A 57,671-nucleotide genomic window follows, 5' to 3' on the forward strand; every position below is an offset into this window, starting at 1 on the left:
TCTCGCTGACCAGCGACCCGCCCCACAGCAGCCGGAAGTCACGCTGACGCCACAGGGAGACGGGCCTGCTCGACATCAGAGCGGCCCATCGGCGGGGGGGGGGGGGGGGGGGGGGGGCCCCCCCCCCCCCCCCCCCCCCCCCCCCCCCGCCGTCGCCGGGTGGGTGCTTGCTGTTCAGTTCAGTCCGCTCGCTCGCTCCATCCGGCGGGTGGGGCCGGGAGTCCTACAGGCCGTTGGTCAGGCCGCCGACCAGGCCGCCGACGACCGGCAGCTGGCCCACGACCGGCAGGCCGCTGCCGGCCTGGGTGACGTTGCCGAGCACGCCGCCGACCTGCTGCTGCAGCTCCATCAGGGTGCCGCGCACGGTGTCCAGCGTCTGCTGGGCGGACGGCCAGACCTGGCTGCTGAACAGCGACGCCGCCGGGCCCTCCCAGACCGCGGGGTCGGTCAGCGCCAGGCCGTGGGACGTGATCTGCGAGAGCACGTCGCCCAGCGGGCCCTGGATGAGGCTCATCAGCTGGTTGATGTGCAGGTGGGCCTCGGCAGTGACCTTGACAGTGCCGCCATCAGTCATCTTGGTGCTCCATATTCTTTGTCCGCGGCTCCGCAGGACGGGTCCGCCGGTTGGCTATCGGTACGCCTTGGAATCCCTCGGCGGTACGACCAGAACGCTACGGACGTCCGCTCGTCCGGTCGTCTAACGAGCGGTGTAATTCCGCGCTACCACGGTCGTTATAGAAGTCGCCGGGAGTGGCCAGCACGAGTTGCACTCCCTCGATCGTGCCGTCGCAGATGAGGTAGCCCCGGCCGGGAAGCGGCGCCATCCGGTGCTGGCGCGGCAGCGGGGTGCCCAGCAGGTCGTGGTCGTGGTCGTGGTCCGGGACCAGCAGGACTCCGCAGCGCGCCTCGCGGATCCGCTGCGTCCACTGGCCGAACTGCCTGCGGACGCCGTCGTTGCGGCCGGCGACGATGGCGTGCCGGCCGGGCTTGGCGATGAACCGGTCGAGTACTCCCAGGGTGTCAGTGACGGTGTCGGCGTCGTCAACCAGAAGGAGAGCCCGGTCGCCGGCGGACTCCAGGGCGCGTTCGAGTTCTGAGTACTCGGTGCACCCGATGACCGTCGGCGGCAGGTCGCGCAGCGGCGAGCGCCGGGGCGCGAAGGCCACCAGCGCCGGCGGTTCGGCACCGGTGAGGACCATGTGCGCGATCGCGACCAGCGCGCTGCTGCGGCCGGAGCGCGGGGGTCCGGCGATCAGGGCGTGTTCGTGTTCGTGCAGCCTGAGCACGGCCGCGGCCAGGGTGCTGTCGGTGAAGCCGACGGGAATGGACCAGGGCTCGCCGCCGGTGGCCGCGGCCACTCCCGCGCGGCGCATCCGGTCGATCGGGATGACCTCCGGCAGCATCCGCACCTTGTTGGCGGTGCGCGGCGCCCCGGTCCAGCGCTGCGCGACCGCGCCGACGGCGGCCGCGAGGTCGGCGCCGGGGTAGCCGATCTGCACGACCTGGCGTGTGGCCACGACCACCGCGCGGCCCGGCACGGCGGCGGGCACCGCGCGCCGGGGGATGTCGAAGTTCCCGTAGTCGGCGGCGTCGGCCAGGCGCAGCACCAGTTTCTGCCTGCTCAGCGCGCCCCAGGCGCCGGGGATCGCGCCGAGCCGGTCGCCGGTGGCGGCGATGTACAGCCCGACCGCCGGGCCGTCGGCGAAGACCCGCTCCAGGTCGTCCAGCACGCTCATGCCGCCGTAGTCCTTCTCCAGCTCCGAGCGCAGCGACCCGACGTTGTCGATGAGGGCGATCACGCGCGGCGGGGCGGGGGTGTCGGGGTCCTGCGCGGAGCCGCCGGCCTTGCGGGTGTTCAGTTCGGCTCGCAGCATCCTGATCAGGCGGACCTGGCGGGGCCGGTCGCCGGGGCCGATGTAGGCACCGGTGTGCGGCAGGCCCTGCAGCGGCGCGAGGGCGCCGGAGCCGAGGTCCAGGACGTACAGGTGCAGGCGGTCGGGGGCCTCGGTGGAGGCGGCGGACAGCGCGAGCGCCGACAGCGCAGTGGAGGTGCCGGAGTTGACGCCGCCGTATATCAGGATATTGCCGACGCCCGGGTCCCAGCCGACGGTGTACTGCGCCTGCCGGTCCGGGTCGTCCAGCAGCGCGTAGGCCGCCAGGCCCGGGGTGTCGGTCTGCAGACCCTTCACCGCCGGTCCCAGTTCGTGCAGCGGGATCGCGGTGGGCAGCGGGTCCGGCCAGGGCCGCCGGGGCTGGGCGAACCCGGCGGAGTAGCTGGCGTGCTGCGCGGCCTCGACCAGCCGGGCCAGGTCGGTGGGCTGGCCGGCGGCGGCCTGCTGCGGCGCGGCGACGGCTCCGGCCCGCTCCCCCGACGTCAACCTGAAGGGTAGGAGGGACAGCCGGCCTGCGGCGTTGTCCACCGGGGTGACGCCGGTCGACAGCGCGGTCTGGACCGGGAGCACCTCGCCGGCGCTGACGCGGTAGAACCCGCGGCCCCACTGGCGGCTGCCGATGCTCGCGGCCGCGGGCGAGTCGATGACGTCGGCGGAGTCCGCGACGCTCTCCAGCCGCAGCGCCAGCCGGAGTTTGACGTTGTTCTTGATGGCGTCGTTGACCGAGCCGGAGGGCCGCTGGGTCGCCATCACCAGGTGCATGCCCAGGCTGCGGCCCCGCTGGGCGATGCTGACCAGCGCGTCGACGAACTCCGGCAGGGCTTTGACCAGCGTGGCGAACTCGTCGATGACCACCACCAGGCGGGGCATCGGTTCCAGGTCGGGGCGCTGGGCGTCGCGCAGCCGCTGGTAGTCGCGGACGTGGCTCAGGCCCACGCCGCGCAGCGCGTGTTCGCGGTGCCGCAGTTCGGCTTCCAGGCAGCGCAGGGCGCGCTCGCCGAGCTGCTCGTCCAGGTCGGTGACCAGACCGACGACGTGCGGCAGGCGCGCGCACTCGTCCAGGGCGCCGCCGCCCTTGTAGTCGACCAGGGCGAAGGTGAGGTGCTCGGGGTCGGCGCCGACGGCCAGGGCGGCTATCAGGGTCCGCAGGAGCTCGCTCTTGCCGGAACCGGTGGTGCCGGCGAACAGGGCGTGCGGGCCGTCGTCGTCCAGGTCGATCTCGAACTCGCCGTGGTCGGTGACGCCGAGCACGGCACGGGCCCGCAGCGTGCCGACCGCGATGCGCCAGCGGTCGGCCATGGCGGCGTCCAGGGCACCATTCGGCCCGCTGGCCAGGTGCAGCAGCGGCAGCAGGTTGACCCGGTCGGGCAGTCCGGCGCCGGCGGCCCTGACCTCGGGGTCCTCGAACCGGGCCAGGGCCCGGGCCACGGCGCGGGCCCGGTGCCGGGTCATGCCGGACACCAGGACGTCGTCGACGCGCTGGCCGGAGGCAACCCGGTGCAGCCGGCCGAAGCCGTCGGCCGACACCGACAGGACCTCGGTGCACACCGCGGGCAGCCGCCGGGTGAGCACGATCCCGGCGACCGGCCCGGACTGGCCGCCGAGCAGGTCGCGCAGCGCGCAGGGGCGGCCTTCCAGCAGGGTCGCGCCGTCGACGACGAGCAGCAGGGCCGGCATGCCGGTGACGGCGGGGTCGCCGGGGCGTCCGCCGGCATAGCCGCCGGGTCCGGCGTTGGCCTCGGCGAGCTCGGCCAGCAGGCTGCGGGCCAGGGTCTCGCAGTGTTCGGCGCCGACGGCGACGTAGCGCGAGGCGCCCGAGCGCGGGTCCGCGCCGTGCGGCAGCCACTTGGTCCAGTCCCAGTCGGCGATGCGGTCGTCGTCGGCGAAGACCGCCACCGCGACGTCGGCCGGCCCGCTCTCGGCGACGGCCTGGCACAGCAGCGAGCGCGCGGCCGCCAGCGCCGCGCCGCGGTCGCCCTCCAGGCCGAGCACTCCGCCGTCGGCGAGGTTCACCGTGACCGGGACCTGGCTGAGCCAGGAGGCGTCGGCGACGGCGTCGGTGATCGCCGGATCAGGATCCTGATCCGCGCTGCCGGAACGCCTGCCGTAGTCCACCGGCGGGGTCCAGCTCTGGTCGGCCAGGCCGGCCGACAGGCGCAGGAAGTCCGCCGCGCCGTTGCGCCGCTCCCACAGCCGCAGGCCCGGGACCGAGGCCCGGTAAAGGACTTCGGCCGGGTCGGGGTACTCCTCGCGCAGCCGGTCTTCCTCGTCCTCGCGGCGTTCCTGGAGCTCGTCGTGGACCTCGGCCAGCCGGGCGGCGTAGTCGCGCCGGCCCCGGCGGAACCCGACGCGGCCGCGGGTCCGGTCCTCCAGCATGGTGCCGATCATCATGACCGGGCTGAACAGCGCGAACAGCGCGAAGGCGGGGTTCTTCAGGATCGTGACCATGACGGCGGCCAGGATGATCGGCGCGACGATGGAGGTGATCCGCAGCGGCTGCGAGCCGGAGCGCTTGGGCGGCTGCGGCAGCTTCACCGGCCCGGCCTCGGCCGAGGCGGCCAGGCGCGGGGCTCGGTTGAACGGCAGGGTGCCGCCGGAGCCGGCCTCGTAAGCCGGGTTGACGTACTGCACCGGGCCGAGGTCGGCCACCGGCAGCACCCGGAAGGGGACACGGCCGGCCGCCGAGACGATGTCCTGGGGCCCGACCCGCGCGGGGCCGGTGAGCCGCTGCCCGTTCAGGTCGGTGCCGTTGCGCGAGTCGAGGTCGCGGACCCGCACCAGACCGTCCCGGGTGACGTCGATCTCGCAGTGCAGCCGCGACAGGTCCGGGCTGTCGACGCGGATGTCGGCCTGATCACCGCGGCCGAGCTTGTACCGGCCGGGCATCAGCGGCACCGACAGCCCGGCGTCCAGCCCGCCGACGACCCGCAGCACGAAGCCCCGGTCGGACATCGTCCCGGTGTCGGCCTCGGGGGCCACCGTGAGCGAGACCTCCGCGCCCATGACGAGCCCGGATCCGCTCAACGGCGTGGCCGGCGGCGTCAGCCGGCCGTCGATCATCACCGCGCCGCCGTATCCGCCCAGGGCGGTGGCCAGGTCCCCGGCCACCGCGTCCGGGCGGCCGAGCCGCAGCTCCATGTCGCGTTCGACCTCAGCGTCCCGATGGACGAACCTCATCGCCTGCCACCCAGTTTTGTTCTCAACCGCTTACAACGCACGACGCTCAGCAACCATGCTCAGGGCTGAGCAACCGCGCGAAAGTCTAGGGTTCCAGGACCGGTCGGTCCGCCGCGTTACCCACAGGTTGACAATCAAGATCCGCTCTATAACCAGGACGGCAGTGACGCATACCGCACAGGTTTACCCTCGTTCGGCTGAACCACGGCTCCAACTGAGGACAAAGCCCGGATGTGCTCCCTAGTTTGGCTGGATGCTCCGCATGCACGACGCCGCCAAACCCCTGGCGTCGATACCCCCGCTCGTCCTGGATATCGCCCTCGCCGCGGCCGTCACTTGGCTCGCCGTGGCCGCCTCGGTCCGCCCCCACGCCTTACACGGCAGCCGCCACATCGACGCCGTCGCGATCACACTGATCATCGCGATGGGCGCGGCCCTGACCCTGCGGCGCAGGTTCCCGTTAGCGGTCCTGGGCATCAGCGCGGCGCTGATGGCGGGGTTCGAGGCCCACGGCTACCGCATGGGACTGGCCCAGGCCGGACTCCTCCTGGCGATGTTCACGGTGGGCGAGCGGCGCGGACGGCCCTGGGCGCTCCTGGCGGCCGGCATCACCTACGCAGAGCTCTTGTACGACCACTTCCACGACTGGTCCGGCTCCGACACCTGGTTCTACCTCGGCACCGCACTGTGGGTGGCGGCAGTCGCCATCATCGCCGACGGCGCGCGGCGACTGGACGAAAGCCGCGCGCTGCTGGCCGCGTACAAGGAACAAGTGCAGCGCAAGCACCGCGACCGCGAACAGCGGGCAGTGCTGCTGGAGCGCATCCGCATCGCCCGCGAACTGCACGACGTGACGGCACACCACCTGTCGGTCATCGCGGTCCAGGCCGGCGTGGCCCGCTTCGTCATCGACAAGGAACCGGAGACCGCCGACCAGGCCCTCCGCGCCATCTCGGAAGTCGGCAGCGAAGGCCTGGCCGAACTCCGCCGCCTGATCAGCCTCCTGCGCCCCGACGACGACGAAGGCGCCCGCACCCACACCTCCGACCCCCCGGCCCCCGGCGTGGCCCAACTCCCGGTCCTCATCGAGCGCGTCGGCCTGTCCGGCACCCCCTCCCGCTACACGGTCGCCGGCCGCAAGCGCCCACTGCCGGCCGGCATCGAGCTGTGCGTCTACCGCGTGGTGCAGGAGTCACTGACGAACGTGCTGAAACACGCACCGGGCTCCTCGGTCGAGGTCCGCCTGGAGTACGAAACGGACAGCGTCAGAGTCACCATCACCGACACCGGCACCCACCCGGTCCCGGCCCGCAAGATGGGCATCCCGGCAGCGGCCATAACGCAGGCGGCCCGCCACAGCGGCAGCGGCGTCGGCCTCACCGGCATGCGCGAGCGCGCGGCGTTGTACGGCGGCGAGCTGTCAGCGGGACGGAGGGCGGACGGCGGGTTCGAGGTCGCGCTGACGCTGCCGATCGCGGTGGAGTTGGTGGAGTTGGACGAAGGCCAGGCGATCGGAGCGGCCGAGGCGGCCGGCGGCGCCGCTGCGGTTCCGGTCGGTGCGGAGGCGGCGGCTACGGTGGGGGCTTGAGCAGGCCACTACCTGCTACGGCAACAGTCGCCCCGCCTCACCCCGCCTCAAAGCCCACCCGCGCAGCCGCCGTGTCCCAAGCGCCCCGATCCCCCGCCGGCTCGTACCGCACCAAGGGCTGCGTCGCGGCCAGTAGCGCGCGCATCTCCCCGCGGTCCCCTACGACGCCGAGCGCCCGCGCCTGCACCAGCACGTTCCCCAACGCCGCGGCCTCGGCCGGGCCGGCGACCACGGGGAGGCCGCAGGCGTCGGCGGTCAGTTGGCAGAGCAGCGTGTTGTGGACTCCGCCGCCGACCATGTGCACTACGTCGACGGGGTGGTCCGCGAGGCGTTGAGCGTCCTCGATCGCGCGGCGGTGCGCCAGCGCCAGGGAGTCGAGGATGCAGCGCGTGATCTGCGGCGGGGTGTCCGGCACCGGTTGCCCGGTGGTGCGGCACGCCTCGCGGAGGCGATCGGGCATGTGGTCCGGGGCGAGGAATCCGGGGTCGGCCGCGTCGATCACCGAGCGCAGGGCCGGCAGATCGGCGGCGGCTGCCAGCAACGCCGGCAGATCGACGCCCCACTCCCGCACGCATTCCTGCAACAGCCACAGCCCTGTGATGTTGCGCAGGTAGCGGACCGTGCCGTCGATGCCCGCCTCGTTCGTGAAGTTCGCGGCGCGGCCGGCCTCGGTCCGCACCGGCCGGTCGAGCTCCAGGCCGGCCAGCGACCATGTTCCGGTGCTGATGTACGCGAACCGCTCCCCCTTCGCCGCCGGGACCGCGACCACCGCCGATGCCGTGTCGTGCGAAGCCACCGCCGTCACCGGGACCGGCCCGCGCAGACCGGTCGCCGCCAGCACCGCCGGCAGCAGGTCGCCGATCCGCGAGCCGGGCTGCCGCAGCGGCGGGAACAGACCGACGTCCACGCCGAGCCGGCCGGCCAGATCGGCGGCCCAGGTCCGGCTCGACGCGTCGAGGAGTTGCGTGGTGGAGGCGTTGGTGAGCTCCGTGCCGGCGACCCCGGTCAGCCAGTAGCCCATCAGGTCCGGGATCAGCATCGCCTGCCGAGCGGACGCCAGCGCGGCGGATCCGCGCGCCGCGATGAGCTGATACAGCGTGTTGAACGGGGCGTGCTGAAGGCCGGTGACCGCATACAGCGCCTCGGCCGACACCGTTCTCCACACCTGCTCGGCGACACCGTCCGTCCGCCCGTCGCGATAGTGCACAGGGTTTCCGAGCAGGGCGCCGTCGGCGTCCAGCAGACCGTAGTCCACTGCCCAGCTGTCGATCCCGACCGAATCGACCTGGCCGGCGCCGCGCAGACCGTCGACAATGCCCTGATACAACGCCAGCACGTCCCAGTAAAGCGTCCCGCCGACGCGCACCGGCCGGTTCTCGAACCGGTGCGCCTCACGCATCTCCAGCAGATCCGCACCGACCCGCGCCGCCATCACCCGGCCGCTGGACGCGCCCAGATCGACCGCCGCGACGGTGCTCGGGCCCGCGCTCATCGCAGGAAAGCCGCCGCGACCCCGGCATCCACCGGCACCAAAAGCCCGGTGGTATGCGTCAGATCACCACCGACGAGCGCGAACACCGCATTGGCGACGTGCTCCGGCAACACCTCGCGCTTGAGAATGGTGCGCTGCGCATAGAACTCACCGAGCTTCTCCTCCGGAATCCCATACGTCGCCGCACGCTGCGCACCCCACCCCCCGGCGAAGATCCCCGACCCGCGCACCACCCCGTCGGGATTGACCCCGTTCACCCGGATCCCGTGCTCCCCCAACTCGGCCGCCAACAGCCGCACCTGGTGCGCCTGATCAGCCTTCGCCGCGGAGTACGCGATGTTGTTGGGCCCGGCGAACACGGCGTTCTTCGATACGACATAAACAATGTCGCCACCACGCCCCTGCGCCGCCATCACCCGCGCCGCCTCGCGCGAGACCAGGAACGACCCGCGCGCCATGATGTCGTGCTGCCGGTCCCAGTCCGAACTCGTCGTCTCCAGCAGCGGCTTGGAGATGGAGATGCCGGCATTGTTCACCACCAGATCCACGCCGCCGAAGGCCAGCACCGCAGCGTCGAACGCTGTCGCGACCTGTTCCTCCGAGGTCACGTCCGCGGTGACCGCGATCGCCCGGTCGGAGCCGCCCAGTTCCTCGGCGACCGCGGAAGCGTTCTCACCGTCCCGATCAGCGACCACCACACAAGCCCCCTCGGCAACCAGCCGATGCGCGATCGCCTTGCCGATACCCGACCCCGCGCCGGTCACCAGCGCCACCCGCGTGGCCAGCGGCTTGGGCTTCGGCATCCGCGCCAGCTTCGCCTCCTCCAGAGCCCAGTACTCGATCCGGAACTTCTCCGACTCCTCGATCGGCGCATACGTCGACACCGCCTCGGCCCCGCGCATCACGTTGATCGCGTTGACGTAGAACTCCCCAGCGACCCGCGCGGTCTGCTTGTCCCGGCCGTAGGAGAACATCCCGACGCCGGGGACCAGCACGATCGCCGGGTCGGCACCGCGCATCGGTGGCGAATCAGGGGTCGCATACCGCTCGTAGTAGGCGCGGTAGTCCTCGCGGTAGGCGGCGTGCAGCTCGTTCAGCCGCGCGACCGCTTCCTCGACCGGCGCATCCGGCGGCAGGTCCAGCACCAGCGGACGCACCTTCGTCCGCAGGAAGTGGTCCGGGCACGACGTACCGAGCGCGGCCAGGCGCGGATGCTCGGCACGCGACAGGAAGTCCAGCACCGTATCGACATCGGTGAAGTGCCCGACCTGAGGCCGATCCGCCGAGGCCAGGGCACTGACATACGGCGCCAGCGCGGCCGCTCGGGCCCGGCGCTGCGCCTCGGGCAGCGGCTCGAATCCCGCGACCACCGGACCGAAGGGCTCAGCCTTCCCGCGCTCGGCCAGAAAAGCCTCGGCGGTCCGGATGATCCGCAGCGAGTTCGCCTCGCACTCCTGCGATGTGGCGCCCCAAGCCGTGATCCCATGCCCGCCGAGGACGCACCCGATCGCCCGCGGACTGGCCGCCTTGATCGCCGCGATGTCCAGCCCGAGCTGGAATCCGGGACGCCGCCACGGAACCCACACCACATCCCCGCCGAAGCACTGGGCCGTCAGCTTCTCCCCGTCGGCGGCGCACGCCAGCGCGATCCCCGAATCAGGGTGCAGATGATCCACCTGCGGCGCGTCGACGAGACCGTGCATGGCGGTGTCGATCGACGGCGCGGCCCCGCCCCTGCCGTGCAGGCAGAAGTCGAACGCGGCGACCATCTCGTCCTCGTGCTCGGCACCGGGGTAGACGTCGGCCAGGGCCCGCAGCCGGTCCAGCCGCAACACCGCCAGCCCGGTCGGCGTCAGCGTCCCCAGGTCGCCGCCGGAGCCCTTGACCCACAGCAGCTCGACGTCCCCGCCGCTGACCGGATCGGTCATGCTCCCCTTCGCCGAGGTGTTGCCGCCGGCGTAGTTCGTGTTCCGGGGATCGGCACCCAGCCGGTTCGACCGGGCCACCAAGGAGTCCACCACGTCGTTCATCAAGCTCCCCATCCCGCCGGCACCCCGCCGACCCGCTCGGCGACGATCTTCTCGGCGTACCCGGTCGCCCGATAGGCGGCCATCGGATCCGGCCCCAGCCCCATCTCCTCACGGACCTCCGCCAGCATCGGACGCACATCGGTGTTGTAGGCGTCCATCAACACCGCGTGCGCGCCGAGCACGTCCCCGGCCGCCTGCGCCGCCCGCAGCGCGGGCAGGTCCACCGACAGCGCCTTGGCCGTGGCCTCCTGCACGTTCATCACCGACCGGATCATCGCCGGGATCTTGGCCTCGATGTTGTGGCACTGGTCCAGCATGAACGCCACGCCGCCGGCCTTGTCGAACCCGCCGTTCCTCGCCACCTCGTGCAGGATCCGGAACAGCTGGAACGGATCGGCGGCGCCGACCATCAGGTCGTCATCGGCGTAGAAGCGGGAGTTGAAGTCGAACGCACCGAGCCTCCGCTCGCGCAGCAGGAAAGCGACGATGAACTCGATGTTCGTCCCCGGCGCGTGGTGCCCGGTGTCCACGACCACCTTCGCCTTGGGCCCCAGTTTCAGACAGTGCGCGTACGACGTCCCCCAGTCCGGGACATCCGTCGTATAGAAGGACGGCTCGAAAAGCTTGTACTCCAACACCATCCGCTGGTTCTCGCCCAGGCGCGCGTAGACCTCCGACAGCCCCTCGAACAGCCGGTCCTGCCGGGCCACGATGTCGTCCTGGCCCGGGTAGTTGGTGCCGTCGGCGAACCACAGCTTCAGGCTGTCCGACCCGGTCGCGTCCATGATGTCGACGCACTCCAGCAGATGCCGGACCGCCTTGCGCCGTATCGCAGGGTCCGGATGCGCCACCGAACCCAGCTTGTAGTCGTCGTCCTGGAAGGTGTTGGAGTTGATCATTCCGATCCGCACGCCCTGCTCGGCGGCGTGCGCGGCCAGCGCGCCGTAGTCCTCGACCTTGTCCCAGGGGATGTGCAGGGACACCAGCGGCGCGACGCCGGTGGCCGCGTGGACCTGCGCGGCGTCGGCCAGCTTCTCGAACGGATCCCGCGGCACCCCGGGCTGGGCGAACACCTTGAACCGGGTGCCGGAGTTGGCGTAGCCCCACGACGGGGTCTCGATCTCCTGCGCCTTCAGAGCGGCCCTCACGGCCGGCAGGTCGGGCATGCCTCCCCCTCGCGGGTCGGTGGTGGATCTGCTCGGTGGTGGATCTGCGCGGTGGCGGATCTGCTCGGCGGTGAATCGACCGATTGAATCGATTCAATACCCCGATGGTGCCGACCATAGGCGGCGCCCCGGACGCCGTCAAGAGGCGATCGCCGGGCCGTTGACATGATCTTGAACAAACCCCCAGGTCGGCCTGGTGACCGGCCCGGGCTGTAAGGTGACCCCCGAACGGTGAAACCATTCAGTCCCAACCATCAGGCGGACCCAGGTGACCAGGAAGACAGTCGGGATCTCGGACGTCGCGCGCGAGGCCGGCGTGTCGGTCGGCACGGTCTCGAACAGCTTCAACCGCCCGGACTCGGTGGCGCCGGAGACCCGGGCGCGGATCCTGGCGGTGGTGGAACGGCTGGGTTATGTGCGCAGCGAATCGGCGCGCCAGCTGCGGACCGGGACCAGCCGGATCGTCGCCCTGCTGGTGCTGGACCTGGCGAACCCGTTCTTCGTGGAGGTCGCGAACGGCGCCGAGCGCGCCGCCCGCGCCGAGGGCCTGGGCGTGATGGTGTGTACGAGCGCGCAGTCGCCGTCGGAGGAGGCGGACTACATCGGGCTGTTCACCGAGCAGCAGGTGCGCGGGGTCCTGGTGATCCCGGCCGATCCGACCGGACGCTCGCTGGAACCCCTGCGCCGCCACGGGATCCCCTACGTCGTGGTGGACCGGCTGGTCGAGGACGCCGAGGTGTGCTCGGTGTCGGTGGACGACGTGGCCGGCGGCCGGCTGGCCGTGGAGCACCTGCTGGCCCAGGGCCACCGCCGCGTCGCCTACATCAGCGGTCCGGCGCACCTGCAGCAGATCCGCGACCGCCGCACCGGCGCCCTGGACGCGATCGCCGCCGCCGGCCTGCCGCCGCAGACCCTGCACGAACTCCCGACCGCGCACATGACCATCGCCGCCGGCCGCGACGCCGCGGCCCGCCTGCTGGGCCTGGCCGACCGCCCGACCGCGGTGTTCTGCGCGAACGACCTGCTGGCGCTGGGCCTGGAGCAGGCCCTGTACGCGGCCGGCGTCAAGGTGCCGGAGGAGGTGGCGATAGTCGGCTACGACGACATCGAGTTCGCCTCGGCGGTCGCGGTGCCGCTCACCTCGGTGCGGCAGCCGGCCGCGGAGATGGGCCGGCTGGCGGCGCAGATGCTGCTGGCCGAGGCGTCCGGCGGCGGCGAGGGCTCGCACGAGCACCGATCGGTCGTCCTGCAGCCGGAACTGGTGGTGCGGACCTCGAGTCTGCACCGCGTCGGCTAGACGTATCAGTGGACGAAGTCACTGCCTGAATTTCTTACAGAATAAAAGTCCAGACTCAGGGTACTCACAACCACCCCTTCGCCACCGCACCGGTGGCAGGATGGCGGCTTGGGGGGTGCCAGAGGCATTGGCTGAAGCAGGTATAGCAAGCGTCTCCAGCGGGGTCGAGGCTGACGAGGCCAGGTCGGCCTCGTTGCGCACACCGGCCGTCCTCGCGGCGGCCACGACCGTCGTCTACACCGCGTTCGCGCTCCGCCGCCATCTCCTGTTCCGCACCTACGCCTACGACTTGGGCATATTCGGCCAGGGTGTGCGCTCCTACGCCTCGGGCCACCTTCCAGCTTCGACGATCCGCTCCGACAGCGCCCCGCCAGGGCCCTGGGGCCACGGATTCCCGTTGCTGGGCGACCACTTCTCGCCGATCGTCGGCGTCCTGGGCCCGGTGTACCGGCTGTGGCCGCACATCGAGTTGCTGCTGATCGCGCAGTCCCTGCTGGTGGGCTGCTCGGTGTTCATCGTCGCGCGCCGTGCCGCGCCGCACTGGTGGATCGCCGGCGCCTACGCGATGAGCTGGGGCTTGCAGGGGCTCGTCGGTTTCGACTTCCACGAGGCGGCGTTCGCGGTCCCGCTGATCGCGATGGCCCTGGACGCGTACCTGGCGCAGCGCTGGGTCGCCTGCGCGTGGTGGGCGGCGAGCCTGCTGCTGGTCAAGGAGGACGCCGGGCTCACACTGGCCGCGTTCGGGCTGCTGCTGTGGCGGCGTGATCGCCGGATCGGCGGTGTGTTGTGCGTGGCGGGCCCCGCCGCCACGGCGTTGCTGGTGCTGGTGGTCATCCCGCATTTCAACCCGCAGCACGTCTACCCGTATCTGCAGAGCACCGGCCGCCAGTCGTCGGCGGGCTCCGCGCTTTCCCAGCCCTGGCTGATACCGGTCCACCTGGTCTGGCCGGCGACGAAGCTGCGGACGCTGGCGATGCTGCTGGTCCCGACGGCGCTGCTCGCGCTTCGCAGCCCCCTGATCCTGGTCGGCGTCCCGACCCTGGTGCTGCGGTTCACCTCGGCGGACCACATGTACTGGGGCACCGACTACCACTACTCGGCGATCCTGATGCCGATCGTGTTCTTCGCCCTGATCGACGCCTGGCGCAGGCGGCCCGATCCGCGGCCGGCCGCGGTGGCCCGATGGGTTCCGGCGGTCGTGACCGTGGTGGCGATCGGCCTGGTTCCGCTGTCACCGCTGCGCAGCGTGTTCGATCCGGCCTTCTGGCACGACGGACCCCGCACGGCGTCCGCACGCCAGGCGGTGGCGTTGGTCCCCGACGGGGCGCGGGTCGCGGCCAGCAACGCGCTGGCGCCGCATCTCACCGACTCGGCCCAGGTGTATCTGGCCACTGACACCGTCTTCGCGCACGCGCGGATCGACTGGGTGGTGCTGGACACCGACGCCGACGACTGGCTCTCGCACTCTGCGACCATCATCGGACAGGCGCAGAGTGCGGGATTCCGCCAGGTGTTCAGCGCTTCGGGCTACGTCGTGCTGCGGCGCTGAACCGGCCGCGATCCGGTGAGCCACCCTGCGGGCCGGCCGGTCACGCCACGTCCGTGCCCAGCGGCTCGCCGGTCTCCAGCAGCGTCTTCAGGCTCGCGATCACGCTCGGCCAGCCGTGGCTGACCATCTCGGCGAACTTCGATCCGGGCTCGAAGCCGTCGTGCACGACGGTGAGCTTCACGATCTGCGCCTCCTCCTCCTCGATGGTGAAGGTGACCTTCGAGCGGGCCTCGCCGGACAGCTTGGCCAGCGTCTCCTCGTCCCAGTCGAAACGCTTGGCGAGCTCCGGGGTGACGGAGTGCCAGGTGTAGGAGAGCGTGCTGTACGGGTCGGACTCCAGCACGACCTGCTCCGGGTCGGCGATCACCACACCGTGGTTGTCCCAGGTCATCGGCGAACCGGCGGCCCAGTCGGTGGTGAACTCGGTCTCCCAGTACCGGCGGGTGAAGGCGGGCTCGGTCAGCGCCTGCCACAGCTTCTTCGGGGTGGTGCGGATGTAGGTGGTGTAGACGAAGGTCGGGGCTTCGGTCGCGGTGTCCATCGCGGTGTCCTCCAAGGCGAGTTTCAGGTCCGCCAGGGCCTGGACCCTGGCGCGGTCGAACTGGTTGATCCAGCGGTGGGCGATCTCGTGCACGGGCGCGGCATTGAGGTAGTGCAGCTTCTCGCGGCCCTGCCGCACGGTGGTGACCAGACCGGCCTCCTCCAACACGGCGAGGTGCTTGCTGACGGACTGCCTGGCCATGTCCAGGCCGGCGCACAGCTCGCGCAGCGTCTGCCCGTTGCGGGCGTTGAGCGAGTCGAGCAGCGCGCGCCGGCTCGGATCGGCCAGGGCCTTGAACACCTCGTCCATGCCCGCCGCCCTTTCCGGGTCCCGGGGCCGGGACCGCTTCAATATGCAGCCTTTCGGCTGCCTTTAATTTAGGCAGCCGCTTGGCTGCCTGTCAAGGCGGCATGGACACACTGGCCGTCCCCGACGTTTAGCCGAGCCGCCCTCGAAACGCCTCGTAGCTGGCAGCAGCGCCGACCTCGGCGACCGACAGACTCGCCGCCGCCACCGCGCGCTCGACCGCCGCGCGCAGCTCGAAGCCCTGCGCGAGCGCGGCGGCGAGCACGCCGACCAGGGCGTCGCCGGCGCCGGTGGTATCGCGGACCCGTTCGGGGTGCGGCGCGGGAACGTGGTCGACCGCCTCGGCGGTGATGAGCACGGCGCCAGCCGCGCCGAGGGTGACCAGCACCGATCGCGCCAGCTCACGCAGCCGCGGCGCCGCGTCAGCGACGTCCTGCACCGTGCCGAGCCCGGCCCCGATGAGCTGACCGGCCTCGATCTCGTTGACCACCAACGGATCGGCCCCGGCCAGGCCCGCGCCGAGGTCCTGGACCGGGGCGAGGTTCACCACCGCGCGCACCCCGAGTTCGGCGGCCAGGCGCAGCGCCGCCCGGTTCACGCTCGGCGCCACCTCGCCCTGCAGCACCATCACGGCGGCGGAGCGCAGCACGTCGCGACTCAGGATCCTGTCGTCCAGGGCCTGATTGGCGCCGCCGATCACGATGATCTCGTTCTCCCCGGCCTCGCTCAGTAGCACCAGCGCCCGTCCGCTGGCGGTGCCGTCGAGCGTGGCGACCATCGAGGTGTCGACGCCGTACCCCGTCAGCTGTGCGAGCGCCGCCGCACCGCGCTCGTCCGCGCCGACCGCTCCGACGAACGCCACCTCGCCGCCGGCGACCGCGGCGGCCACCGCCTGGTTCGCGCCCTTCCCGCCGAGGCCGGTCGCCCGCTCCCGCCCGTGCACCGTCTCCCCCGGCGCCGGCAGCTCGGCCACCCCCACGACCTCGTCGACGTTGATGCTGCCGATCACGACCACGCGCCGCGACGCCGTCCGCTCCATGCGGCAATCATTCCACTGACTTATGAATGATCCCGGAACATTCATTGGACTCATCGATGTGGTCCGGCTTCGATGAGAGTCTTGAAGATCCGAGTCGCGACTGTCCAGTTCGAACCCCTTCCCGCCGACAAGGACCACAACCTCGCGCGCGTCGAGTACTTCGCCCGCGCCGCCGCCGAGGACGGCGCCCAGCTCGTCGCACTGCCGGAGCTGTGCCTGGTCGGCAATCGCCACCTCACCAGACGATCGCCCGAGGAACTGCGCGCCATCGCAGAGCCCGAGGACGGCCCGTCGATCACCAGAGTCAGGGAACTGGCACGGCGGCTCGGGACCGGCATCGCGGTGGGGCTGCTCACCGAGCGCGGGGGCCGGCTGTTCAACGCCTACGCGGTGTGTCTCCCGGACGGAGCCGTCCACATCCATCGCAAGCTGCACACCGCCGGCTACAACGGAATCGATGAAGGAGACGGCTTCACTGTCTTCGACACCCCGTGGGGCGTCCGCCTCGGCGTCCTGATCTGCTTCGACAACAACATCGTGGAGAACGTGCGGGCGACGGCGGTCCTCGGCGCGCAGATCCTGCTGGCGCCGCACCAGACCGGAGGGACTCACACGATGGTCCCGTTCGGCGAGAGCCCGCTCCCGCTCTCGCTGTGGGAGAACCGCGACACGGACCCCGATGCGGTCCGCGCGGCGTTCGCCGGGCCGACCGGACGCGAGTGGCTCCGGCTGCACCTGCCGGCCAGGGCCCACGACAACGGCATGTTCATCGTGTTCAGCAACGGCGTCGGCCGCGACGACGACGAGGTCCGCACCGGCCACGCGATGGTCGTCGACCCGTGCGGGCGGATCGTCGCCGAGAGCCGGGCGATCGAGGACGCCATGGTGAGCGCCGACCTCGACCTGGATCTGGTCGACGGCTCGGTCGGACGGTGGTGGATGCGGGCGCGGCGGCCGGAGCTCTACCGGGAGCCGGCCGCCGCGCGATCCGCTTCCTAGCCAATGGTGACCACCCCTGCGGACGCCGCGGGTCCGACGCCGGCGGCGTTGCGGGCCGCCACCGTGACGGCGTAGGCGTCGCCGTGCACCAGACCGCCGACGACCGCGAACGTGTCGCGGCCGTTGGTCGCCCAGACCTCCGTCTTGCCGGTCTCGGTGACGGTGGTGACCGTTCCGGTCTTCTGGTCCGTCAGCGTCACGTCGTACGACAGGGTCGGAGTAGTGCCCTTCGCCACGACCGCCGGGTTCCAGTGCACACTCACGTCACCGACGCCCGCGTCCGCCGAAGCCGAGGCCGGTGCGGCCGGAAGCGCGGTCGTCGGGGCCGGCGTCACCGCGCCGGTCGGCAACGACGGGGAGCTGTGCGGGTCGGCCGCGCGGGGCCCGGTATCCGCTGTGACAGTGAACGTATACGGCGTTCCGTCCGCCAGTCCGGGCACCAACACGTAGAACGTCTTCAGATACGCCGAAGCGTCGACCCTCACCTGCTCCCCACCCGGCGACGCCGTCACCGTGTACGCCGTGACCGGCCGCCCCTGGTCGAAGAACGTCGGCGTGAACGACACGTACGCCGCACCCTCCCCCGCGAACGCCGCCGCCTGCTGCGGAGCGTCCGGGATGGCGCCGCGGGTGCGTCCCGGGTCCACGGCCGGCAGCCCGCGGAAGCGCGGCTCCAGGCCGGCCGCGTCCACGATCGCGCGCGGCGCGTCCTGCGGACCGGTGATGATCGTGTTGGCCGCGACCACCACGCCGCGGGCGTCGGAGTCAGGGTCGCCCTGCTGCCAGTAGTTGTGCTCGATGTCCAGCGGGTCGTCGGTCTTCCCGTCGGCCGGCGGCACATAGTCGGCGTGCCGCGCGCCCCAGTCGTTCTGGTTGCCGTACTCGACGTTCGAGGTGATGGTCAGGAACGTCGAGCCGTTGTCGCAGTAGATCGCGTGTCCGTGGTCGAGGATGTCGTGGATGACGTTCCCGCTGATCTGCTCCCCGTCGCCCAGCGAGGACCCGGTGATGCCCTGCGTGTAGATGGCTCCGCCGTCGGCGAGGTACTGCATCGCGTCGTAGATGAGGTTGTCGGAGACCACGTTGCCGTGGCTGGAGTTGGCGATCGCCGGCGCCTTGATCTTGTCCGGCCAGCCTCCCCAGCCGAGCGAGATCGCGGTGTAAGGGGTGTGGTCGATTTGGTTGTGCGAGATCAGTGAGTTCTCGGCGTAGCCCACGTCGATCCCGACGCCGCTGCGGTACTCCGCCGACGTGGAGTAGATGTGGTTGTCGGTGATCTGGTTCCCGACGGTGTGATCGCCCGCGACCGCCGGCAGCGGATCGTCCACGCCGCCGAGTTCCAGGCCGTTGCCGGAGATGTCAGTGAACACCGAACCGGTCACCGCGTCGCCCTGCGACCCGTCGCCGAGGTCCAGGCCGGCCGCTCCGAGGTGGGCGAAGACGTCGCCGGTGAACGAGATCCGCTGATCGTGGTCGAACGAGATGTTGCCCGGCTCCTTGGTCCAGTTCCCGAACGGGCAGGTCCCGCCGGCGATGAACTGGCACAGGCCCTGCGTCGCGTATCCGTCGGCGCCGGTGATCGTGTAGCCGGCCTGGATCTCCGAGAAGCCCTCGGCCGAACTCGGCTGGTCCCACGTCCCGTAGGAGAACCGCAATCCGGAGAACGCGATGTCGTGGACCGGCGCGTCAGCCGTGCCGGTGCCGCTGACCAGCGTCTGCGCAGTGGACAGCTCGACGTCGGCACGGTCGGGACGCTCGCCGGGCAGCGGGACGTAGTCCACGCGTCCGGCCTTGGCGTCGTAGTAGAACTGGCCCGGCTGCCGCAAGAGCTCCCGCGCGTTCTCCACCGAGGCCGGGAGCTCGTGGTTGCCGACCGAGGCCGGGCCGACGAGGTTCACGGTCCGCCCGGAGCTATCCGTGCGCATCACGCGCTGCGTGGAGTTGATCCAGCAGGGCTCTGCCATGGTGATGGTCGTGCCGGAGATCGAGGCGATCGGGCACCTGGGCTCGGTCCAAGCGCCGAGGCCGCCGGTGTGCAGCGACCAGTAGCCGTCGCCGCCGCTGTAGACGAACTCGATGGCGGTCGGATTCCCCCACGACGCCATCAGATCCGAGGACGCGGTGTAGCCGGCGGGCGTCGCGGTCAGGGTCACCGGCACGGCTCCGGACGCGCGTTGCGCACGGCGCCCGTCGATGTACATCTCGCGCGACGGCAGCCCAGCCGGCGCCGGGGCCGACCAGATCCGCGCGCCGGCCGGCGTCGTCTGCCCCGACGGCCGGAACCCCTCGACGCGCGTGCCGCCGCTGATCACCGGATGCGCGCCGGGGGCGGCGGTCCAGGTCACGGTGTGGCCGTTCGTCCCGGAGTCCCGGGCGTCCAGGGCCAGCGGCTGCGTCATCGGGTAGGTGCCGTCGGCGAGTTCGACGCGGATGTCGCCGGCCATCGCGGAGTTCAGTGATCGGACGATCTGCTGCGCGCGTTGCAGGGAGTGCACGGCGCGGCCGGGGTTCGTGCCACTGTCGTGGTCGTCGCCCCACGGGGAGACGAAGACCGTGGTGACGGTGCGGTGATCGGGACTGCTGCCGGTCGAGGCCGCGGCCGTGGTGCCGGCGGCGAGTGCCGCGGCCGCGGCGAGAGCTGTCACGAGGCGTCTGGGTTGTCGTCGAACCCTGATCATGGGGGCCCTTCCGTTAACATCCTTTACTCGTCAGGGGTCACCCTGATGATTCCTCGGATGTCTGTCAACCCCGAACACTGAAACAGCGGCTGGACCAGGGTCCAGCCGCCGCCGTCGCAGCTTGTTCCAGTCAGAGATCAGATGTATCGCTGCGCGAGCTCCGGCGACTGCGCGCCGAACGCCGCGAGGTCGGCGGCGGACACCGCCTGCAGCAAGTCTTCGCGCTCGACGCCGGGAGCACAGACCACCTCGCCGAGCTCGAGTCCGCGCAGACTCGCGGTCACCACGTCGTCGGCCGACATGCGCGGGACGGCGCTGAGGTCGAGGCCCTGGCGCTCGTGGAATTCGGTCGCCACGACGCCCGGGCACAGCACCTGCACCTTGATGCCCTGCGCCTTGACCTCCTCATGCAGCGTCTGGGAGAAGGCGACGCTGCCGGCCAGCGTCCCGGCGTAGACCGCGCGCCGCACCGGCACCTGCTCCAACGTCGCCGGCCCGCTGAAGGCGATCATGCCGGCGACGTTGACGATGGCGCCCCCGCCGCGCGCCAGCATGCCGGGGACCGCGGCGCGGGACAGCATGACCGGCGCGACGGCCTTCACGTGCAGGAGCTCGGCGGCCTTGGCGGCCGGGAGCTCGGCGAACGGCATGTAGTGCGCGACGCCGGCGTTGTTGACCAGCAGCGTCAGCGGCTCGGCCGTACAGACGTCGGCGACGGCCGCGACGCCCTCGTCGGTGGCCAGATCGGCGACCAGCGGCCGCACCTTGACCTGCGGCAGCTCGTCCACCAGCGCGTCGAGGCGTTCGCGGCGGCGGCCGACGACGATCAGGTCGTGGCCGAGGCCCCCGAGCCGGCGGGCGAAGGCCTGGCCGATGCCGGAGGAGGCGCCGGTGACCAGCGCCAACCCGGTCATGCGAACCGTCCGGTGGTCGTGGAGTCCATGAGAAGTCCTTCGATCGAGGTGCCTAACCATCCGGTTAGTCAATTTAAGCTTCACTAACCGGTTAGTCAACCGATAGGCTGATCCCATGGCCGCACAGGAGACCAAGGCGCGCATCCTCGCCGCCGCGTTCCAGGAGTTCGCCGACCACGGCGTGGCCGGCGCCCGCGTGGACCGCATAGCGAAGAACGCCGCCTGCAACAAGAACCTGATCTACGTCTACTTCGACAGCAAGGAGAACCTCTTCGCCACGGTCCTGGACCACCACCTCGCCGACGCCTACGCCGGCCTGGAGTTCACCCCCCAGAACCTCCCCGACCTGGCCCGCCGCGTCTTCGACTACGCCCAGGCCAACCCGGACGTCTACCGCCTGCTGGCCTGGGCCACCCTGGAGCGCACCGCCGCCCGCCCGCCGGCGCGCGAACGCGAACACGACCGCAAGCTCCCGCTGATCCGCGAGCAGCAGGACGCCGGAGCGGTGGCCGGCACGGTCCCGCCCGAGCTGATCCTGATGGCGGTCATGGCCCTGGCGACGGCCTGGTCCCCGGCGTTCCCGTTCGGCGCGACCGCGAACCCGGACACGGAGTTGGAGACGGCGGCGATCCGGGAGGCGGTCGGGGCGATGGTGGAGCGGATCGTGCGGCCGGAGCGGTAAAGGTTGGAGCTAGCCGAGCTCACACAAATACGTCACCGCGGGCTTCCCGTTGAGCATCCGCTCCCCGGTCGCCACGAACCCGTTGTGCTCGAGCACCTTGTGCGAGGCCGGGTTGTCGAGCGTCACCTTGGCGCGCAGCGTGGTGAGGCCGTAGGTGGTGGCGGCGAGTTTGCGGATCTCGGCGACGGCGGCGGTGGCCAGGCCTTGGCCGGCGGAGGCGCGGGCGATGCGGTAGCCGAGTTCGGCTGAGCCGTCGGCGACTTCGACCAGGTTGACGCGGCCCGCGATCCGGCCCGTGTCGGTCACCAGGACGTGGAAGTAGTCCGTGCCCTGTTCCTGCCATCGCAGGAGTTGGGCGTGGCGGGCGGCGAAGTCGGCGAAGTAGTCGTCGCCGCGGTCGGGGATCGAGGCGGCGAAGTAATCGCGGTTCTCCAGCTCGAAGGCCAGCAGGGCGTCGGAGTGGTCGGCGCGGACCAGTTCAAGGTGTGGCATCGGTGCTCCCGGAGGCGAAGAGGCTGCCCAGATCGACCGAGACAGTAGATCCCCCGGGCCACCTCACAGTCACCTCATTTCCGCGGACGTCGACCACGTCGGCCAGGTCGGCCAGGTCGATGTCAGGCGCGGTGTCCGCAGCCTCCAGAACGTGTAGTGCGACGTGCACGGATCCGACCGAGGGCACAGATTCGAACGGCGAAAGCCCTGCGGACAGGTACGGCACAGCGCTGTGTCGTCCGCACGCGTTCGCATCCTCATAGCGCGCAACGGATCCGGACTCATAACCGTGCACGCCGGCCACCCGCGACCGGACACCATCGCCGACCGCCCAGGCGGCGACGCCATCCGCGCCGCACTCGACCTCGGCGTCCGAGGCGACCGCGTGCCCGCCCTCGCGCAGCGACCACCCGGCCGGTGCCGTCACCAGATGGCAGCGCAGCTCGTACCGGGCGGTGACCAGCGAAGCCGTCACGATCCGCGCTCCGGCCAGCTCCCGCCCCGAGGCCCCGATGCGCGGCAGGTGCCACGACGCGACGTACCCCTCCCCCGCCGCGACCCCCATGATCCGCCCGCGCCGGGTCGCCCGGCCCCACTCGTCGACGAGCGCCACGTGCCCGTCCACGCCGGTGGCCCACGCGCGATCCGACCACGCCGCCCCGGTACCGGGAGCCGTACGCGTCGAGTACGCGAACTTCGCATAATGCGGGTCACCGGGATCGTCGGCGTAGTTGGCGTGATCGCTGCCGTGGTTGACGACGCGCACGATCCCGTCTCCCAGGCCGCGCTGCACCGCCCAACCAAGCGACGGAAGGATCGTCACCGAGTCCTCGGCGGGAGTATCAGAAGGCGCCGACTCGGACCACAAAGGATGTGAAGCCGGGGCCGCCAACCCCAAGAACCCCATCCCCGCAAAGTAAGCAGACCCCGGCCCGCTGTACTCCTGCACCGCCGGCAAGAACTCCCGCGCGCCCCAACCCAGGCTCGGCGCCTCGTCACCATCCACTCCGAGCCGCCGGAAGTAGTCCAGCGTCCGTCCCGCGATCCCACGCACCACACCCGGCGCGAGCGAATCCACCCCGGCGATCCCAGCGGTCCACAGCCCGCCCAACACGGCGTGCCGATAAGCCAGCGAACGCCCCAGATGCAGCGGTGCGCCGTCGTCGCCGAACAGCAGCGCGTAGGAGGCGGCAAACGAGCTCAATCGCTCCCGGAACCGCTCGGCCCGCGATCCCGATCCCCATTCCCCTCGCAGCAGATACCACTGCCACAGGAAAGGCTGGAACACCCACGAGTTGTAGTGATCGACGTTCCGCCCCGGCTCGCCCGCGGGCCCGTCGTTGTACCAGCCCTCCCCGAGGTACCAGGACTCGACGCGCTCGACGTTCTCCGCGCCGTGGCCGCCGTCGACCGGGATCCCGACCGACTCCAGGAACGCCTCGATCACCGCCGGGAACAACAGCCAGTTGTTGTGCTGCCACACCCGCAGCCGCGCGTGGTGCGCGAGCCAGTCGGCGAGCCGCTCACGCACCGGATCAGGGAGCTGATCCCAGACCTGCTCCCGGCACAGCGCCAATCCGAACGCCAGGTTCGCCGCCTCCACGGCCGGCTGCGTGATCCCGGCGTGCGGCCAGTCCTCGAAGCCGACGGCGCGCGGCCAGAAGCCGCCGCTTGCCGGGTCCATGGCCGCGGCCAGGCCATCGGCGTACCACCCCGCGTGCCCGAGCGGATCGCCCTCGCCGCCGCCGAGCCGGGCGGCCGCGATCAGGAAGCTGCGGGCGAAGCCCTCCATGCCGTCGCTGAGCGGCCCGCTCTGCGAGACCGGACCCGGCGGGCAGATCAGCGCCCCGCCGCCCACCGCGTGCTTGCGGGCGGTCAGCAGCCAGCGGTCGGCCTCGGCTTCCCATTCGGCGCGTGAGAATTCGGCGCGTGCGAACAAGGGTCGAGCCTTTCGATCAGGAGGCCGGCGGAGGCGCCGTCGAGTCGCGGATCACCACATGCGTGCCGACGTGGCGGGTGTCGGTCGGGCCGTCGGACTCCCCGCGCAACGCGACGGCCAGCCGCACCGCCTCGCGCCCCATCTGCTCCAGCGGCAGGTGCACCGTGGTCAGCGTCGGGGTCACCTCGGCGGCCAGCGGGATGTCGTCGTACCCGACCACCGACACGTCCTGCGGTACCCGGAGGCCCGCCTCGCGCAGCGCCTGCATCGCGCCGACCGCGACGCCGTCGTTGGCGCCGAAGACCGCGGTGAACTCCCCGGCCGAACCGTCGCGGAGCAGCTGCGCGACCCGCTCGTAGCCGAACCGGCGGCTGAAGGCGCCGGGCTGGATCAGCCGCTCGTCGAGCTCCAGCCCGCGGCTGGCGTGCGCGCGCCGGAAGCCGGCCACGCGTCCTTGGTGGACGGAGAGCTGTTCCGGCCCGCCGACGTACAGGATCCGGCGGTGTCCGAGGCCGAGCAGGTACTCGGTGATGGCGTGCGCGCCGCCGGTGTTGTCGTAGTCGACCACGCCGGCCGGGACGCCCGGCTCCAGCGGCGGGCGGCCGCACAGCACCAGCCACGAGCCCTCGCGGCCCAGGGCCCGGGCGCGGTCGGCGAGCTTGCGGCGGTAGGCCGGGTCGTCCACGCCGCCGCCGACCAGGATCACGGCGTCCGCGCGCTGTTCGTGCAGGGCGTCGATCAGGTCCAGCTCGCCGCCGACCACGCCGTAGGTGCTGCAGACCAGGCACAGCTTGCCGTCCTCGGCGGCCTGGCGCTGCACGCCGTGCGCGATGAAGGTGTAGAAGGGGTCGATGATGTCCTGGACGATGATGCCGACCGTGCGGGTCCGGGAGCCGGCCAGCGCGCGGGCGTGCGCGTTCACCACGTAGCCCAGGGTGCGCACCGCCTGTTCGACCTTGCGGCGGGTCTCGGCGGCCACCGGGTAGTTGCCGTTGAGGACCCGGGACACCGTGGCCGTGGACACGCCCGCGGCCTCGGCGACCTCCTGGACGGTGGCCCGCTTGGGACCGGCGGCGTCCCGCGGCGTCCGCGGCGTCCGTGGTGTCCGCGGCGGCTTGCCCTGCGGCGTCGGCACCCTGACCGCTCCTCTCGTCCTGCTCTTCGGCTGTGGCCTCACGCCAGCCGGTCCAGCTGGTCGGGAAGTACCTCATACCGTAGTGGCAGTCCGGCTACGTACCGTTCCACCTCTTCCACGGCCAGGCGCCCCAGGCGCAACACCTCGCCGCCCAGCGCGCCGGCGATGTGCGGGGTGAGGAAGACGTTGGGCAGCGTGAACAGCACCGAGTCCGGCGGCAGCGGCTCGGTGGCGGTGACGTCCAGGACCGCGTCCAGGCGGCCGGAGACCAGTTCGGCGGTCAGCGCCGTCTGGTCGACGATCGGGCCGCGGGCGGTGTTCACCAGGACCGCGCCGTCGCGCATAAGGGCCAGGCCGCCGGCGTCGAGCATGCCGCGGGTGACCGGGGTCAGCGGCGCGTGCAGGCTCACCACCTCCGAGGCCGCCAGCAACTCCTCCAGCGAGGTCAGCCGGACCCGGGGGTCGGCGGTCAGCTCGCCGGCCTCGTACGGGTCGTAGACCAGCACGTCGGCGTCGAGCACGTCGCGCAGCAGCCGCACCACCTTGCGGCCGATGCGGGAGGCGCCGACGACGCCGACGGTCATCCGGTGGGTGCCGATCGGGCTGATGCCGTCCAGGTTGCGGTGGGTGCCGTCGGCCGAGCGCAGGCCGCGCCGGTAGCGCGCGGCCGCGGTGAAGGCGCGCTTGGCGCCCAGGATGATCGCGGCCAGCGTGTACTCGGCGACCGGCACCGCGTTCGCCTCGGCCGCCGAGCAGACCCGCACGCCGGCCGCGAAGGCCTCCGGCGTCATCAGGAACTTCACGGTGCCGGCGGCGTGCACCACCAGACGCAGCCGGGGCGCGGCGGCCAGCAGGTCGGCATCGATCCGCGGCGAGGACCACGACGTCAGCAGGACCTCGGTGGCGGCCAGCGCGGCGGCGAACGCCGGCTCGGCCAGGCTCGGGACCTCGCCGCCGGTCAGGATGCTCGCGGTCGCGGCCAGGCGCTCGCGGCTCTCGGCGTCCAGGACCAGCGCGGATTCCTCGGCGGTCACGGCCAAGAGCAGGGTCGGACGGTCCGGCGCGGTGGCCGGGGCCGGGATGTGCGCGGCCGTGTGGGACGTGGTCAGGATGATCTCCCCCTCCGCTGTGTGTCGATGGGGATGGTACACGCTTACTACAGCCGGAGCGCAAGACCACAACGCCGGGAACTGCGAGAAAACGGTTTGGGTACTGGGGGGTTGACAGGAATGCAGCTCAGTCGAATACTCCTGTCCAGCTCATCACATTAGTAAGCGATTACCGGCGGGAGAGCACGTTGACCGAGATACGCGCCGCGGACCGCCCGGCTTCCAGATCCGTGTCTGACAAGGCCGCGGTCGGCGGCCATCCCCGCGTCCGTTCCCGACGCGGTCGGCGGACCGCGGGCACCGTCGCGCGCCCCTCGCTGACCCTCTGGCAGCGGATCAAGCGCGACAGGGTGATGCTCGCCCTGATGCTGCCGGGGTTCTTGTACTTCGCGGTGTTCAGCTACGCGCCGCTGTTCGGCTACCTGGCGGCGTTCGAGGACTACCAGCCGTACACCGGCTTCGTGCACAGCACCTGGGTCGGCCTGCAGAACTTCACGGATCTGTTCGCCGACCAGGCGTTCTGGTCCGCGCTGAGCAACACCTTCGTCATCAGCCTGATCCAGCTGATCCTGTTCTTCCCGGCCCCGATCGGGCTGGCGCTGCTGCTGAACTCGGTCGCCTCGGCGCGGATCCGCAAGTTCGTGCAGAGCGTGGTCTACCTGCCGCACTTCATCGGCTGGGTGGTGATCGTCTCGATCTTCCAGGAGGTGCTGGGCCCGACCGGCGCGATGCAGCACATGATGTCGGCCGTCGGCCTGCCGCGCTTCGACTTCATGTCCAACCCCGGGTTCTTCCCGTGGCTGGTGGCGGTCCAGGCGATCTGGAAGGACTGCGGCTGGGGCACGATCATCTTCCTGGCCGCGCTGATGGCCGTCGACCAGGGCCTGTACGAGGCCGCGGCCGTGGACGGCGCGGGCCGCTGGCGACGCTTCCGCAGCGTCACCCTGCCGGGGATCATGCCGGTCGTCATCCTGCTGCTGATCCTGCGCCTGGGCACGATCCTGTCGGTCGGCTTCGAGCAGATCCTCCTGCAGCGCGACACCGTCGGCGCCAAGGCCGGCGAGGTCCTGGACACCTACGTGTACTACCACGGCGTGGCCACCCAGCAGTGGGGCACCGCCGCGGCGGCCGGCCTGATCAAGGCCGTCGTGGGACTGGTACTGGTGCTCGGCGCCAACAAGCTCGCGCACCGCTTCGGACAGGAAGGGATCTACAGCCGTGGCGACCGTTGAGATGGACGCGAAGCCGGCACTGACCGGGCGGCCGCCGTGGATGGAGCGGCCCACGTGGTTCGGGCGCGGCGGGAAGATCCTGGCGATCGCCGTGATCAGCGCCCTGGTGGTCTACCCGTTCCTGGCGGTGGTGGCGACCAGCCTGTCCTCGGAGTCCGACATCGCGGCCTCCGGCGGCCTGGTGATCTGGCCCTCGCACCCGACCTTCGACGCCTACCGCTACGTGTTCAGCGGCGGCATCGTCTCGCAGGCGCTGTGGATCAGCTTCGCCGTGACGGCGGTCGGCACCGCGCTGAGCATGGCGGCCACCATCGGGATGGCCTACGGCCTGTCCCGGCGCGGCGTGGTCGGCGGGCGGTTCTTCCTGGCCACCGCGCTGTTCACGATGCTGTTCACACCGGGCGTCATCCCCATGTTCCTGACCGTGCAGAAGCTCGGGCTCTACAACACCCTGGCCTCCCTCGTGGTGCCCAGCCTGGTCAGCGCCTTCAACCTGGTGGTGCTGCGCTCGTTCTTCATGAACCTGCCCGCCGAACTGCTGGACGCCGCCCGCATCGACGGCCTCGGCGACTGGCGGATCCTCACCCGCGTGGTGCTGCCGCTGTCCAAGGCGGTGCTCGCAGTCGTGGCGTTGTTCTACGCGGTCTCCTACTGGAACGCCTTCTTCAACGCCCTGCTCTACCTGAACGACACCAGCAAGTGGCCGCTGGCCCTGGTGCTGCGCGGCCTGGTGATCGGCGGAGAGGCGACAAGCGCGGCCAACGAGGGCGTCGTGCCGCAACAGGCGGTGCAGATGGCCGTCGTCGTCGTGAGCGTCGTCCCGATCGCCGCCGTTTATCCCTTCCTGCAGCGCTACTTCACCAAGGGCGTGCTCACCGGCGCCGTCAAGGGCTGAGGACGTCCCCAACGCCATCTGGCACCGCACTCATTGACACCGCACTCACTGGCACCGCACTCATCGGAGGAAGCATGCTCACACCCCAAAGCCTCGGGCGCCGCGGGTTCCTGCGCGGCGTCGGCGCCGCGGCGGCCTTGACCGCGGGCGGCTCGACGCTGGCCGCGTGCGGCAGCGGCAAGGCCGCGGCCGAGAACAAGGCCGGCAGCGCCGCGCAGGTCCAACTGCCGACGTACACGCCGCTGGCGAACGGCCCGAAGCCGGACCTGCCGGGCACCGACGCCGGCGTCCCGGCCGGCTTCTACAGCTATCCGGCCTCGCCGACCACCGCGTTCGCCAGCCCGCCGCTGTCCGGGGGCAAGTTCTCGGCGATGACGCCGCTGTTCACCGCGCCGCCGCCGGCCCGGGGCTCCAACCCGGCGTGGCAGGCGATGGAGAAGAAGATCGGCGCGAGCGTCGACCTCACGATGGTGGTCGGCGACGACTTCGACACCAAGCTCTCGACGCTGATCGCCGGCGGCGGCCTGCCGGACCTGATCCAGTACGACGGCCTGGCCGGCGTCCCCACCATCAGCAATCTGCCGCAGTTCCTGGACTCGCAGATCGCCGACCTCACCGAGCTCATCGGCGGGGACAAGGTCAAAGAGTACCCGCACCTGGCGGCGATCCCGAAGGTGTTCTGGGAGCAGTGCACGGTGGCCGGGAAGCTCTACTTCATCCCGATCCCGCGCGGCATCAGCGCCGGCGCCGGCCTGTACCGGCAGGACCAGTTGGCCGCCGCGGGCGTCAACAGCTACACGGACATCAAGAACTCCGACGACTTCTTCACGCTTCTCAAGGAGCTGACGAACCCGGGCAAGGACCGCTACGCGCTGGCCACCAGCGCCAACGGCAACTACTACTGTCTCCAGATCTTCCAGCAGATCTTCGGCGTCCCGAACAAGTGGCGGGTGGACGGCGGCGGCAAGATGACCGCCGACATCGAGACCGACGAGTTCAAGGCCGCACTGGAGTTCATGGTGAAGGTGGCCAAGGCCGGCTGCTACTACCCGGGCTCGCAGGGCTGGACCAAGGCCAAGATGGAGGACGCGTTCCAGTCCGGCAAGGCCGCTCTGATCTACGACGGCCTGCCGGCGCTGTCCACCAGTGTCTGGGCCACCGCGCAGAAGATCGACCCGAACGCCAAACTGATGCCGTTCGTCCCGTTCGGCGCCAACGGCGGGCCCGGCGTCGCCTACCAGGACAACGTCGTCTTCGCCGGCACCATGCTGAAGAAGGCCGACCCCGCGAAGCTGGCGGACGTCCTCAAGCTCGCCGACTTCCTGGCCGCGCCGTTCGGGACCGAGGAGTACCTGCTCAAGACCTACGGTGTCGAGGGCACGGACTACACGCTGGACGCCAACCACAACCCGGTGCAGACCGCACAGGGCAAGAACGACGCGAACGTCACCTGGAAGTACGTCGCCGCGCCGCAGCTGGTCACCTACAACCCCGGCGTCAACGACCTCACCGACGCGGTCCACCAGGCCTACTCCGAGCTGGTCCCGATGGCCCTCGCGGACCCGACCGCGACGCTGTACTCGCCGACGTACGGCAAGCAGGGCGTCTCGCTGTACAAGGCGGTCACGGACACCGTGACGCAGATCGTCGGCGGGCAGTCGGGCATGAGCGCCTTCGACTCCGCGCTGAAGACCTGGCGCAGCCAAGGCGGCGACCAGATCCGGTCGGAGTTCGAGCAGGCGTACGCCAGCGCGCCGAAGAGCTGAGGGGCGGACGCCGCTCATGCGGGAAGCGATATTCGAGGAGCTGCTCGCCCGATACGAGCGACAGCTCCTCAGTCGAATCAAAGCCACCAGGATCCAGCTGGATCTCGATGTGTCCGACGAAGGACACACCACCTTGAGCTACGCGCAGCTGCGGACCTTGGCGCTGGCAGACCCCAGCGCGACCGCGACCGTCGTAGACGCCCTACGCTTCCTGCATGAGAACGCCTTCCACCCCGAAGCCGAGGAGACTGGCAACTGGTGGCACTGGGAGATCGGGACACCGCGCATCCTGCTGGACATCTGCGTCCTGCTTCGTGCGCACATCCCCGACGCCGATCTGAAGGACTACCTCGCGGCGGTGCGGTGGTTCTGTCCGGACCCCGACCGCCAGGTCAAGACAGGGCCGTGGTCGCCGCTGACCGAGACCGGGGCCAACCGCGCTGACAAAGCCCTGATCGTGGCGCTGTCCGGACTGCTCGCCGGCGACGCCGATCGCGTTGCGCTGGCCCGAGACGGGCTGTCGCCGTTGTTCGAGTACGCGACCTCCGGCGACGGTTTCTACGAGGACGGGTCGCTCATCCAGCACGACACGGTCGCGTACACCGGCTCGTACGGAGTCGTGCTGCTGACGTCGGTCGCCGAGGTCCTGGCGCTGCTGCGCGGTTCGCCGTGGGAGGTCAGCGATCCGGGCGTGTCAGTGGTCTTCGACGCGGTCGAGAAGTCGTTCCTGCCCTTCCTGTTCGAGGGCCGGATGATGGACACGGTGCGGGGCCGGGCCATAGCGCGGCAGCACTCGCGGGACCGGGACATCGGCGCCGCGACGCTCGACGCGATCCGGCTGTTGGCAGAGAGTGCCCCTTCTTCGTACGCCGAACGCTGGAGAGCGTTGCAGCGGCCGACCGGGTTCCACGTGTTCGGCGCGATGGACCGCGTCGTGCACCACCGGCCGCGCTGGTCCGCCGCGCTGTCGCTGTCCTCGGAGCGCATCGCGCGCTACGAGTGCGGCAACGGCGAGAACCTGCACGGCTGGTACACCGGCGACGGCATGCTCTACATCTACGACCTCGATGATCCCGACCACTACACGGACGAGTTCTGGCCGACGGTCGACCCCTACCGGCTCCCCGGCACGACGGTCGACACGCGGCTGCGCGAGGACGTCGGACGCGGCTCGGGCCGGGGCACCGGCGCCGTCATGGCGCCGAACCGGGTCGCCGGCGGCACGGTCTTCGAGGGCGGGTTCGGCACCGCCGAACTCGACCTGCACGGCGAGGGAAGCACGCTGCGCGCGCACAAGAGGTGGCACTTCCTGGACGACGCCGTGGTGGCGCTGGGGACGGACATCTCCGCCTCCGACGGCCGCCGGATCGAGACGATCGTGGAGAACCGGAACCTGCATGTGGACGCCGGCCGGCGGTTCGTCGTGGACGGCGTCGTGCAGGAGCCGGAGCTCGGCGTCGAACGCCGGCATCTCGGTGTGCAGTGGGCCCATCTGGAGGGCGTCGGCGGCTACGTGTTCCCCGGCGGCACCGATCTGATATCGCTACGCGAGGAGCGCACCGGGACGTGGCACGCCATCGACGTGGGCGTCTCCACCGAGGGCGACGAGGTCGAGGTCCGGCGGGTCTTCCACACGTTGTGGCTCGACCACGGCGTCTCGCCGCGGCGGGCCGGATACATGTACGTGCTCCTCCCAGGAGCCAGCGAAGAGGGGACGGCGAGACGTGCTGCTCAGCTTTGACGATCTGGACGTCGCGCAGAACGAGGTACGCAGGCTGCTCGCGGCCGGTCAGGGGCAGGACCTGGAGGTACGGCTCAGTGCCAAGGCCTACGCGCGGACCGCTCCCCTGGTCCTCACCGAGCTGGACTCCGGGCGCAACGGCCACACGGTGACGTGGTCCGCCGAGCCCGGCGGGCGTGCCGAGCTCTCCGGGGGCGTCGCGCTCGGCGGATGGCGGCCGGCCGGTGACGGCCGGTGGGTCGCGACGGTTCCGGAGGGGATTCCCACGCCTCGCCAGCTCTATATCAATGGTCTGCGAGCGTCGTGGGCACGCAGTGACTGGCTGGAACACGACGGCTGCGAAATCGGTCCGGAGGGGATGACTGGCGCTGGCTCACTCGGGGTCGCCGCTTATGCGCGTCCGTCGGATGTCGAGATGGTGTTCCGGGTGCGGTGGCGTGCCTACCACTGTCCGGTCGTGGGCGTCTCGGACGATATGATCCGGTTCGCAGAGCCCTGCTGGACTAATGCGCTGCCGGGCACCGGCCGCGTGGGGCCGCACTGGGACAACACCGCGGTCGGGACCGAGATCCACGCGTGGTCGATGTTCGCCACCAACGCCTTGGAACTCCTCACGGAGCCCGGGCACTTCGTATGGAACTCCGACGAGCGCACTGTCACCTATCTGCCGCGGGCTGGCGAGGATATGGAGACCGCGCAGGTCGTGGTCCCCGCCAATGAACAGCTGGTGATCCTGGACGGCGCACACGACCTCGTTCTCAAAGACCTGACCTTCAGCCACACCGCCTGGCACCGATCCGACGACGGCTACGTCGGGGCGCAGGCGGGATTCACGCTGACCGGCGCGTCGGGTCCGCTCGGGGAGGCCGGGTCGCATTACACGAAGCCGGCCGCGGCACTGACCGTGCGCGGGGGACGGCGGATCACGGTGAGCGGCTGCGAGTTCGTGCACCTCGGCGGGGCCGGAGCCGTGTTGGAGGCTGGGACCAAGGACACCACAGTCACGGCTTGCTCGTTCAGCCACCTGTCGTCCGGCGGCGTCTACGTCGGCGACATCGATCCGCATCCCGCCTTGGACCTGGCCGACGAGCACAACACAGTGTCCTTCAACACCTTCCTCGGGACCGGCGCGGAGTTCACCGACTCGGTCGCCGTCTGGGCCGGATACACCCGGAACCTGGTCGTCGACCACAACACCCTGGAGCACCTCCCCTACTCCGGCATCAGCGTCGGCTGGGGATGGAACCAGCCCGAGGCGCAGGATCCGTGGCTCGGGGACAACCGGATCACCGGCAACCGGATCACCGACGTGCTGCGCGTGGCCGAGCGGCAGTACGACGGCGGGGCCGTCTACACGCAGGGCCCGCAGCGCGGAACGATCATCCAGGGCAACCACATCGACCGGTCCGAGTACGGCACCACCGCGAACGACGGCAACGGGATCTATCTGGACGAGCAGAGTTCGCACATCCTCGTCGCGCGCAACGTCGTCACCCGGGTCGGCTACAAGTGGGTGTCGAACTGGGCCGAATACGGGGTCGAGAACCGCGCGGCCGGCAACTGGACGGACAACACGATCACCCCTGCGTTCTCCGGCATTGGCAGCGTCATGGAGGACAACGCCGAGGGCCTGGCCGAGTTGCCGCCGGAGGCCGTCCGCGTCGCCGAGCGCGCCGGAGCCGGGCCGTGGCCCGCGCCGGTCGCGGGGCTCGGCGACCACTGACCCCGGTCTGTGCTTTCTTTCGGGGTCACCAAGGTAAGCGCTTACTACGACGGAGAGGGAACGTGAACCGCATGCATCGGCACGTCAGTCGCCGCAGCCGGGCGAAACGTCTCAGCGCCCTGCTCAGCGTGGCCGCCCTGGGGATCGCGGCGCTGGCCGCGACCCCCGCGCAAGCCGCTACCCCGCTGTATCCGACCTACACCCTGGACCACACCGGCACCCTGAACTCCGGGCTGACCGGCGACATCGCGGGCTCGGCGTTCACCGACGCCGACGGCCGGTTCCACTGGCTCAGCTCGTACGCCACCTATGCCGGCACCGACACCGGGTCGGACACGAACACGTTCACCAACACCGACCTGGGCGCGCTGAACAACCAGGTGGGCTCGGGGACCACCGAGACCACGACCGACACCTACTGGAACCGGCCCGGGTCGCTGTGCTACCAGATCGACAAGGCGGCGCAGAACGCGGCGCCCTCGCCGTACGAGGACGACCACTGCGACGTGGTCGGCGTGTGGGTCGATCCGGGCAGCGGCACGTGGTACGGCGTCGTCAACGACGAGTACGACTTCAACCCCTGGGGCAGCAGCAGCCAGACCCAGAACCAGCGGATCGGCACCGGCATCCACGGCAACCGGATCCTCACCGCGTCCTCCAGCGACAAGGGCCAGACCTGGAACTATGGCGGCGAGATCATCACCTCGCCGTATCTGGGCAACGACACCGAGGACGCCTCCTCGCAGCCGGGCAAGACGTGGAACTACGGCGTCGCGGGCTGCCGGCTGTTCGTGGACTACGCGACCGGCTACTTCTACGTGGTCTACAACACCCAGATCAAGTTCAAGCCGAACTACACGACGTTCGCCTACTGGCCGGCGGTGGCCCGCGCGCCGATCAGCGGGAAGATGGCGCCGGGGACGTGGAACAAGTGGGACGGCGGGACCTGGACCCAGCCGGGTGTCGGCGGCTATGAGGGCCTCGCGGGCAGCGCACTGCACTTGAACCCGTCGTACAAACCGGCCACGGACCAGGTCGACTTCGCCGGGACGGGCGCGGACGGCTCGTCGGTGGACTACCGCGCGTACTACTCGAACCAGAACGGCAACACGTTCACGTTCGACGACGCCTCCGGCAACGCCTACACCGCCAACACCTCGACCGGCGTCATCACCGACGCCGCCGGCACCACGGTGACCTCGGTCGGCTACCAGGACCCGGCGCTGAACAGCTCGGTGACGGTCTCCACGATGAGCGCGAAGGTCAGCGTCGCGGTGACGGACGCCACCGGGGCGACGCAGAGCACGACGCTCAGCGGCGCGGAGTTCCTGGACACGACGACACACCGGCTGTTCATCACGCCGAACGTGGTGCAGGAGACGGCCTTCACCTTCAACCCGTTCTCGCTGAACTACCAGGGCGTCGGCTACGACGCCAACGTGTACCAGACCACTGACATGGGCGACCCGGACAGCCTGTCGGTCGTCGGCACGGAGCCCTCGGGCGCGTCGAACTCGTACCTGACGAGCATCGACTACGGCAGCCTGACCAACCAGAACATCAGCAGCCGCTCCTACCGCATGGTCTCGGCCCTGACCGGCGGCATGTGGGACGTCAGCATGACTCCGCACTCGGCCGGCCAGACGCACTACTCGGCCCAGGCCACTCCAGTGGACTCCACCGGCACCGCGATCAGCTTCGCCGCCGGCGCCTCCTACGGCCTGGCGGTCGGCGGCCAGACGCTGAGCGACAGCGGCGGCTCGGCCTGGCGCCTGGTCCCGGTGATGGACCAGTGGTCCACCGCCTACCGCACCGGCTTCTACAAGCTGGTGAACGTCAGCACCGGCGCCTACCTGCAGTCCACCGGCAGCACGGTCCAGCAGACCCGCGCGATCGGCGCCCCGGTCGCCACCGGCACGCAGCAGGCCGACTTCGACCCCAGCGGCAACGGCGGCAGCGGCTCCCCCGGCGGCGCCGACCAGTGGTACCTGCAGCCGATCGGCAACGACACCCCGCAGACACTGAGCACCTCGTCCCCCACCTCGGCCGTCGCGGCGGCGACGAACACCTCGCTGGCCGGCGTCGGCCACTACAAGCTGGTCAACCGCAACAGCGGCCTGGCCCTGGAGTACGTGAACGGCGCCTGGCAGCTCGCCGGGCAGGCGTTCGGGGACGCGGGACAGGCGGTGGCGATCACGAAGGTCTCGTGAGCTGATTCGCTGACTGTGGTTCGGGGTGGGGTGGGGCCGGCCGTCGTGCCTTCGGGCGCGGCGGCCGGCCCGGGCCGTGCATCAGAATCCTGTGTCCATCCCATTGCGACCCGGCTACGCTGACCTCGGCCACGCGGGACGCTTGGCAGAGCGGCCCATTGCGCCCAGGTCGTGGAGCACTACGCGGCCGGGGTTGAGGGGTGAGGGCGAGTGCAAGCCCGGGACTCCTCCGCGCGTTCGAATCGCGCAGCGTCCCGCACCCCACCCGTGTCCCGCAACCCACCGGCGTCCGGCACCGCCGTCACGCGGGGAAATCAGGCACCTGCTCCAAGTGCCGCGCCGAGATGGCGCTCTCCTGGAACTCGATCGCCCCCTCGCCCCGGCGGGCCACGAGCCAGTCCCGCAGCGCGCGGTAGTCGCCGTCGGCGGGGACGTCGACGGCCAGCAGCGACGAGAACTGCGCGGCGGTCTCCCAGGAGCAGCCCGCCGCGCGCAGGCGGTGCTGGACGTCGCGGCCGGCGCGCTGGTCCAGCACGGTGATGCGGACGGTGGAGTGGCCGGACTCGCCGTTGAGCCTTTCGAAGACCAGCTCTCTGCGTTCCTGGTCGGGGCGGACGTGGACCAGGTCGCCGTAGGCGACGCCGCGGGCGAAGAAGGGGACGTTCAGCAGGCGCATCTCGAACTCCACCGCGGTCTTCTCGCCCCACAGGCGCTCCACGGGGACCGGCGGCCAGTCCGGGGCCTCGGGCTTCAGGTCGAAGGCCACCTCGAAGGTGGTTCGGCCGGGGCCGGGAAGGGACTGACCGTTCGCCGCTGTCACTGGAGTCCTCCTCGAAGTCGCTCAGGGACGCTGGATACCCGGCATCCCATTGTTCCAGTCTCTTCGATGATTTCAACCCATTACGGACACAAGTGGCGATACACACCTTCGGCGGCCATGGTGCCGGCCCCGGTTCCGGCACCGGCCGCCCCTCGCCGTCACCCGGCGGCGACCACCTCCTGTTCGTCGAGCAGCGTGAACCGGATGGCGTCGGCGTCGCCGTCGAGCGGGACGGCGAACAGCGCGGTGGCGCCGCCATCGGGCGTGCGGGCGTTGTACACCAGGATGCGGTGGCCTTCGGCGTCCCAGTGTTCGAGGATGTCGGAGGTCACCAGATGCGCGGTCTCGCGCCACGCGGTGCTGCGCACCAGGGCGCGGACCGTCGCCTGCAACGGGACCACGTCCGGCGCCCCAGCCAGCGGGCGCCTCACCCGCACACGCAGGCGCCGCAGCGGGTACAGCCACAGGTTGTCGAGTTCAGCGGACAAAGCGATGAACAACGCCGTCTCGGCCAGCAGCAGGACCGTCCCCGCCAACGGCGGCCGGTGCCACCAGGCCGGAGCCCCGGTGGCGGCCACCATCGCCGCCGCCACCAGCATCCCGGCCCGGGCGAAGCCGCGCCACGACTGCCGCACCTTCCGTTTGCCGAGACATCCGCAGGACGCCTGCGGTGTCGCGACCGCGGCGTAGCCGAGGTAGACGAGGAAGCCGCCGGACAGGACGGCCGCGGACAGCGCGCTCGCGCGGCCGGGCTCGACGGCGAGGCTGACCGCGAGCGCGATCTCCGCGACGCCGAGCAGGAAGTACGCCGGCGGCGCGAGCCGTCCGCCGAGCAGGCGGTGCAGGGCGGTGCCGGCGACGCGGCCGCCTAGGTCGCCGAGGTCGCCGAGGTCGCCGCCGAGCGTCTTGGACATGCCGGACCAGCCGAACACGCCGGCCAGGAACAGCGGCTGCGCCTGGGTGAGCCACGTCATGGGAACTCCTTCGGTGCCGGGGCCGCCGGCGGAGCGGGGTGCCACACCGCATCCGCGCCGCCGACGGTCCGTGCCGATGTCGGACTCAGGTCTTCGGTGTCAGATCCAGATCTTCAGTGTCAGACTCAGATCTTCAGTGTCAGATTCAGACCTTCGCGTAGACCGTCGAGATATCGATCTCCGAGGTGTCCGGGCGCCAGGCCCCGACGACGTGCACGTGCCCGCCGACCGGGACGTGCGACAGGTCCGTGACCGGCGGCGTGCCGTTGTACACCGCGGCGCTGAGGCCGGACACCACGTGGGCCTTGATCCTGTTGGTGTGGTGGTCCAGGTCCAGGTGGTCCGAGGCCAGGTCCGCGACGTGCGCGTCCAGGCTCACGATGTTCACCCACAGCGCGTCGGCGGCCAGGCTGCCGTCGGGCATCCGGACGCCGCGCGCGTACAGACCGTCGCCGGCCCGCACCGCGGACAGGGTCGTGGGGGCCAGCTTCCACACGCTGGTCCCGCTGGTGGTCTGGATCGTGTTCAGCGTGCCGTCGGAGCCGGTGGCCACGATCAGCGAGCCGCTGATCGAGGTGATCCGGCCCTCGGCGAAGTCCGGGTCGACGGCGCCGGGGCCGACACTCGGGGCACTGACCCCGAACGCGGCCTCCGGCGCCAGCGAGCCCAGCGCGGTCGCCCCGACGATCGTCGCGCCGCCCAGCGCCGCGCTGGTCAGGAACCGGCGGCGGTCCACTTGTGTGCTCATGGTGCCTCCCTCCTACGCGACGACGTCGATCTTCACCGGAATCAGACCGTTGGACAGACTGGCGATGGCGCTGAACGCCGAAGCGGTCAGGTCGATGAGGCGGTTGGTGCCGCAGGCCGAGCCGCAGCAAGTCTTCTCCCCGCAGAACTGGTGGACGTTCGGTCCGCAGTCCGCGATCGCGCAGCTCACTTCCTTGTTGTTGCACTGGTTGGTGACGTAGTGCACGAACCCGCAGCCGCGCGCGGTCAGGCTGACGCCGCACGCTCCGGGATCGGTGATGCTGGTGCAGGCCGAGGAGACAGTGGGCCAGGCATGCTGGTGCTTGCTGGACGCGCAGGTTCCGCAGGCGCCTCCGCCGGCGGAGCCGCACGGGCCCCAGGCGGCGCCGCAGCAGAACCACGAGGCCTCGCCGTAGACAGCGGTCATCGGATCCTCCTTACGGTTGACATGACGAGTGACGGTGCGACCGGCCGTGCCGGTGACTGACCGGCGATGCCGGTTCCGTGCCATGAACAAACCGCGCGCGCGGGTCTGACCCGGCGTTGAAGGAGGCAAGGCGGACTATATTCGAACTCTCATATACAGCGCCAGACTCCGGGGGCATATAAACCACTCGCCGCCGCCCCCGGGAGCCCGCTACCGTTGGCAATGTTCCCGCCGCAGGGCGACCGGGGGCGACCAACTCAATAGGCTTACTCCCGCCGGGTGCGCAGGAGAGGGTTACTCCGCCTGTCAAGCGGGTGACGCAGGTTCGAATCCTGCCGGTCCTGTTCGTAGGACCGTCGTCCAGCGGCCCAGGACACCTCGTACCTTCACCGACTCGATCTCCGGCGGGATCCGCGCTCCCCTCCCGGTGCGCAGGTGGCCGGTACTTCTGGTATAAATCGGTTCAAATCCGGTACCACGTCCTCGGACGTGCGTTACCCGGCCGCCGCCTCGATCTCGGGAGGGGCCGCGGGCTTTCCGGCGGCGGTCCCGCCTTCAGCCCATGGTCTACCGACTACCCCTTCACCCCGGAACTCATCTGGCTCCGCACGATCTGCCGCTGGAAGACGAAGAACAGGATCGCCACCGGGATCGTCGACAGCAGGGCCGCGCCCAGCGTGACCGGGAACTGGTTCCCGGCGCCGAGCGAACCGCCGCTGAACTTCGCCAGACCGGTGGTCAAAGTGTCGTACTTCGGGTCCGAGGTGGCGACCAGGAAGAAGCTGAACTCGTTCCACGAGCCCTGGAACGACAGGATGGTCAGCGTGATCAGCCCCGGCCGCACCAGCGGCATCGCGATGTCCCACCAGGTGCGGAAGGCGCCGGCGCCGTCGATGCGCGCCGCCTCCTCGATCGACTGCGGCACCTGCATGAAGAACCCGCGCATCAGGAAGATGCCGGCGGCGTCCATGGCGATCGGCAGGATCATGCCCGCGTAGGAGTTGTACAGGCTCAGTTCCTTCAGCACCAGGAAGCGCGGGATCAGCAGCACCACGTTCGGGACCGCCAGCGTGCCCAGGATCAGCAGGAACACCGCGCGCCGGCCCGGGAAGCGCAGCCGGGCCAGGGCGTAGCCGGCCAGGCTGTCCAGGAACACCCGCAGCAGGGTGATCGAGGTGGCCACGATGATGCTGTTGCGCAGCCAGGTCCCGAAGGGCACCGGCTGGTCGGAGCTGTAGCCGAAGATCCGCTTCCACGCCTCCAGGGTCGCCGGATGCGGGACCACGTTCAGCGGGTGGTTCGTGGCGTCCGGGTCGGTCTTGAACGAGGTCGCGATCTGGATCACGAAGGGCCCGAGGAACAGCAGCGCGAACAGGATCAGCGCGACGTACATCAGCACGCGCCGGGACGGGGAGCGGCGCTCGCGGACTTCGGCCATCAGTCGATCTCCTCCGGGAGGACGCGCCGCTGCAGCAACGTCAGGCCCATGATCAGTGCGAACAGCAGGAACGCGATCGCCGATCCGATGCCGAAGTGGTTGTTCTGGAAGCTCTGGTCGAAGGACATGTACGCCGGCGTCCGGGTCGCCGGGTTGTTGCCGGTCAGGTAGATCTGGTCGAAGACCTGCCAGGTGCCGATCAGTCCGAGCGTGAGCACCAGCAGCAGCGTGGGCCGCAGGCTCGGCAGGGTTATGTGGCGGAAGCGCTGCCAGGCGCCGGCGCCGTCGAGTTCGCCGGCCTCGTACAGGTCGTCGTTCACGTTCTGCAGCGCCGCGAGGAACATCAGCATGAAGGTGCCGGAGGTCGTCCAGATCACCAGGATGATGATCACCATCATGGCGATCGACGGCCCGCTGAACCAGTCCCACAGCGACTGGCCCATCACCGTGTGCTGGGTCCAGCCCGGCGGTTTGGTCACTCCGACACCGCTGAGCCAGACGTGCACGACCCCGCGGGGATCGGCCAGCCAGTTGGGGCCCTTGACCCCGAACCAGTTCAGGATCCCGTTCACCGCGCCGCCGCCCTGGAACAGGAACAGGAAGACCAGGGTGATCGCGATGCTGGAGGTGATCGACGGGAAGTAGAACGCGGTCCGGAAGAAGCCGCGGCCGCGCAGGTACTTGTTGTTGACCAGGACCGCCAGCCACAGCGCGAGCGCGGTCTGGGTCGGCACCACGAACAGCACGAACCAGAAGTTGTTCCGCAGCGCCCCGGCGAACGTGGTGCGGGTCAGGCCGTCGTGCGTGAGCAGCTGCTGGTAGTTGTGCAGTCCAACCCACTTGACGTCGCCGCCGAGCGGGTTGGACAGGCCGTCCCAGTTCGTGAAGCTGACGTAGAGCGCCAGCACGATCGGGACCACCAGGAAGACGATCAGGCCGAGCAACGCCGGCGAGACGAAGAGCCATCCGGCGAGGGCTTGACGCCGGTCCTCCTGCGATCTTGTTCTGCTCATCTTCCTAGAGGCCTTTCGATCCGGACCGGGACGACGCGAAGGGGCCGGTGCTGGGAGAACCGGCGCCGCGCCTCAGTTGTTGCTCAGCGCGTCCGTGGCGTTCTTCTGCAGGCTGGACAGCATGCTCTTGGGGTCCGAGGAGCCGTCGGACAGGCCCTGGATCTTGGAGTCGAAGTCCTTCTGCACCGCGTCGAAGCCGGGGAAGCCGACCGGTCCGAAGGCGTTGTCCGCCCCGGTCACGAACGCCGCCTGGTCCGGGAACTGGGTGGTGAACTGGGTCTTGGCGGCCTGCCGCGAGGGCATCACGCCGAAGGCCTTGGCGAAGCTCATCTGCTGGTCGACGGTCGTCAGGTAGTCGATGAAGTCGACCGCGGCGGCCTGGTGCGCGCTCTTCTGCGCGACGCCCCAGCAGTTGGTGAAGGACAGCGTGGCGTCGCCGGCCGGGCCCGCGGGCAGCGGGACGACCTTGTAGTGCACGTTCGGGTAGTCCTTCTGCATCGAGCCGACGATCCAGTTGCCCTCGATCGTCATCGCGGCCTTGCCCTTGCCCAGGGCCTCGCCGCCCCAGCCGGTGTCGACCTGCTTGGGGAACTTCAGCGCGCCCTCCTTGCCCAGCTTCTGCAGGTAGTCCAGGGCCTGCAGGTTCTGCGGCGAGTCGGCGGTGACGGTCTTGCCGTCGGCGGAGACCACCGAGCCGCCGGCCTGGCGCATGAAGGCGCCGATGCGGTCCAGGGTGTCGCTCATCACCAGGCCGGTGACGCCGTTGGCGGTGAGCTTCTTGGCGACGGTCTCCAGCTGGTCCCAGGTCTTGGGGTAGTCGGCGTCGGTCAGCCCGGCCTTGGTCCACAGGTCGGTGTTGATCTCCAGGGCCAGCGTGGAGAAGTCCTTCGGGACGCAGTAGTACTGCCCGTTGGCGGTGAACGCCTTCTGCAGGTTCGGGTACATGTCCGTGGAGTCGGTGATCTTCTCGCCGACGTCGGCCAGGGCGTTGCCCTTGACCAGGCTCTGGAACTTCGAGGCGTCGACGTAGAAGACGTCCGGCGGGGTCCCGCCGGCCAGCGACTGCGTGAGCTGCTGGGTGAGGTCCTTGGCCGGGGTGACGACGACCTTGTTGCCGGTCTTGGCACCCCAGGCGTTGCCCGCGGCCACCACCGCGTTGGTCTCGGCGTCGCCGGAGGACCCGATGAGCACCTGCAGGGTGACGCCGGCGGTGGCGCCGCCGGTGCCACCGGAGGAGGACGAGCCGGAGCTCTTGCTCGGGCCGCTGCTGCCGCACGCGGCCGCGGTGACGAGCACGGCCGCGGCGCCGGCGACGGCGGCGGTCCGCCTGGCACGAACTGACTTCATTGTCGTTCCTTTCGATCCGCCCGGATCGGGCTCAGGGCACTGACGTGGTGGCGGAGGCGTCAGGCCCCATCTGGGGATGAGGGATGGGAGGGATTACTGCTGCCGCGCGCGATGACCGTGGGCTCCACGACGGAGGTGGTCACCGCGCTGCGGGGGTCGTCGATGCGCTCGAGAACCAGGTCCACGCACCGGCGCGCGATGGACTCCAGGGGCTGGCGCACACTGCTCAAGGTGGGCTGCACGACGGTGGCCAGCGGGCTGTCGTCGAAGCCGATCACCGCGACGTCCTTGCCCACGGCCAGTCCGCGGTGCTCGACGGCGTGCATGACGCCGACGGCCATCGCGTCGCTGACGCAGACGAACGCGGTCGGCGGGTGGGCCTTGTCCAGCAGCCCTGCCGCCAACTGCGTGCCGGCGCCGATGCCGTCCAGGCCGCGCACGGTCAGCCCGCGGGCGGGCAGGCCGAGTTCGGCGGCGGCGGCCAGGTAGCCGGCGTACCGGTCGTCGCCGACCTCGCTGCCCTCGGGCCAGCCGATGAAGGCGATCCGGCGGTGTCCGGACTCAGCCAGGTGCCGGGTCGCGGCCAGGGTGCCGGCGTGGCCGTCGACGTCGAGCCAGGAGTACTCGAACGCGGTCTTCTCCCAGGGCCGGCCGAAGCTGACGAACGGCACGTCGCGCTCGGCGAGCCAGGCGGTGCGGGCGTCGTGCCGGTGCGAGCCGAACAGCACGAAGCCGTCCACCGCGCCCCGGCTGACCAGGTCCTCGAACATGGCGATCTCGTCGTCGTCACCGTCGGCGGCGAAAAGTATCACGCCGTACCCGCGGTCCCGCGCGGCGGAGGTCAGCGCGTACAGGAACCGGTCCTCGATGGCGCCGATGCCCCGGCCGCCCGAGCGGGTGGACCGGAAGCCGATCAGCCGCGTGGTCTGCAGCCGCAGATTGCGCGCGGCCTGGGTGGGCCGGTAGCCGAGTTCCTCCACCGCGCGGAGCACGCGGGCCAGGGTGTCCGGGCGCAGGCGCTCCGGGGCGTTCAGCGCGTTCGATACTGTCTGGTACGAGACCTGGGCGTGTTTGGCGACCGCCTTGATGGTCGGGCGGGCCGACGGCTGCTCGGGCTGTGACATGGCGTTTCCTCCCTTCGACGAGTTGAACGTTCAAAGTCGCTGGGTTGGAGTGTTTCATATGAACGTTCAAATGGATAGAGTGCCGATGAACGACGACGCAACACGAGGGGCATCCATGACCGACGGTCCGGCCGAAATCCCTGTTCAGCAACCATATCTGCACGATCTCGCGACTACTGTGCGGGCCCCCGTCTTCGGCTTGTCCGCGACCGGAGGCGCGCTGCCGGGCCGGGGCGCGGCGGGGGTTTTCGCCGACGACCGGCGTGTCCTGAGTGTTTCGGAGATCGCACTCTCGGGCGCGCAGCTCGTCCCGATCGCCGACGAACTCGACGGGGCCGACGCGACACGCAGCGTGCTCGTGGCGCGGGGGCTCGGTGAGGACGGCGCCGATCCGGCGGTGTGGATCGAGCGGCAGCGAGTGTTGGTCGACGACACCGGCAACGATTCCGGATCGCAGACCGTGGTGCGGGAGATCCTGGAGATCCGCTCCGCGTCGCGGCACCGCGTGCAGACCACACTGAGCATCACGTTGGGCTGCGACCTCGCCGAGATCTCGACCGTGAAGTCCGGCCACTCCCCCGGCGCGCTGCCGGCTGAAGCGATTCACCACGGTCTGCAATGGACCGGGCACGGTTCGGAGAACCGGGACATCGTGCAGGCGATCGCCGAACCGGCACCCGCCGCCGTCGACGCCGCGGCCGGCCGGCTCAGCTGGCCGGTGCACCTGGCGCCCGGCGAGGTCGCCCGCTTCAGCATCGAGGTACGCGCCACGGCCACCGGTGCCTCGGTGGTGACCGGCACCGCGGGTGAATCAGTGCTCGGCGACCTGCACGTGGACAGCGGCGACATCCGGATCGGCCGCTTCGTCGAGCGCTCGCTGGCCGATCTGCGCGGCCTGGAACTGCGCGACCCCTCGGCTCCCGAGGACCACTTCCTGGGCGCCGGCGCGCCGTGGTTCCTCACGTTGTTCGGCCGCGACTCGCTCATCGCCGCGCGCATGCTGCTGCCGCTGGGCACCGGGCTCGCCGGCGGCACGCTGCGCACGCTGGCCCGGCGCCAGGGCACGAAGACCGATCCGGAGACCGCCGAGCAGCCGGGCAAGATCCTGCACGAGATCCGCCGCGCGCCGGCCGGCCACGACGCCTTCGGCGGCGAGGGGCATTCACTGCTGCTGCCCTCGACGTACTACGGGACCGTGGACGCCACCCCGCTGTGGATCATGCTGCTGCACGACGCCTGGCGCTGGGGCATGCCCGCCGACGAGGTGGAGAAGCTGCTGGATCCGCTGGAGGCGGCCCTGGCGTGGATGCGCGACCACGGGATGGACGACGCCGGGTTCCTCAGCTACGTGGACGAGTCGGGCCACGGCCTGGCGAACCAGGGCTGGAAGGACTCGCACGACTCGATCCAGTTCGTGGACGGCCGGATCGCGACGGCGCCGCTGGCGCTGAGCGAGGTGCAGGGCTACGCCTACGAGGCGGCGATGGGCGGCGCGGCGCTGCTGGACGCGTTCGGCCGGCCCGGCGCGCAGGAGTGGCGGACCTGGGCGGCGCAGTTGGCCGCGCGGTTCCGCGCCCGGTTCTGGATCAGCGACGCGGACGGCCCGTTCCCGGCGGTCGCGCTGGACCGGGACGGCAAGCCGGTGGACACGGTGGCCTCGAACATGGGGCACCTGCTGGGCACCGGGATCCTGGACGAGGAGGAGTCGGCGCTGGTCGCCGCCCGGCTGGGATCGGCGGCCATGGCCTCGGGCTACGGCCTGCGGACGATGGCGACCTCGGCCGGCGGATACAGCCCCCTGAGTTACCACGGCGGCTCGGTGTGGACGCACGACACCGCGATGGCCGTACTGGGGTTGGCGCGCGCGGCGGCCGACGGCGTCCCGGGCGCGGCCGAGTCGGCGCACGCGCTGATCGACGGCCTGCTGGAGGCCGCCGCGGGCTTCGAGTACCGGATGCCGGAGCTGTACGCGGGGAGCCCGGCGCGGGCCGGCGGACGGCCGACGCCCTACCCGGCTTCGTGCCGGCCGCAGGCGTGGGCCGCGGCGGCCTCGGTGGCCGTGGTCTCGACGCTGGTCGGGATACAGCCGGACGTGCCGGCGGACGCGATCGCGTTCCGGCCGCTGCCCGGCGGGGTCTGGGACGGGCTGACGGTGCACGGGTTCCGCGTCGGTGCCGAGGCCGTGGACGTGCGGCTGGACGAGGGCGACGTCCGGGTCCTGGGTTCCTGAGCCCCGGGCTCCTTTCCAATGCCGCTGAGACACGGGGCGTTCCCCGTGTCTCAGCGGCTGATTCGAGGGATTGTCAGGCTCCTGGTTCGGCGCTACCTTCCGCGTGAGTTAGGAAAGCTTCCTAACTTGACACCGGAAGGAGATTTACCGTGTTCCGCAGAACCCTGGCATCACTGGCCGCGATAGCCGCGGCACTGCTGATGTCCGCGGCCGGCCCGCTGGCCGCCGCGCACGCAGACCCGCAGACGATCAACGTCAACATCACGTCGTACGGCTACAACGACAACGACGACGGCAACGGCCACTACGGCACCGCGCAGATCGCGTACCCGCAGATCCACAGCATCGCCACCGAGGACCTGGGCACCTACAGCCAGCCGGTGACCTTCGCCACGGACCAGAACGAGTTCGCCCCGGGCACCATCATCTATGTCCCCCACCTGGAGAAGTACTTCATCATGGAGGACGGGTGCGTGGAGTGCACCAGCGACTGGAACAACGGGGTCTACCACGTCGACCTGTGGATGGGTCCGAACGACGCGATGCAGCCGGAGCCGGCGCTGGACGACTGTGAGGGCTCGATCACCGGTGCCTTCGACATCATCGTGAACCCGGACTCCGGCCAGCCGGTGGACACGAACCCGATGTTCAGCAATGGAAGCTGCACGGTCGACACCTACTAGCACGCGTCGCACGCGGCGAAGTCGACAGTCGCCGCGAGTGGGGACGGGGATGGGGATCCCCGGGGTCGGCCGCCGTTCCGGCGGCCGACCCTCAAAGTTCCGCCCGACGGCCATGGCCACCTCCTGACACTGCGCTTACCGTAAGCGCCGTCGCAGTGCCCGGATACCCCGGGACAGCCTCGCAGCCGCCTTCGAGACCCTTGGAGCGTCCATGAATCCCACCCGTCGCAATGTCCTGAAATGGGGGGTCGGCGGCACCGTGCTGGCCGCCGCCTCGTTCGGCCTGCCCACCGCGGCCCGGGCCGACTCCCCGGTGACGCCCGGCGGCAAGCCCACGGACAGCTGGATGAGCTACCTCGACCCGAACCTGTCGCTGCTGGGGATGACCATCCCCGGGACGCACGACACGTGCTGCACTAACCCCGCGGACGGCACCGAGTGGTCGCACACCCAGAACTGGGGGATCCCGCAGCAGCTGAACGAGGGCGTGCGCTTCGTCGACATCCGCTGCAACGGACTGCAGGGGACGGCCAGCGAGATGGGCATCTACCACTCCAGCTACTACCAGGGCATCCGGCTGCAGGACGTGCTCGACCAGTGCCAGGCGTTCCTGGCGGCGCAGCCGACCGAGACGATCGTCATGCGGTTGAAGAACGAGAACGCCGGCGGCCAGGCGCTCAGCGACGCGGAGTTCCAGCGCCGCTTCAACTACTACATCGACACGCTCGGGTACCGGGGCCTTTTCCACATGTACGGCTGGCCGACGCTGGGCCAGGCGGCCGGCAAGGTGGTGCTGCTGGCCGACTTCGCGTTCCCGGCGTCGTGGAACCTGATCGGCTGGGCCGACAGCGCGAACTGGCAGTTCAACGTGCAGGACACGTACACCGGTGTCTCGACGGGCACCAAGGGCGGGCTGATCACGCAGCAGTTCGACGCCGCCTACAGCAACCCGTCGCCGACCACCATGTACGTGAACTTCCTCAGCCTGGCGCCCTCCATCCAGGACGGGCTGGAGTTCCCGAAGGACCTCGAGCAGACGCTGATGGACAACTCCATCTACCCGTATCTGCGCGCGCGGACCGGGCAGCGTGCCCGCTTCGGGATCGTGCCGATGGACTTCCCGGACTTCCACGTGAACGTCCTGGAGATGTTGATCGACAAGAACTTCGTGTAGGACGCCCGGCCCGAGAGAGCTCAGCGGCCGAAAGCCCACGCCGCCATGAGCGGGAACTCTTCGGCCCAGAACGCGTCACCATGCGACCCGGCGCGCTCGGCCATGGTCACGTCCGCGCCCGCGCCGCGTAACGCGAGCGCCCACCGCGCCGCGTTCTTCAGGAAGAACGGCTCCTGCGCGCCTGCCACGAGGTAGGCGCGCGGGAGCCGCGACGGCAGCACAGCGGGAGGCCGGTAGCCCGCCCCGGGCGAGGCGGAGAAGACCGCGCCGTAGACGTCCGGATGGCGAAGGCCCAATGCGAGCGCCAGTTCGCCGCCGACGGAGGCGCCCCAGACCGCCGTGTGCTCGGTGTCCAGCGCGATTCCGTACTCGGATCCGACCCTTCGGCGCACGTCTTCGACGAAGAACTTCTCGTGCGCCGCGAAGCGCTCGGTGTTGAACGGCGGCGAGTACTCCTCGAGCCGCGCCTGGTCGTCGGTCAGCCCGTGGACCCCGACGATCATCGTGGACGTCGAGCCGGCCCGACTCAGAGCCCTGCTCAGCGGTGCGATGTGCCATCCGCCGTCGGCGGCGAACACGACGGATTCGGCCGGATCCGGCGGTACGTAAACGGTGACCTGGCGGCCACCGTCGTAGTCGAACCGCTCTGTGGCGAACCCTCCGGCTGCGGGCGACATCGGCATTGGCTTTCTTCCAGGGGGTGAGGGGGGTGCGAGTCCGGCGCGTGTCGAGCCTACGCCCCCCACGCGTGGTCTGAGCCGGAATCCAAGATCCCCTGACGGCAACAGTCAAAACCCGGCATTGACTTGCTTCCGATCATGGGGTTGTCCGGCTAATCTTCAACAGCATTCAACACATGGTGTGGACGACACCGGTGGCATCTGGCGCGCGGTCTTGGAGGACTGATGTCGGCGAGCTCTCAATCTGATCGGCAGGGTTCGGGCGGTGCGGTCAGCCGGCGGGTGGTGCTGGCCGGCGGCGCGGCAGCGGGCGCGGCTATGGTCGGGGTCGCGGGAGCGGGGACAGCCGCGGCGGCAACGAACGGCACGGACACGGAGGCCCCCATGGCCGGCGCGGCGACTAAGGACACGGGTCAGGCGCGTGTCCGGTTCGACCGCTGGACCACCTGGGCCGACTTCCGGTGCGGCGAGTCCCACGGCGTGCTGCCGCTGCCGGGGCCGCGGCTGGGCGTCGTGATCGCCGTGCCGGCGGGGACCACGTCCTACACCGATCCGTATCTGAACACCACCGCGGAGTACGAATACGCGACCTGGACCTCCCCGGTCCAGCGCCTGGACTTCGGCGCGACGCAGCTGACCGCGCACTGGAACGCCGACGCCCCGAAGGGCACGTTCCTGAAGGTGGAACTGCTCGCCACGATGGAGGACGGCCACCGCGACACCTGGGTCATGGGCATATGGGCCCACGACGACAGCGAGATCGACCGCACCTCGGTCAACGGCCAGAGCAACACCTACGCGGAGATCGACACCGACACCTGGAACTCCGAGACCGGCCACTCGATGCGGTCCTACCAACTGCGCCTGACCCTGCTGCGCCGCCCCGGATCGCACGCCACGCCGCGGGTATGGCAGATCGGCGCCACGGCCTCCGCGGTCCCGGACCGCACCACCGTGCCGGCCAGCACGCCCGGTCCGGCCACCGGCATCACGCTGGCGGTCAAGCCGTACGCGCAGAACGTCCACAAGGGCCAGTACGTGCAGTACGGCGGCGGCGGTGAGGCATGGTGCAGCCCGACCTCGACGGAGATGGTGGTCGAGTTCTGGGGCAAGGGACCGACCGCCGAGCAGCTGGCGTGGGTCGATCCCACCTACGCCGACCCGTCGGTGGACGAGGCGGCGCGCTACAGCTACGACTACGGCTACCAGGGCACCGGGAACTGGCCGTTCACGTGCGCCTACGCCGCGTCCTACGGACTGGACGCGATGGTGGTGCGCCTGAACTCGCTGACCGAGCTGGAGGTGCTCGTCGCCGCCGGGTTCCCGGTGGTGACGTCGCAGTCCTTCACCCTCGCCGAGAACGGCTACTACGCCAGCGACGGCCACCTGTGGTGCGTCATCGGGTTCACGGACACCGGCGACGTGATCGTGAACGACCCGGCCAGCAACAGCGACTCGGACGTGTACACGGTGTACCCGAGGCGGATGTTCGAGACCGTCTGGCTGCGCACCAACTACACCAAGGCCGACGGCACGCCGGGGTACGGTTCCGGCGGCGTCGCGTACCTGATCAAGCCGCACGACAAGGCGCTGCCGGCGGTCGTGGACCCGCGCAATCCCAGCTGGGCGTCCGACCCCTGGGGATGAGACCGATTGAGGCCTCTGCGAGGCGGGCGTCAGGGGCCTCAATCACCTCCGTGCCGCGCGGCGAGCGCCTATGCTGCCGCGTATGAGCGTCGAGGAGCCCGAGACCACGGAGACCGCGCTGATCGACGGCGCACTCCGCAGCCGGGACGACGACCCGGCACCGTGGTCGGTGGCCTGGGGCCTGCTCCCGCCAGGTGTGGAGGCGGTCCAGGTGACCTTCCGCGACGGCCGCCGCGCAGTACCGGCGGCCCGCGTGGGCGTCCTGGGCCGGCACTGGGCCGCCGAGGTCGCGGGCCGCTTCGACAAGGTGGTGGTGGCCGGCGGCGCGGCGCGCGAGACGGCGAAGGTCAGAACGCGCGAGAAGACCCCGGAGCCGCGGCGCTTCTCCCGGAAGAAGAGCACGCTCCCGACCGATCCGCTGGAGCAGATGAAGCACCACTGGGGACTGGCCGCGGTGATTCTGCAGCCGGGCAGCGAGGACCGGCCGATCCTGCCGGATATCAGGAGCGCCGGCGGGGACTTGGGGGGCTAGGTCCGAATTAGGAGCCAGGTCCGAACTAGGAGCCAGGTCCGAACTAGGAGCCAGGTCCGAACTAGGAGCCAGGTCCGGACTAGACCGGGAACTCGATGTGCGGCAGCACCGACAACCCCGGACCGTAGCGCGGCGGTATCGGCGGCTCGGCCCCGGCGGCCACCACCGGCGGCTCGACGAAGTCGACCTCCATCTCGGACCGGTGCAGCGCCACGACATCGGCGGCCTTGGGCAGCCCGGGCTGCTCCACCACCAGCAAAGGCCGCTCCAGCACCGGCGAGAGCAGGTCCAGGACGTTGTCGACCGGCGCCGGCACAGCAGGCCGGTGCAGGTCCAGACCGGTCCACGGATCCTCCTTCACCACCACCGCCTGCCGCGCCCGCCGATCCGCCGCGGCCACGGCGGTCGCGGCCGCGTGGATGGTGGCGATGACGTCGTCGGCGGTCTCGGGCACCGCGACGAGGGTCGAGGCGGAGGTCGAGAGGTCGGTCGAGACCAGGTAGGACGCGGTGGGGCGGTCCGCGGCGTCGCCGGCGGAGGGCACGAGGTCGGTGGAGGGCGGGAGATCGGTGGAGCTGTCGGTGTCCGCGGAGAACTCGACGGTGTCCGGGGCGGCGGCGGTCTCGGGGCCGGCCGGCTCGGTTTCGGTGTCGGTATTCGTGTCGGTGTCGGTGTCCGAGTCGGAACCAGCACCGGAGTCAGAGCCCGGCGCGGCATCGGTGTCGGTGTCGGCATCGGTGTCGGTGTCGCGCACAACAGCAGAGTCGGCTGGCGCGGCGCTGGAGGACGCAATATCCGCCGAACCGTCGGCCTCATGCTCGGCCGCGACATGATCATCCGCATCCTCGGCGCCGGCAGCCGAGTCCTCAGCGGCGTTGTCGGCGTCGTCCTCAGCACCGTCCTCAGCACCGTTCTCGGCGCCGCCGATCCCGCGCTCGGCCGCGATCGCCTCCCTGACCGCCACCGCGTTCAGCGACACCGTGGCCGTCGCGTCCGGTCCGGCCATGCCTTCGGCGACCGCGCGCTTCACCGCCTCCACATCCAGCGCGACCGTCTTGATCGCGTCGGATCCGTCGACCAGCTCGATCCCGATCGTCGGGTCGTTCGGGTTCGCGCGCGCTTGGACCACCCTCTCCGTCTCTTCTCGCGCGGTCGCGGTCGCGGCGGGGCGCGTCTGGTGGTGGGGCGTCGGCTCGTTCAACAGCATCAGGTGCTCGCGGGGTCTTCGGGGGCGGTGCTCCGGGCGTGGAGTTCGCGGAGCTCGTCTTCGTCGGGGAAGTGGTCCACCGTGCGCTTCAGCAGGGCTCGGGCCCGCGGGTAGCGGTGCCAGTGGAAGGGTTGCAGGCCTCCGGCGCGGGGGTCGTCCGCGCGGGGGATGCGCAGGTTGAGGATGGTCGTCGCGTCGGGATCGCCGGCGGGGGTGCCGCCCTCACCAATATGGAGCGCCTCCTCCAGGAGGGCGGCGCACAGACCGTAGTGGCGGGTCTCGTATTGGAACGTGGCCTCGTTCTTCCACAACGCGACCATCAGGTCCCGGAGTTCCTTCGTGTCGCGGTACGCCAGCGCGGTGCGCAGGCGGTGCGCGCGGTCGTGGAAGGAGCGCGGGTTGAGCGTGTTCATCGCGTCGGCGATGAGCAGGGTCGCTATCTCGCGGGGCGCCTCGGCGTCGGCGTCGCCGGTCCAGTTCTGGTCGGCCAGCAGCCCCCAGGTCATCCGGTCCAGGGCGAGGGCGCGCCGGTCGGCCAGGGCGGCCGAGCAGGCCAGCAGCTTCAGCGCCTGCGACAGGCCGGCGTGGTACTCAGGCTTCGAGGCGTCGATCTCGCTGAGTTCCTGCCACCACTGCACCGCCTCCAGCAGGTCGCCGTCGGGCCCGGGCCGGGTCAGCGAGCCGGCCCGCTCGGCGAGCACCACTTCCAGCAGGGCCGCGGCCTCCTGGTCACGGGGCCGCAATTCGACCGCGCGCCGCGCATGCGAAAGTGCCAGCACATAGTCCCGCACTTCGGAGCGCAGTTCCCTGGTCCGCCGCATATGCGCGACGCCCAGCTCGCTCTGCAACGCGGCGACGTCGGGCGCCACGGACAACGCGCGCTCCAGCACGTCGACCACGCTCTGCAGAACGCTGACCGGCGCGGGGGTCTCGCCGTCGCCGGCGCCACCGGCGCCACCGGCACCGTCAGCGCCGGCACCGACGCCGGCCGCGTCCGGGGCCCGCCCGGACAGACCGGCCGCCGCGATGTTCACCGTCTTGGTCGTGTCGGCGATGAACGGCGCGCTCGTGGCGGCCATGTTCACCGTCGCCGTGGCGTCCACGGAGGCCGGCTGCTCGCCTTCCTCGGCACGCCGCAGCAGCTCCCGCGCCGCGTTCATCCCGGACTCGGCGGCGATCTCCGCCCACACCGCGTCAGGCTTCTGATCCGGATCCAGCGCGGCCGCCCGGGCTATGCACTCCAACGCGGGGGCCCACTGCTCGTCCAGGTGCAGCTCCATACCGCGCATGACGAGCGTCCTGCGCAGCAGCGCGGTCCACACCTCGTCGCGATCGGCCTCGGCGACCGTGTCCAGGGCCGCTATCGCCGCCTCGAACTTGCCGTCCTCGTACAGGAAGTGCTGCGGACCGAACGGCCCGTACAGCACCGCGACCCGCGCCGCCTCATCGTCCTCGGCCGCGTCGGGGTCCACGGCGTGCATCGCGTCGGCGAGCTCGCGCCACTCGGCCAGCGCCGGGGTGTCCGGCTGCTGGCGCAGCAGAGCGTCCAGCGTGGGGCTGATCTGCGGATCCGCCTCGCAGGCGAAGACGTCCATCCCGATCCGGACGCTCCAGGCGTCCACCTCGTCGCCGCCCCGGTACGCCGCCAGGTCGGCGAACCGCAGGTCGTTGCGCAGCTCGTCGAGCAGGGTGCGGCGGTTCCGGACGATCTGGTCGTGGTCGGCCTCGACGTCGCCGACCCCGACCACCCGCGCCCAGAAGTCCGGCGCGTACAGCGCCGTCACCAGGCAGCCGATGGTCCACATCCAGTACTCGTCGCGGTTCGAGACCCGGGCCAGCTGGTACGAGGACAGCCCGAGGGCGTGCAGCAGCCGGGCGTTCGTCGGGTCCTCGCGCACCAACGCCAGATACCCGGCGAAGGCCTCTTCATGACGTCCCTCTTCGGAATGCTGCCGCGCGGAGTACTCCGACAACGCCTCCAGCGCCGCCAGCGCCTCCGGCTGGTCCGGCTGGATCTGCAGCGCCTGCCGCAGATCGCCGAGCGCCCGGTACGGCTCGCCGCGCTCGATCGCCGAGGCCGCGCGCCGGATGAGCAGTTCGACGCCCTCGGCCTGGGCGTCGGCGGGCAGCCGCTCCAAGGCGCCGTCCAGGTCGCCGGCCTCGGCCCGGATCAGGGCCAGCTGGCGGCGCAGCGGCGGGGTCAGGGCACTGCCGCCCAGGGCGTCGGCCCAGGAGGTCAGGGTGCGCTCGGCCTCGTCGGGGACCCCGGCCTTGCGGGCCGCGTACAGCAGCGACTGCAGGGCCGGTCCGGCGCACTTCTCGCACCGGTAGGAGGTGGTCCCGGCGGGGCGGAACAGGTGCGTCCGGCAGCCTTCGCGACCGCATCCGGCGCAGGCTCCGACCGCGTCCTTGCCGCACTCCACGTCCGCCACCGCCGCGCACGGCAGCGACGGCTCCTCGTCGTCGGGCTCGGCCTCCGCGGCCAGACGCTGCGCGGCGACCAGCGGTCCGGCGTTGGCGATCTCCTGGATGTCCAGGCTCTGGGTGTCGTCGTCGCGGAGCTCGGGCTCGGCGTCGGCGTCCGGGTCCGCGTCAACATCCTGCGATCCGGCCGAGCCGCCGTTGGCGACGTCGTTGCCCAGGAAGCGCTGGTACCACCGCACGGCGTCGTACCAGTGACCGGTGCGCTCGGCGTACAGCGCACGGGCCCGGGCGACCGCCGGATCGCAGTCCGGGTCGTCGGGCAGTTCGGCCAGCAGGGGCTCGGCGTCCTCGATCCGATCCTCCAGCAGCGCGGCCACGGCCAAGTGGCAGCGGTCGCGCATCCGGCCTTCGACGTCGAGGAACGTCCCCAGGCCCCCGGTGGCGCCGCCGGCCAGGTCGACCAGGGCCCGCAGCCGGTTCTGCCGGCCGCGCAGGCCGTCCACCGGCTCGTTGACCGGAAGCGAGGCGGCCAGGTCCAGCGCCACGGCCGCCTTCTCGCGGTTGTCGGGTATCTCGCGCCCGGCCATCAGCATCCAGGCCGCCTCGCGCAGCGCGGCCTCGCGCAGCGCTATTCGGAACTCGCCGACCTCCGGGGAGTCCAAGTAAGCGATCTGCCACTGCAACCGCGCGGCCGTCGGGTCGCTGCCGAGGCGCTTGCGCGCTTCCCGGTCGCGGGCCACCGCGGTCCAGTCCCGCAGTTCGGTGGTGCCCAGCCGGTCCCAGGTGTCGATGGCGGCGGCCGGGTTGTTGGCCCTCAGCTGCGCCAGGCCGTAGTGGAAGGTGGCCATGCCGCCCCAGTAGGACGACTGTCCGGACTCCGATTCGAGCAGGCCCTGGGCCTCCTTGCGGCGGCCGGCGGCCAGCAGTACGGCACCGAGCCGAATCCGCGCGGCGTGCGAATGCGCGTCGTGCCGCAGCGCGGCCTGGTAGTGCGCGATCGCCTCGGCCGGGCGGCCGGCCTGCTCGCGCAGCAGCGCCAGGCCCAGCCGGGCCGGGGCGAAGGCCGCCTCGACGGCCAGGGAGTTGCTGAAGTGGTTCCACGCCAGGTCGTCCTCGCCGAGCTGCACGGCGAGCCGGCCCAGCGAGTAGTGGACCCGCGGGTCCTGGGGCGCGTACTGGGACGCGGTGCGCAGGTCGGTCTCGGCCTGGTCGGTGCGGCCCATCTGCTGGTGCGCCAGGCCCCGGAACAGCAGCGCCTCAGGACGCAGCCACGCCCCGCGCGACCACGGCGAGGCCGGGCCGGTGCCGCGGCGGAAGGCCTCGTCGTAGGCGGAGATCGCGTCGTCGTAGCGCAGCAGGGTGCTGAGCTGGATGCCCCAGCGGAACCACAGCTCGCCGCTGCCGCCGGGCACCGCGGCGGCCAGCAGGTCCTCGGCCTCCTTGACCCGGCCGTCGCGGCGCATCATGGTGGTCAGCGCCAGCACCGGCCAGTCGACGCCGGGCAGCGCGGCCAGCGCGGCCCGGGCCGTGGCCTCCCGCTGCGCGGTGGGCCCGGTGGTGCAGGCCTTCTGGAGCCACATGACGGTGCGGATCGCGGTGTCCTCGTCGCCCGGCTCCAGGCCGTAGGTGATCGCCTTCAGGAAGTCGATGATCGGCTTGAGGTCGCCGTCCTCGGCCCGCAACCGCTCCTCGGCGAACTGCCGCACCAGCCAGCGCGGCAGCTGCCGGAAGGGCTCGGGGAGCAACGGGTAGGCCTCGCGGAAGCGGACCATGGCGTCGGTGAAGATGCCCATCGCCAGGATGGTCTCGGCCTCGCCGAGCAGAGCAAGACCCCGATAATGCTGCAGATCCTCAGGCGCGGAGGCCAGACGTCGGGCCAGGCGCGCATAGCGATCGCGAGCCCGCTCCTGTTGACCCACCGCAGCCAGGTCCTCCGCCTTGGCGAACTCCTGGGTGATCCACTGCGGGTCCGTCCCTCGTCCACGCCCCAGCAAGGCCACACCGTCCCATCAACCCGTATCGCTGCCTACAGCTTGACACAAGCGCCCCCACCCGCGCCGGGCCGGACGCTGCTTCGCGGGCACCGACCTGTCGCTTTCCCTACGAGTGCGACACAGTTCACCCCGTCTACACCCCAAGATCACTCGGAGTTGCGCACCGCTTACCCCTTCTCGTTCGCCGGCCGCATATCGGTATCGACGCCTTGATCGCCGCACAGGTTCCCTCCGAATGGCAAAAAGCGTCTAATGCTTGAGCTGTGTCCATTGAAGAGCTAGGGGATGATCCCGAACTGCCGCATCTGCGCGGCGGTGTCGACGATGATCTTCTTGCCGGTCGGCTCCACCCCCAGGTACGTACCCTGATGGGTGCCGGTGACCACGTTGCGGTAGACGATCTTGCCGCCGTCGGCGAGCCGGTCCTCGGTGCGGATGTGCAGGTCGGGGAGGGCCGCCAGCAGCATCCGGAACACGGTCTTCTGGAGCTCGGCGCCGCTGATCGGGAGCTTCAGCGGGGTGCTCACGATCGGTTCGCTCCGTGGGAGTCGTTTGTGCCGGTGTCGCTTCTCACCATCAAGACGAGTCGACGACACCGGCAGTGACATCACCGGCGGAGCGCGGGTCAGTACAACTAGCCGCGGGTCTCCTTCAGGAACACCGGGTTGGTCAGGGCCGCCATCGGGCCGAACAGCAGGGCGTCGCCCATCGTGTTGCCCTGGCCCGGGGTGCCGTCGGCCATCGGGTGGCGGACCTCGGCGCGGACGTAGGCGGCCAGCGAGGGCGTGGTGCGCCACACGACGACGCCGTCGCCGGCGGCGTCCAGCGACTGCTGGAACATCTGGCCCTCGTCGGTGATGAGGCGGACGGTGCCGTTCGGGACGCCGTGCACCTCCAGCCGGACGTCGACCGGGGCCTGCGCGGGCGCCTTCAGGGTCTGGCCGATGCCGGCCTGCTTGCCGGCGCCGGTCACGGTGAAGTCCAGGGTCACCGCGCTGGACTCGGCGATCCAGTTACGGCCGGCGCGCAAGCCGTCCATGACCGCGTCGGTGCGCAGGTCGTCGGCGTACACGACGTTGTGCGGCAGGCCGATCACCTGCGGGACGCTGTGCGCGTCGCTGTTGCCCACGGCCGGCAGCCAGCGGGTGCCGGAGCGGACCGCCTCGCCGAGCTTCTGGTCCCAGGTGCTCACGGCGTGCTCGTCGTCGTAGGTCCAGGGGCCGGTCCACACTTCGGTGACGTCGGCGTCGTCGAACCCGAACTTCCACTGGCAGGCGACGTAGGCGCAGTACATGTGCGCCGGCGCGACGATGCCGCCGTGCTTGCGCACCTCGCGGGCGAAGCGCGGGAAGGCGTCGTCGCGGCTGCGGTAGCGCCAGTCGATCCACTCCCCGGCCGGCAGGCCCATGGCGACCCAGTGCCCGTTGCGGGTGGTGACCTCCTCGCCGGTGATGATCAGCAGGTCCGGTCCGGCGTACTGGCCCCAGACGCCGTGCGAGGAGTTGGTGTTGTGGTCGGTGGAGACCATGAAGTCCAGGTTCGCCGCGCGGGCGCCGGCGGCGACCTCGCTGGGCAGCCGCTTGCCGTCGGAGTAGACGGTGTGCAGGTGGCAGTCGCC

The 57,671-nt window shown here is 70.7% G+C and carries 42 protein-coding genes and 1 tRNA gene (1 of these 43 running past the window's edge); 17 read left to right on the plus strand and 26 right to left on the minus strand.

What is annotated here, in order from left to right:
* Positions 1 to 223: 223 nt before the first annotated feature.
* Together ABH926_RS36975 and ABH926_RS36980 are read right to left on the minus strand one after the other, a co-directional pair.
* Positions 224 to 574, minus strand: coding sequence for a hypothetical protein (locus tag ABH926_RS36975; protein WP_370370616.1), 351 nt, complete (start codon positions 572 to 574; stop codon positions 224 to 226).
* A 97-nt stretch (positions 575 to 671) separates the two neighbouring features.
* Entirely contained in the window at positions 672 to 5,069 is a 4,398-nt protein-coding gene (locus ABH926_RS36980) for an FtsK/SpoIIIE domain-containing protein (RefSeq protein ID WP_370370617.1), read from the minus strand.
* Positions 5,070 to 5,322: 253 nt separating this feature from the next.
* Here ABH926_RS36980 and ABH926_RS36985 point away from each other — a divergent pair, with 253 nt between their 5' ends.
* Entirely contained in the window at positions 5,323 to 6,657 is a 1,335-nt protein-coding gene (locus ABH926_RS36985; RefSeq protein ID WP_370370618.1) for a sensor histidine kinase, read from the plus strand.
* Positions 6,658 to 6,694: 37 nt separating this feature from the next.
* Here the strand turns inward: ABH926_RS36985 and ABH926_RS36990 are convergent, their stop codons facing one another.
* From ABH926_RS36990 to rhaI, 3 genes are read right to left on the minus strand one after another with little or no spacing between them, the layout of a single operon-like run.
* Positions 6,695 to 8,149: a rhamnulokinase family protein gene (locus ABH926_RS36990; RefSeq protein WP_370370619.1), complete on the minus strand. Its 1,455-nt coding sequence runs from the start codon at positions 8,147 to 8,149 to the stop codon at positions 6,695 to 6,697.
* Positions 8,146 to 10,179, minus strand: a complete 2,034-nt coding sequence (locus tag ABH926_RS36995; RefSeq protein WP_370370620.1) for a bifunctional aldolase/short-chain dehydrogenase — start codon at positions 10,177 to 10,179, stop codon at positions 8,146 to 8,148. Before ABH926_RS36995 ends, ABH926_RS36990 begins: the two co-directional genes overlap by 4 nt.
* Positions 10,179 to 11,345: an L-rhamnose isomerase gene (rhaI, locus tag ABH926_RS37000; protein WP_370370621.1), complete on the minus strand. Its 1,167-nt coding sequence runs from the start codon at positions 11,343 to 11,345 to the stop codon at positions 10,179 to 10,181. The genes ABH926_RS36995 and rhaI overlap by 1 nt, the downstream gene beginning before the upstream one ends.
* A gap of 268 nt (positions 11,346 to 11,613) precedes the next feature.
* On the opposite strand from rhaI, the gene ABH926_RS37005 reads away from it, so the two are divergent.
* Together ABH926_RS37005 and ABH926_RS37010 are read left to right on the plus strand one after the other, a co-directional pair.
* Positions 11,614 to 12,642, plus strand: a complete 1,029-nt coding sequence (locus tag ABH926_RS37005; RefSeq protein ID WP_370370622.1) for a LacI family DNA-binding transcriptional regulator — start codon at positions 11,614 to 11,616, stop codon at positions 12,640 to 12,642.
* Between the two features lie 193 nt (positions 12,643 to 12,835).
* Positions 12,836 to 14,191 carry a DUF2079 domain-containing protein gene (locus ABH926_RS37010; protein WP_370370623.1) on the plus strand — a complete coding sequence of 452 codons (1,356 nt, stop codon included), beginning with the start codon at positions 12,836 to 12,838 and terminating at the stop codon, positions 14,189 to 14,191.
* Between the two features lie 40 nt (positions 14,192 to 14,231).
* Here ABH926_RS37010 and ABH926_RS37015 read toward each other — a convergent pair whose 3' ends face one another.
* Complete coding sequence (locus ABH926_RS37015) at positions 14,232 to 15,041, minus strand: ArsR/SmtB family transcription factor (RefSeq protein ID WP_370370624.1); 810 nt, start codon at positions 15,039 to 15,041, stop codon at positions 14,232 to 14,234.
* 127 nt (positions 15,042 to 15,168) lie between these two features.
* Complete coding sequence (locus ABH926_RS37020; RefSeq protein WP_370370625.1) at positions 15,169 to 16,077, minus strand: PfkB family carbohydrate kinase; 909 nt, start codon at positions 16,075 to 16,077, stop codon at positions 15,169 to 15,171.
* An 81-nt stretch (positions 16,078 to 16,158) separates the two neighbouring features.
* Here ABH926_RS37020 and ABH926_RS37025 point away from each other — a divergent pair, with 81 nt between their 5' ends.
* Positions 16,159 to 17,076, plus strand: a complete 918-nt coding sequence (locus ABH926_RS37025; protein ID WP_370370626.1) for a nitrilase-related carbon-nitrogen hydrolase — start codon at positions 16,159 to 16,161, stop codon at positions 17,074 to 17,076.
* Here the strand turns inward: ABH926_RS37025 and ABH926_RS37030 are convergent.
* Positions 17,073 to 19,721 carry a right-handed parallel beta-helix repeat-containing protein gene (locus tag ABH926_RS37030; protein WP_370370627.1) on the minus strand — a complete coding sequence of 883 codons (2,649 nt, stop codon included), beginning with the start codon at positions 19,719 to 19,721 and terminating at the stop codon, positions 17,073 to 17,075. The genes ABH926_RS37025 and ABH926_RS37030 overlap by 4 nt on opposite strands.
* A gap of 170 nt (positions 19,722 to 19,891) precedes the next feature.
* Entirely contained in the window at positions 19,892 to 20,668 is a 777-nt protein-coding gene (locus tag ABH926_RS37035) for an SDR family NAD(P)-dependent oxidoreductase (protein ID WP_370370628.1), read from the minus strand.
* Between the two features lie 115 nt (positions 20,669 to 20,783).
* On the opposite strand from ABH926_RS37035, the gene ABH926_RS37040 reads away from it, so the two are divergent.
* Entirely contained in the window at positions 20,784 to 21,350 is a 567-nt protein-coding gene (locus ABH926_RS37040; protein ID WP_370370629.1) for a TetR family transcriptional regulator, read from the plus strand.
* A gap of 9 nt (positions 21,351 to 21,359) precedes the next feature.
* Here ABH926_RS37040 and ABH926_RS37045 read toward each other — a convergent pair whose 3' ends face one another.
* From ABH926_RS37045 to ABH926_RS37060, 4 genes are read right to left on the minus strand one after another with little or no spacing between them, the layout of a single operon-like run.
* Positions 21,360 to 21,842: a GNAT family N-acetyltransferase gene (locus tag ABH926_RS37045; protein ID WP_370370630.1), complete on the minus strand. Its 483-nt coding sequence runs from the start codon at positions 21,840 to 21,842 to the stop codon at positions 21,360 to 21,362.
* Positions 21,829 to 23,781 carry a DUF2264 domain-containing protein gene (locus ABH926_RS37050; protein WP_370370631.1) on the minus strand — a complete coding sequence of 651 codons (1,953 nt, stop codon included), beginning with the start codon at positions 23,779 to 23,781 and terminating at the stop codon, positions 21,829 to 21,831. The genes ABH926_RS37045 and ABH926_RS37050 overlap by 14 nt, the downstream gene beginning before the upstream one ends.
* A 16-nt stretch (positions 23,782 to 23,797) precedes the next feature.
* Positions 23,798 to 24,916, minus strand: a complete 1,119-nt coding sequence (locus tag ABH926_RS37055) for a LacI family DNA-binding transcriptional regulator (RefSeq protein ID WP_370370632.1) — start codon at positions 24,914 to 24,916, stop codon at positions 23,798 to 23,800.
* A gap of 38 nt (positions 24,917 to 24,954) precedes the next feature.
* Entirely contained in the window at positions 24,955 to 26,067 is a 1,113-nt protein-coding gene (locus tag ABH926_RS37060; protein WP_370370633.1) for a hydroxyacid dehydrogenase, read from the minus strand.
* 146 nt (positions 26,068 to 26,213) lie between these two features.
* On the opposite strand from ABH926_RS37060, the gene ABH926_RS37065 reads away from it, so the two are divergent.
* The 6 genes from ABH926_RS37065 to ABH926_RS37090 all read left to right on the plus strand — a co-directional run bounded on the left by ABH926_RS37065 (position 26,214) and on the right by ABH926_RS37090 (position 35,592).
* Positions 26,214 to 27,257 (plus strand): ABC transporter permease, encoded by a 1,044-nt coding sequence (locus ABH926_RS37065; protein ID WP_370370634.1) that lies wholly within the window; start codon positions 26,214 to 26,216, stop codon positions 27,255 to 27,257.
* Positions 27,258 to 27,297: 40 nt separating this feature from the next.
* Positions 27,298 to 28,152 carry a carbohydrate ABC transporter permease gene (locus ABH926_RS37070; RefSeq protein WP_370370751.1) on the plus strand — a complete coding sequence of 285 codons (855 nt, stop codon included), beginning with the start codon at positions 27,298 to 27,300 and terminating at the stop codon, positions 28,150 to 28,152.
* 74 nt (positions 28,153 to 28,226) lie between these two features.
* Positions 28,227 to 29,918, plus strand: coding sequence for a hypothetical protein (locus tag ABH926_RS37075; protein WP_370370635.1), 1,692 nt, complete (start codon positions 28,227 to 28,229; stop codon positions 29,916 to 29,918).
* A gap of 109 nt (positions 29,919 to 30,027) precedes the next feature.
* A complete protein-coding gene (locus tag ABH926_RS37080; RefSeq protein ID WP_370370636.1) occupies positions 30,028 to 31,659 on the plus strand; it encodes a polysaccharide lyase 8 family protein in 1,632 nt (543 codons plus the stop codon).
* Entirely contained in the window at positions 31,643 to 33,382 is a 1,740-nt protein-coding gene (locus tag ABH926_RS37085; RefSeq protein ID WP_370370637.1) for a right-handed parallel beta-helix repeat-containing protein, read from the plus strand. Before ABH926_RS37080 ends, ABH926_RS37085 begins: the two co-directional genes overlap by 17 nt.
* Before the next feature lie 62 nt (positions 33,383 to 33,444).
* Positions 33,445 to 35,592 (plus strand): hypothetical protein, encoded by a 2,148-nt coding sequence (locus tag ABH926_RS37090; protein ID WP_370370638.1) that lies wholly within the window; start codon positions 33,445 to 33,447, stop codon positions 35,590 to 35,592.
* A 301-nt stretch (positions 35,593 to 35,893) separates the two neighbouring features.
* On the opposite strand, the gene ABH926_RS37095 is transcribed toward ABH926_RS37090, so the two are convergent.
* The 4 genes from ABH926_RS37095 to ABH926_RS37110 form a co-directional block, all read right to left on the minus strand.
* Positions 35,894 to 36,412 (minus strand): DUF4265 domain-containing protein, encoded by a 519-nt coding sequence (locus tag ABH926_RS37095; RefSeq protein ID WP_370370639.1) that lies wholly within the window; start codon positions 36,410 to 36,412, stop codon positions 35,894 to 35,896.
* A 158-nt stretch (positions 36,413 to 36,570) separates the two neighbouring features.
* The gene (locus tag ABH926_RS37100) at positions 36,571 to 37,386 is read right to left on the minus strand and encodes a MauE/DoxX family redox-associated membrane protein (protein WP_370370640.1); all 816 of its coding nucleotides are present in this window, start codon (positions 37,384 to 37,386) and stop codon (positions 36,571 to 36,573) included.
* A gap of 145 nt (positions 37,387 to 37,531) precedes the next feature.
* Positions 37,532 to 38,134 (minus strand): cell wall protein, encoded by a 603-nt coding sequence (locus ABH926_RS37105; RefSeq protein ID WP_370370641.1) that lies wholly within the window; start codon positions 38,132 to 38,134, stop codon positions 37,532 to 37,534.
* Between the two features lie 12 nt (positions 38,135 to 38,146).
* The gene (locus tag ABH926_RS37110; protein WP_370370642.1) at positions 38,147 to 38,560 is read right to left on the minus strand and encodes a hypothetical protein; all 414 of its coding nucleotides are present in this window, start codon (positions 38,558 to 38,560) and stop codon (positions 38,147 to 38,149) included.
* Between the two features lie 285 nt (positions 38,561 to 38,845).
* Between ABH926_RS37110 and ABH926_RS37115 the strand changes: the two genes are divergently transcribed.
* Positions 38,846 to 38,904, plus strand: a tRNA-Ser gene (locus ABH926_RS37115).
* Positions 38,905 to 39,134: 230 nt separating this feature from the next.
* Here ABH926_RS37115 and ABH926_RS37120 read toward each other — a convergent pair.
* The 4 genes from ABH926_RS37120 to ABH926_RS37135 form a co-directional block, all read right to left on the minus strand.
* Positions 39,135 to 39,998 carry a carbohydrate ABC transporter permease gene (locus ABH926_RS37120; protein ID WP_370370643.1) on the minus strand — a complete coding sequence of 288 codons (864 nt, stop codon included), beginning with the start codon at positions 39,996 to 39,998 and terminating at the stop codon, positions 39,135 to 39,137.
* Positions 39,998 to 41,011, minus strand: a complete 1,014-nt coding sequence (locus tag ABH926_RS37125; protein ID WP_370370644.1) for a carbohydrate ABC transporter permease — start codon at positions 41,009 to 41,011, stop codon at positions 39,998 to 40,000. The genes ABH926_RS37120 and ABH926_RS37125 overlap by 1 nt, the downstream gene beginning before the upstream one ends.
* Before the next feature lie 72 nt (positions 41,012 to 41,083).
* Positions 41,084 to 42,358: an extracellular solute-binding protein gene (locus tag ABH926_RS37130; protein WP_370370645.1), complete on the minus strand. Its 1,275-nt coding sequence runs from the start codon at positions 42,356 to 42,358 to the stop codon at positions 41,084 to 41,086.
* Positions 42,359 to 42,417: 59 nt separating this feature from the next.
* Positions 42,418 to 43,482 carry a LacI family DNA-binding transcriptional regulator gene (locus ABH926_RS37135; RefSeq protein WP_370370646.1) on the minus strand — a complete coding sequence of 355 codons (1,065 nt, stop codon included), beginning with the start codon at positions 43,480 to 43,482 and terminating at the stop codon, positions 42,418 to 42,420.
* Between the two features lie 115 nt (positions 43,483 to 43,597).
* On the opposite strand from ABH926_RS37135, the gene ABH926_RS37140 reads away from it, so the two are divergent.
* The 3 genes from ABH926_RS37140 (at position 43,598) to ABH926_RS37150 (ending at position 47,569) form a co-directional block, all read left to right on the plus strand.
* The gene (locus ABH926_RS37140; RefSeq protein WP_370370647.1) at positions 43,598 to 45,712 is read left to right on the plus strand and encodes a glycogen debranching N-terminal domain-containing protein; all 2,115 of its coding nucleotides are present in this window, start codon (positions 43,598 to 43,600) and stop codon (positions 45,710 to 45,712) included.
* A 149-nt stretch (positions 45,713 to 45,861) separates the two neighbouring features.
* Positions 45,862 to 46,395, plus strand: coding sequence for a hypothetical protein (locus tag ABH926_RS37145; RefSeq protein ID WP_370370648.1), 534 nt, complete (start codon positions 45,862 to 45,864; stop codon positions 46,393 to 46,395).
* A gap of 211 nt (positions 46,396 to 46,606) precedes the next feature.
* Positions 46,607 to 47,569, plus strand: coding sequence for a phosphatidylinositol-specific phospholipase C (locus tag ABH926_RS37150; protein WP_370370649.1), 963 nt, complete (start codon positions 46,607 to 46,609; stop codon positions 47,567 to 47,569).
* A gap of 20 nt (positions 47,570 to 47,589) precedes the next feature.
* On the opposite strand, the gene ABH926_RS37155 is transcribed toward ABH926_RS37150, so the two are convergent.
* On the minus strand, positions 47,590 to 48,246 hold the full coding sequence (locus ABH926_RS37155) for an alpha/beta hydrolase (protein WP_370370650.1): 657 nt from the start codon (positions 48,244 to 48,246) through the stop codon (positions 47,590 to 47,592).
* A 387-nt stretch (positions 48,247 to 48,633) separates the two neighbouring features.
* Between ABH926_RS37155 and ABH926_RS37160 the strand changes: the two genes are divergently transcribed.
* On the plus strand, positions 48,634 to 49,896 hold the full coding sequence (locus tag ABH926_RS37160) for a C39 family peptidase (protein ID WP_370370651.1): 1,263 nt from the start codon (positions 48,634 to 48,636) through the stop codon (positions 49,894 to 49,896).
* An 82-nt stretch (positions 49,897 to 49,978) separates the two neighbouring features.
* Positions 49,979 to 50,428, plus strand: coding sequence for a hypothetical protein (locus ABH926_RS37165; protein WP_370370652.1), 450 nt, complete (start codon positions 49,979 to 49,981; stop codon positions 50,426 to 50,428).
* Between the two features lie 79 nt (positions 50,429 to 50,507).
* Here ABH926_RS37165 and ABH926_RS37170 read toward each other — a convergent pair whose 3' ends face one another.
* The 4 genes from ABH926_RS37170 to ABH926_RS37185 form a co-directional block, all read right to left on the minus strand.
* The gene (locus ABH926_RS37170; protein ID WP_370370653.1) at positions 50,508 to 51,557 is read right to left on the minus strand and encodes a hypothetical protein; all 1,050 of its coding nucleotides are present in this window, start codon (positions 51,555 to 51,557) and stop codon (positions 50,508 to 50,510) included.
* Between the two features lie 77 nt (positions 51,558 to 51,634).
* Positions 51,635 to 56,053 (minus strand): tetratricopeptide repeat protein, encoded by a 4,419-nt coding sequence (locus ABH926_RS37175; protein ID WP_370370654.1) that lies wholly within the window; start codon positions 56,051 to 56,053, stop codon positions 51,635 to 51,637.
* Positions 56,054 to 56,331: 278 nt separating this feature from the next.
* The gene (locus ABH926_RS37180; RefSeq protein ID WP_370370655.1) at positions 56,332 to 56,580 is read right to left on the minus strand and encodes an ester cyclase; all 249 of its coding nucleotides are present in this window, start codon (positions 56,578 to 56,580) and stop codon (positions 56,332 to 56,334) included.
* Positions 56,581 to 56,687: 107 nt separating this feature from the next.
* A protein-coding gene (locus ABH926_RS37185) for a CehA/McbA family metallohydrolase (protein WP_370370656.1) crosses the window boundary here: on the minus strand, positions 56,688 to 57,671 show its 3' portion. It continues 654 nt past the right edge of the window; 984 of the gene's 1,638 nt are visible here — the last part of the coding sequence; the start codon falls outside the window, past its right edge — the gene reads right to left on this strand; it ends in the stop codon at positions 56,688 to 56,690.

It is taken from the genome of Catenulispora sp. GP43 (assembly GCF_041260665.1).
GTDB lineage: Bacteria > Actinomycetota > Actinomycetes > Streptomycetales > Catenulisporaceae > Catenulispora.

What these genes read in the sequence shown, in the direction of transcription:
- ABH926_RS36985 (WP_370370618.1), top strand. Translation starts at nt 5,323, where the DNA reads ATGCTCCGCATGCACGACGCCGCCAAACCCCTGGCGTCGATACCCCCG.
- ABH926_RS36980 (WP_370370617.1), bottom strand. Translation starts at nt 5,069, where the DNA reads ATGAGGTTCGTCCATCGGGACGCTGAGGTCGAACGCGACATGGAGCTG.
- ABH926_RS37125 (WP_370370644.1), bottom strand. Translation starts at nt 41,011, where the DNA reads ATGAGCAGAACAAGATCGCAGGAGGACCGGCGTCAAGCCCTCGCCGGA.
- ABH926_RS37045 (WP_370370630.1), bottom strand. Translation starts at nt 21,842, where the DNA reads ATGCCACACCTTGAACTGGTCCGCGCCGACCACTCCGACGCCCTGCTG.
- ABH926_RS36995 (WP_370370620.1), bottom strand. Translation starts at nt 10,179, where the DNA reads ATGAACGACGTGGTGGACTCCTTGGTGGCCCGGTCGAACCGGCTGGGT.
- ABH926_RS37150 (WP_370370649.1), top strand. Translation starts at nt 46,607, where the DNA reads ATGAATCCCACCCGTCGCAATGTCCTGAAATGGGGGGTCGGCGGCACC.
- ABH926_RS37040 (WP_370370629.1), top strand. Translation starts at nt 20,784, where the DNA reads ATGGCCGCACAGGAGACCAAGGCGCGCATCCTCGCCGCCGCGTTCCAG.
- ABH926_RS37110 (WP_370370642.1), bottom strand. Translation starts at nt 38,560, where the DNA reads ATGACCGCTGTCTACGGCGAGGCCTCGTGGTTCTGCTGCGGCGCCGCC.
- rhaI (WP_370370621.1), bottom strand. Translation starts at nt 11,345, where the DNA reads ATGCCCGACCTGCCGGCCGTGAGGGCCGCTCTGAAGGCGCAGGAGATC.
- ABH926_RS37155 (WP_370370650.1), bottom strand. Translation starts at nt 48,246, where the DNA reads ATGTCGCCCGCAGCCGGAGGGTTCGCCACAGAGCGGTTCGACTACGAC.
- ABH926_RS37135 (WP_370370646.1), bottom strand. Translation starts at nt 43,482, where the DNA reads ATGTCACAGCCCGAGCAGCCGTCGGCCCGCCCGACCATCAAGGCGGTC.
- ABH926_RS37165 (WP_370370652.1), top strand. Translation starts at nt 49,979, where the DNA reads ATGAGCGTCGAGGAGCCCGAGACCACGGAGACCGCGCTGATCGACGGC.
- ABH926_RS37120 (WP_370370643.1), bottom strand. Translation starts at nt 39,998, where the DNA reads ATGGCCGAAGTCCGCGAGCGCCGCTCCCCGTCCCGGCGCGTGCTGATG.
- ABH926_RS36975 (WP_370370616.1), bottom strand. Translation starts at nt 574, where the DNA reads ATGACTGATGGCGGCACTGTCAAGGTCACTGCCGAGGCCCACCTGCAC.
- ABH926_RS37130 (WP_370370645.1), bottom strand. Translation starts at nt 42,358, where the DNA reads ATGAAGTCAGTTCGTGCCAGGCGGACCGCCGCCGTCGCCGGCGCCGCG.
- ABH926_RS37100 (WP_370370640.1), bottom strand. Translation starts at nt 37,386, where the DNA reads ATGACGTGGCTCACCCAGGCGCAGCCGCTGTTCCTGGCCGGCGTGTTC.
- ABH926_RS37105 (WP_370370641.1), bottom strand. Translation starts at nt 38,134, where the DNA reads ATGAGCACACAAGTGGACCGCCGCCGGTTCCTGACCAGCGCGGCGCTG.
- ABH926_RS37075 (WP_370370635.1), top strand. Translation starts at nt 28,227, where the DNA reads ATGCTCACACCCCAAAGCCTCGGGCGCCGCGGGTTCCTGCGCGGCGTC.
- ABH926_RS37160 (WP_370370651.1), top strand. Translation starts at nt 48,634, where the DNA reads ATGGCCGGCGCGGCGACTAAGGACACGGGTCAGGCGCGTGTCCGGTTC.
- ABH926_RS37035 (WP_370370628.1), bottom strand. Translation starts at nt 20,668, where the DNA reads ATGACCGGGTTGGCGCTGGTCACCGGCGCCTCCTCCGGCATCGGCCAG.
- ABH926_RS37070 (WP_370370751.1), top strand. Translation starts at nt 27,298, where the DNA reads ATGGAGCGGCCCACGTGGTTCGGGCGCGGCGGGAAGATCCTGGCGATC.
- ABH926_RS37020 (WP_370370625.1), bottom strand. Translation starts at nt 16,077, where the DNA reads ATGGAGCGGACGGCGTCGCGGCGCGTGGTCGTGATCGGCAGCATCAAC.
- ABH926_RS37015 (WP_370370624.1), bottom strand. Translation starts at nt 15,041, where the DNA reads ATGGACGAGGTGTTCAAGGCCCTGGCCGATCCGAGCCGGCGCGCGCTG.
- ABH926_RS37140 (WP_370370647.1), top strand. Translation starts at nt 43,598, where the DNA reads ATGACCGACGGTCCGGCCGAAATCCCTGTTCAGCAACCATATCTGCAC.
- ABH926_RS36990 (WP_370370619.1), bottom strand. Translation starts at nt 8,149, where the DNA reads ATGAGCGCGGGCCCGAGCACCGTCGCGGCGGTCGATCTGGGCGCGTCC.